Source organism: Kitasatospora sp. NPDC101801 (assembly GCF_044766665.1).
GTDB lineage: Bacteria > Actinomycetota > Actinomycetes > Streptomycetales > Streptomycetaceae > Kitasatospora.
On record NZ_JBIWML010000033.1, the window covers coordinates 1 to 57,671 of the forward strand.

General features: G+C 72.7%; 47 protein-coding genes (1 of these 47 running past the window's edge). 32 read left to right on the forward strand and 15 right to left on the reverse strand.

The genetic code is table 11. From position 1 onward, the window contains the following. Nucleotides 1–135: 135 nt before the first annotated feature. The gene (locus ACIRPK_RS27850; RefSeq protein ID WP_403043094.1) at nt 136–3,342 is read right to left on the reverse strand and encodes a penicillin acylase family protein; all 3,207 of its coding nucleotides are present in this window, start codon (nt 3,340–3,342) and stop codon (nt 136–138) included. Nucleotides 3,343–3,643: 301 nt separating this feature from the next. Between ACIRPK_RS27850 and ACIRPK_RS27855 the strand changes: the two genes are divergently transcribed. Further along, nucleotides 3,644–4,192 carry a GNAT family N-acetyltransferase gene (locus tag ACIRPK_RS27855; RefSeq protein ID WP_403043097.1) on the forward strand — a complete coding sequence of 183 codons (549 nt, stop codon included), beginning with the start codon at nt 3,644–3,646 and terminating at the stop codon, nt 4,190–4,192. A gap of 62 nt (nt 4,193–4,254) precedes the next feature. Here the strand turns inward: ACIRPK_RS27855 and ACIRPK_RS27860 are convergent, their stop codons facing one another. Both ACIRPK_RS27860 and ACIRPK_RS27865 read right to left on the reverse strand, forming a co-directional pair. Beyond that, nucleotides 4,255–5,088, reverse strand: a complete 834-nt coding sequence (locus ACIRPK_RS27860) for a hypothetical protein (RefSeq protein ID WP_403043099.1) — start codon at nt 5,086–5,088, stop codon at nt 4,255–4,257. After that, nucleotides 5,085–5,717 carry an RNA polymerase sigma factor gene (locus ACIRPK_RS27865; protein ID WP_403043102.1) on the reverse strand — a complete coding sequence of 211 codons (633 nt, stop codon included), beginning with the start codon at nt 5,715–5,717 and terminating at the stop codon, nt 5,085–5,087. Before ACIRPK_RS27865 ends, ACIRPK_RS27860 begins: the two co-directional genes overlap by 4 nt. A 160-nt stretch (nt 5,718–5,877) precedes the next feature. Between ACIRPK_RS27865 and ACIRPK_RS27870 the strand changes: the two genes are divergently transcribed. Beyond that, the gene (locus ACIRPK_RS27870; RefSeq protein ID WP_403043105.1) at nt 5,878–6,426 is read left to right on the forward strand and encodes an NUDIX domain-containing protein; all 549 of its coding nucleotides are present in this window, start codon (nt 5,878–5,880) and stop codon (nt 6,424–6,426) included. Here ACIRPK_RS27870 and ACIRPK_RS27875 read toward each other — a convergent pair. The 4 genes from ACIRPK_RS27875 to ACIRPK_RS27890 all read right to left on the reverse strand — a co-directional run bounded on the left by ACIRPK_RS27875 (nt 6,420) and on the right by ACIRPK_RS27890 (nt 8,849). After that, complete coding sequence (locus ACIRPK_RS27875; protein ID WP_403043108.1) at nt 6,420–7,334, reverse strand: hypothetical protein; 915 nt, start codon at nt 7,332–7,334, stop codon at nt 6,420–6,422. The two genes, ACIRPK_RS27870 and ACIRPK_RS27875, sit on opposite strands and share 7 nt — an antisense overlap. Before the next feature lie 185 nt (nt 7,335–7,519). Further along, the gene (locus ACIRPK_RS27880; protein ID WP_403043111.1) at nt 7,520–7,660 is read right to left on the reverse strand and encodes a hypothetical protein; all 141 of its coding nucleotides are present in this window, start codon (nt 7,658–7,660) and stop codon (nt 7,520–7,522) included. Between the two features lie 22 nt (nt 7,661–7,682). Next, nucleotides 7,683–8,480 carry a maleylpyruvate isomerase family mycothiol-dependent enzyme gene (locus ACIRPK_RS27885; protein ID WP_403043113.1) on the reverse strand — a complete coding sequence of 266 codons (798 nt, stop codon included), beginning with the start codon at nt 8,478–8,480 and terminating at the stop codon, nt 7,683–7,685. A gap of 9 nt (nt 8,481–8,489) precedes the next feature. Next, entirely contained in the window at nt 8,490–8,849 is a 360-nt protein-coding gene (locus tag ACIRPK_RS27890) for a Scr1 family TA system antitoxin-like transcriptional regulator (protein WP_403043116.1), read from the reverse strand. 449 nt (nt 8,850–9,298) lie between these two features. Between ACIRPK_RS27890 and ACIRPK_RS27895 the strand changes: the two genes are divergently transcribed. Together ACIRPK_RS27895 and ACIRPK_RS27900 are read left to right on the forward strand one after the other, a co-directional pair. Continuing rightward, a complete protein-coding gene (locus tag ACIRPK_RS27895) occupies nt 9,299–9,484 on the forward strand; it encodes a hypothetical protein (protein ID WP_403043119.1) in 186 nt (61 codons plus the stop codon). A gap of 455 nt (nt 9,485–9,939) precedes the next feature. Further along, on the forward strand, nt 9,940–11,082 hold the full coding sequence (locus ACIRPK_RS27900) for a TDT family transporter (RefSeq protein WP_403043122.1): 1,143 nt from the start codon (nt 9,940–9,942) through the stop codon (nt 11,080–11,082). Between the two features lie 185 nt (nt 11,083–11,267). On the opposite strand, the gene ACIRPK_RS27905 is transcribed toward ACIRPK_RS27900, so the two are convergent. After that, nucleotides 11,268–12,071, reverse strand: coding sequence for a hypothetical protein (locus tag ACIRPK_RS27905; protein ID WP_403043125.1), 804 nt, complete (start codon nt 12,069–12,071; stop codon nt 11,268–11,270). A 768-nt stretch (nt 12,072–12,839) separates the two neighbouring features. Here ACIRPK_RS27905 and ACIRPK_RS27910 point away from each other — a divergent pair. The 4 genes from ACIRPK_RS27910 (at nt 12,840) to ACIRPK_RS27925 (ending at nt 17,047) form a co-directional block, all read left to right on the forward strand. Then, nucleotides 12,840–14,600 (forward strand): APC family permease, encoded by a 1,761-nt coding sequence (locus tag ACIRPK_RS27910; RefSeq protein WP_403043127.1) that lies wholly within the window; start codon nt 12,840–12,842, stop codon nt 14,598–14,600. A 384-nt stretch (nt 14,601–14,984) separates the two neighbouring features. Further along, a complete protein-coding gene (locus tag ACIRPK_RS27915; protein ID WP_403043129.1) occupies nt 14,985–15,467 on the forward strand; it encodes a macro domain-containing protein in 483 nt (160 codons plus the stop codon). A gap of 90 nt (nt 15,468–15,557) precedes the next feature. Further along, the gene (locus ACIRPK_RS27920; protein ID WP_403043131.1) at nt 15,558–16,145 is read left to right on the forward strand and encodes a cysteine hydrolase family protein; all 588 of its coding nucleotides are present in this window, start codon (nt 15,558–15,560) and stop codon (nt 16,143–16,145) included. Then, nucleotides 16,142–17,047 (forward strand): GlxA family transcriptional regulator, encoded by a 906-nt coding sequence (locus ACIRPK_RS27925; protein WP_403043134.1) that lies wholly within the window; start codon nt 16,142–16,144, stop codon nt 17,045–17,047. Before ACIRPK_RS27920 ends, ACIRPK_RS27925 begins: the two co-directional genes overlap by 4 nt. A 60-nt stretch (nt 17,048–17,107) precedes the next feature. Here the strand turns inward: ACIRPK_RS27925 and ACIRPK_RS27930 are convergent, their stop codons facing one another. From ACIRPK_RS27930 to ACIRPK_RS27945, 4 genes are all read right to left on the reverse strand, one after another. Then, nucleotides 17,108–18,547: a pyridoxal phosphate-dependent decarboxylase family protein gene (locus ACIRPK_RS27930; RefSeq protein WP_403043137.1), complete on the reverse strand. Its 1,440-nt coding sequence runs from the start codon at nt 18,545–18,547 to the stop codon at nt 17,108–17,110. Further along, nucleotides 18,537–19,862, reverse strand: coding sequence for an MFS transporter (locus ACIRPK_RS27935; RefSeq protein ID WP_403043139.1), 1,326 nt, complete (start codon nt 19,860–19,862; stop codon nt 18,537–18,539). The genes ACIRPK_RS27930 and ACIRPK_RS27935 overlap by 11 nt, the downstream gene beginning before the upstream one ends. After that, nucleotides 19,859–20,962: an LLM class flavin-dependent oxidoreductase gene (locus tag ACIRPK_RS27940; protein ID WP_403043142.1), complete on the reverse strand. Its 1,104-nt coding sequence runs from the start codon at nt 20,960–20,962 to the stop codon at nt 19,859–19,861. Before ACIRPK_RS27940 ends, ACIRPK_RS27935 begins: the two co-directional genes overlap by 4 nt. 352 nt (nt 20,963–21,314) lie before the next feature. Next, nucleotides 21,315–23,813, reverse strand: coding sequence for a DEAD/DEAH box helicase (locus ACIRPK_RS27945; protein WP_403043287.1), 2,499 nt, complete (start codon nt 23,811–23,813; stop codon nt 21,315–21,317). 196 nt (nt 23,814–24,009) lie between these two features. Between ACIRPK_RS27945 and ACIRPK_RS27950 the strand changes: the two genes are divergently transcribed. After that, nucleotides 24,010–24,324, forward strand: coding sequence for a hypothetical protein (locus ACIRPK_RS27950; RefSeq protein ID WP_403043144.1), 315 nt, complete (start codon nt 24,010–24,012; stop codon nt 24,322–24,324). Between the two features lie 63 nt (nt 24,325–24,387). Here the strand turns inward: ACIRPK_RS27950 and ACIRPK_RS27955 are convergent, their stop codons facing one another. Beyond that, nucleotides 24,388–25,668: a ricin-type beta-trefoil lectin domain protein gene (locus ACIRPK_RS27955; RefSeq protein ID WP_403043147.1), complete on the reverse strand. Its 1,281-nt coding sequence runs from the start codon at nt 25,666–25,668 to the stop codon at nt 24,388–24,390. 298 nt (nt 25,669–25,966) lie between these two features. Between ACIRPK_RS27955 and ACIRPK_RS27960 the strand changes: the two genes are divergently transcribed. From ACIRPK_RS27960 to ACIRPK_RS27970, 3 genes are all read left to right on the forward strand, one after another. After that, a complete protein-coding gene (locus ACIRPK_RS27960) occupies nt 25,967–26,809 on the forward strand; it encodes a nitrilase-related carbon-nitrogen hydrolase (protein WP_403043150.1) in 843 nt (280 codons plus the stop codon). 11 nt (nt 26,810–26,820) lie between these two features. Continuing rightward, nucleotides 26,821–28,218, forward strand: coding sequence for a dihydropyrimidinase (hydA, locus tag ACIRPK_RS27965; protein WP_403043152.1), 1,398 nt, complete (start codon nt 26,821–26,823; stop codon nt 28,216–28,218). Nucleotides 28,219–28,369: 151 nt separating this feature from the next. Further along, nucleotides 28,370–29,383 (forward strand): TIGR03842 family LLM class F420-dependent oxidoreductase, encoded by a 1,014-nt coding sequence (locus ACIRPK_RS27970; RefSeq protein WP_403043155.1) that lies wholly within the window; start codon nt 28,370–28,372, stop codon nt 29,381–29,383. 50 nt (nt 29,384–29,433) lie between these two features. Here the strand turns inward: ACIRPK_RS27970 and ACIRPK_RS27975 are convergent, their stop codons facing one another. Next, a complete protein-coding gene (locus ACIRPK_RS27975; RefSeq protein WP_403043158.1) occupies nt 29,434–31,167 on the reverse strand; it encodes a putative Ig domain-containing protein in 1,734 nt (577 codons plus the stop codon). A gap of 239 nt (nt 31,168–31,406) precedes the next feature. On the opposite strand from ACIRPK_RS27975, the gene ACIRPK_RS27980 reads away from it, so the two are divergent. The 19 genes from ACIRPK_RS27980 (at nt 31,407) to ACIRPK_RS28070 (ending at nt 55,610) form a co-directional block, all read left to right on the forward strand. Beyond that, nucleotides 31,407–34,160, forward strand: a complete 2,754-nt coding sequence (locus ACIRPK_RS27980; RefSeq protein ID WP_403043161.1) for an AAA family ATPase — start codon at nt 31,407–31,409, stop codon at nt 34,158–34,160. A 186-nt stretch (nt 34,161–34,346) separates the two neighbouring features. Continuing rightward, nucleotides 34,347–35,159, forward strand: a complete 813-nt coding sequence (locus ACIRPK_RS27985) for a dimethylarginine dimethylaminohydrolase family protein (RefSeq protein WP_403043164.1) — start codon at nt 34,347–34,349, stop codon at nt 35,157–35,159. A gap of 191 nt (nt 35,160–35,350) precedes the next feature. Next, nucleotides 35,351–37,111, forward strand: a complete 1,761-nt coding sequence (locus ACIRPK_RS27990) for a FixH family protein (protein WP_403043167.1) — start codon at nt 35,351–35,353, stop codon at nt 37,109–37,111. Between the two features lie 100 nt (nt 37,112–37,211). Continuing rightward, entirely contained in the window at nt 37,212–38,510 is a 1,299-nt protein-coding gene (locus ACIRPK_RS27995; protein ID WP_403043169.1) for an MFS transporter, read from the forward strand. A gap of 235 nt (nt 38,511–38,745) precedes the next feature. Continuing rightward, complete coding sequence (locus tag ACIRPK_RS28000; RefSeq protein ID WP_403043172.1) at nt 38,746–39,573, forward strand: isocitrate lyase/phosphoenolpyruvate mutase family protein; 828 nt, start codon at nt 38,746–38,748, stop codon at nt 39,571–39,573. Between the two features lie 133 nt (nt 39,574–39,706). Then, a complete protein-coding gene (locus ACIRPK_RS28005) occupies nt 39,707–40,954 on the forward strand; it encodes an MFS transporter (RefSeq protein WP_403043175.1) in 1,248 nt (415 codons plus the stop codon). A 184-nt stretch (nt 40,955–41,138) separates the two neighbouring features. Beyond that, entirely contained in the window at nt 41,139–42,575 is a 1,437-nt protein-coding gene (locus tag ACIRPK_RS28010; RefSeq protein ID WP_403043177.1) for an XRE family transcriptional regulator, read from the forward strand. Nucleotides 42,576–42,715: 140 nt separating this feature from the next. Further along, the gene (locus ACIRPK_RS28015) at nt 42,716–43,996 is read left to right on the forward strand and encodes a SidA/IucD/PvdA family monooxygenase (RefSeq protein WP_403043179.1); all 1,281 of its coding nucleotides are present in this window, start codon (nt 42,716–42,718) and stop codon (nt 43,994–43,996) included. Next, a complete protein-coding gene (locus ACIRPK_RS28020; RefSeq protein ID WP_403043182.1) occupies nt 43,996–44,367 on the forward strand; it encodes a cupin domain-containing protein in 372 nt (123 codons plus the stop codon). The genes ACIRPK_RS28015 and ACIRPK_RS28020 overlap by 1 nt, the downstream gene beginning before the upstream one ends. Then, nucleotides 44,364–45,902, forward strand: coding sequence for a class I tRNA ligase family protein (locus tag ACIRPK_RS28025; RefSeq protein ID WP_403043184.1), 1,539 nt, complete (start codon nt 44,364–44,366; stop codon nt 45,900–45,902). The genes ACIRPK_RS28020 and ACIRPK_RS28025 overlap by 4 nt, the downstream gene beginning before the upstream one ends. Before the next feature lies 1 nt (nt 45,903). Next, complete coding sequence (locus ACIRPK_RS28030) at nt 45,904–46,983, forward strand: NAD(P)/FAD-dependent oxidoreductase (protein WP_403043186.1); 1,080 nt, start codon at nt 45,904–45,906, stop codon at nt 46,981–46,983. Then, complete coding sequence (locus ACIRPK_RS28035) at nt 46,980–48,278, forward strand: acetyl-CoA carboxylase biotin carboxylase subunit family protein (protein WP_403043189.1); 1,299 nt, start codon at nt 46,980–46,982, stop codon at nt 48,276–48,278. Before ACIRPK_RS28030 ends, ACIRPK_RS28035 begins: the two co-directional genes overlap by 4 nt. After that, the gene (locus ACIRPK_RS28040; RefSeq protein WP_403043191.1) at nt 48,275–48,628 is read left to right on the forward strand and encodes a hypothetical protein; all 354 of its coding nucleotides are present in this window, start codon (nt 48,275–48,277) and stop codon (nt 48,626–48,628) included. Before ACIRPK_RS28035 ends, ACIRPK_RS28040 begins: the two co-directional genes overlap by 4 nt. After that, nucleotides 48,625–49,983, forward strand: coding sequence for an FAD-binding oxidoreductase (locus ACIRPK_RS28045; RefSeq protein WP_403043194.1), 1,359 nt, complete (start codon nt 48,625–48,627; stop codon nt 49,981–49,983). The genes ACIRPK_RS28040 and ACIRPK_RS28045 overlap by 4 nt, the downstream gene beginning before the upstream one ends. Before the next feature lie 97 nt (nt 49,984–50,080). Next, complete coding sequence (locus tag ACIRPK_RS28050) at nt 50,081–50,590, forward strand: flavin reductase family protein (protein ID WP_403043196.1); 510 nt, start codon at nt 50,081–50,083, stop codon at nt 50,588–50,590. Between the two features lie 2 nt (nt 50,591–50,592). After that, complete coding sequence (locus ACIRPK_RS28055) at nt 50,593–51,780, forward strand: acyl-CoA dehydrogenase family protein (RefSeq protein WP_403043199.1); 1,188 nt, start codon at nt 50,593–50,595, stop codon at nt 51,778–51,780. 53 nt (nt 51,781–51,833) lie between these two features. Further along, complete coding sequence (ddaH, locus tag ACIRPK_RS28060; RefSeq protein WP_403043202.1) at nt 51,834–52,676, forward strand: dimethylargininase; 843 nt, start codon at nt 51,834–51,836, stop codon at nt 52,674–52,676. Nucleotides 52,677–52,712: 36 nt separating this feature from the next. After that, on the forward strand, nt 52,713–53,972 hold the full coding sequence (locus ACIRPK_RS28065) for an ATP-grasp domain-containing protein (RefSeq protein ID WP_403043204.1): 1,260 nt from the start codon (nt 52,713–52,715) through the stop codon (nt 53,970–53,972). 147 nt (nt 53,973–54,119) lie between these two features. Beyond that, nucleotides 54,120–55,610: an NCS1 family nucleobase:cation symporter-1 gene (locus ACIRPK_RS28070; RefSeq protein ID WP_403043206.1), complete on the forward strand. Its 1,491-nt coding sequence runs from the start codon at nt 54,120–54,122 to the stop codon at nt 55,608–55,610. A gap of 19 nt (nt 55,611–55,629) precedes the next feature. On the opposite strand, the gene ACIRPK_RS28075 is transcribed toward ACIRPK_RS28070, so the two are convergent. Continuing rightward, nucleotides 55,630–57,174 carry an APC family permease gene (locus tag ACIRPK_RS28075; protein ID WP_403043209.1) on the reverse strand — a complete coding sequence of 515 codons (1,545 nt, stop codon included), beginning with the start codon at nt 57,172–57,174 and terminating at the stop codon, nt 55,630–55,632. Between the two features lie 252 nt (nt 57,175–57,426). On the opposite strand from ACIRPK_RS28075, the gene ACIRPK_RS28080 reads away from it, so the two are divergent. Further along, nucleotides 57,427–57,671 carry the beginning of an 8-amino-7-oxononanoate synthase gene (locus tag ACIRPK_RS28080; RefSeq protein ID WP_403043211.1) on the forward strand. Its footprint extends 940 nt past the window's final position, so the window shows 245 of its 1,185 coding nt (coding positions 1–245); it begins with the start codon at nt 57,427–57,429; the stop codon falls past the right edge of the window.

Here is a 57,671-nt window from a genome sequence, read left to right on the forward strand (position 1 = left end):
GCCCGTCGACACCACCCCCGACCCCATCCGGGGCCACCACACCCTGGGGCGGGCCCCCCGCGCTACAAAACCCCCGGCCTGGGGGGGCCGGCCGGGGCGGGGCCGCCCACCGCGCTCACCCGCGACGCGCCGAGCTCAGCGCGAGTACACGCCGATCTCGTAGACCGAGTACCGGTTGTCGGTGGCCCGCTCCAGGCAGACCAGCCGGACGTACCGGGCGTCGACCGGTGCGAAGGCCCGGTTCTCCACTCCGCCCCGGCCCGCCGAAGTAGCCCACACCGTCCGCCAGTTGACGTTGTCGGCGGAGACCTCGACCCGGTAGGCGCGGGCGTACTGGTCGGCCCAGCGCAGCGCCACCCGGCCGACCTGCCGGGAGCTGCCCAGGTCGACGGCCAGCCAGGCGGTGGCGACCGTCTTGCTGGCCCAACGGCTGCCGATGTCACCGTCGTTGGCCTTGCCCGGCGGGTAGGAGACCACCACCGCGTCCTGGTAGTCGGAGGCGGTCACCCGGGCGCCGGTGGCCAGGTTGGCGAGGTTGTCCGACCGGCGGGCCGGGAATTCCACCACCTGCTGGTAGGTGGGCCGGTTCTGCCAGGCGATCCGGGGCACGGTGATCCCGCCCATCGCCCGGTGCACGATGGAGTCGGCGCAGAGCTGGTCGCCGGCGGCGCAGTACTTGTCCGCCGGGTAGACCTGGGCGGCCGGGGTGGCCGCCGCCGTCGCCAGCGTGCCGAGCAGCAGCTGCCGGCAGGCGGCGAGCGAACCGCCGCCGCAGTACGTGGCGGGCAGCGGGCCCGCCACCGGTCGGCCGAGCACCGCGCGCAGGTCCTTGTCCACGTAGGACCACCACCCGTGCTGCAATGCCGAACCCTTGTGCGGCTCGCTGCTGTTGAGGTCGGTGCCGGGACCGCCGGCGCCGTTCTGCCCGCCCGAGGGCGATTCGTTGACCGGGGCCACGGCGGCCAGCGCCCGGAACACCTCGTCACCGAGGCCGGGCTTGAACTGACCCTCCACCAGCAGCGGCCACCAGGCGTCCAGGGTCCGGATCGCGGCCGCGTCGGTGTACGCGCCCGCGCCCTTGGACGGTTCCCTGCGGTGCGACCCGGAGGCCGCCCAACCGCGCAACTGCTGCACGGTGGTGGCCAGCGCGGGGTCGGTGACCGGCGCGGAGTCGATCACCTGCAGCAGTTCGGGCAGCACCCGCTCGGCCCGCAGGTCGACGTTGGCCGCGTCCTCCATCGCCTGCACCAGCTTGCTGCGGGTCACGCCGCCCGCCGCCACCAGCGCGGCGACCCGGCGGTTGAGGAGATCGCCCCGGTGCACCGAGCCGTTGCCCCAGGGGGAGGCGAACCCGGGAGCCTGCTTGTTGTTCCAACTGACGTAGTAGTCCTGGCCGACCGACTGCGGGTGCTCGGCCGGGGGCGTGACCTGGGAGACGTTCGAGGCCGGATCCCAGCCGCGCCACTCGAACTCGGGCCGGGCCAGGATCGGTTGGTCCGGATCGGTGTTCGCGGCCCGCACCGGGTTGACCCCGGAGTTGTAGTAGGCGGCCTGGTTCGCGTCCACGTAGAGCCAGTTGAAGGTGTAGCCGATCTCCGAGGCGGCCTGCTGGAAGGTCTGCGCGGAGGTCACCGCCGAGGGGTCGTTCAACTTCTGGAAGCCGATCACCGAATCCACCTCGTGCTGGTAGGTGGAGCGCAGCGCGGTGTACGCCACCGGCCTGCCGCCGACCGTGCCGGTGTGGGTGACCAAGCCGTACGCCGAGCGCAGGGTGACCAGGTCGTAGGCGCCGGCGGCGGTGGAGTCCGCGGTGCTGGGCGCCCAGCTGTTGCGCTTGGCCAGCCGCTCGAACGGGGTGCAGACGCCGCGCAGCAGGTAGCTGCCCGAGGCGGTGGTGGGAGTGCCGCCGCCCGGCTCGCAGAGCTCGACCGCGAAGGTGTCGGTGATGTCCTGGTTGGCCGAGGTGGCGCTCCAGGAGTAGTCCAGGCCGCGCCCGAGCTGGACGTAGAAGCTCAGACCGGGGAAGGAGGCGCCGCGCGAGCGCAGCCCGGGTCCGTCCAGCTCCTGGACCAGCAGGATCTCCGGCGCGAAGTACCCGGTCTGCGGCCCGTAGACGGCCACCGGGTGCCCGGAGGCGGTGTGCGCGCCGGAGACCACCAAGGCGTTGGACATACCCTTCCGCGCGGTGATCAGGTCGGCCGGCAGCACGCCTTCGGCCGCCGTCGGCGCTGCGCCGGCGCCCGTACCGGTGCCGTTCTGGGCGTGCTGGTAGCCGTGCACCGAGCCGCCGTCCGGGGTCGCCACGCCGACCGGGTTCGCGGGTGAAGTGCCGTACGGGAAGCTGGTGTTGTGGACGGTGGTGGTCGCCTCGGGGTCGTTCTGCGCCCGCCAGGCGGTGTATGCGGCGGCCCCGGCCGTGCTGCCCAGCCGCTGCTGGAAGGCCAGCTCGGCGAGCGCGTTCTCCACCTCGCCGCCACCGCCACTGCCGAAGATGGCCCCGATCACCGAGGCGATCGCCACCACGTCGGTGCCGGTGAACGGCCGGATGTCGCTGCCGTGCCCGGTGAGCACGTACTCGCCGGGGTAGTTGTTGGCGGCCAGGTCGGCGGCGATGAAGGCGTTCAGCCCGGCCACGTAGTCCTGGACGTCCTGGTACGCCTGCGCGCCGCGCGGCCCGGAGTCGCGGACCCGGTCGATCTGCCGCTGCAGGTCCGCCTCGGTGTACGGGGCCACCGCCCACAGGCTCTGCTCCAGCGCCCGGTTGCCCGCCGCGCCGCCCGCGAACGAGGACAGCTCGCCCCGGCCGATGTGCCGCAGGATGTCGATCAGCCACAGCCGGTCCTGCCCCGCTGCGTAGCCCGCGCCGAACTCGGTGCCGGAGCGGGTGGTGCCCTTGATGTGCGGGGTGCCGGTGGCCTTGTCCCGGCTGATCGTGACGTCGGCGCGCGGGGAGAGGGTGCTCTCCAGCTGGCCGGGGGCGATGCCGAAGGAGGCGTCGTTGAAGTAGTCGGAGAGCTGGTCCTCGGTCAGGCCCGAGTAGTCGTGCAGCAGGTTGTCGTAGGCGTCGATCTGGTCGGCGGAGTGCGCGGGGCGGGTGCCCACGCTCTGGTGCAGCAGGATGCCCGCCAGGGTGGCGTGCCCGTTCTGACCCGCCGTCAGGATGTCCTGGCACTGGCCGAGGCAGGGGTCGCCGGCCAGCGGCGAAGGGGCGGGAGCGGGGGCGGCGGCGAAGGCGGGGGTGGCCGCCACGGGGGCGAGCAGGACGACGGCGGACAGGGCGGCGGCGAGGACGCTGCGGAGTCCGGCCCGGCGCAGGCCGGGTCGTGCGGGGGCACGGGTCACCTGAGTCCCTTTCGGAGTGTGAGGTGGACACGCCGCGATGGCGGTGGCTGGCACGGTAGTCCCGTACCGCTACCGCCGGGTAGACCCGTGCATGCAGTGCCATGCATCCGCAACAATCAAGAACTGCAAGGGAGTTGCGATCCGGGCCCGGTGGCACCCGATGAGCCGGTCGGTCGGTTCGCCTCCACGACCCGGAGAGTCGCCCACCCATGCCGCACGACCACCGGCACCGGTCACCCGTCACGACCGTCCAGCTGAACCACACTGTCGTCCCCGGTGCGCGTGCGATACGTTTCCCGGCATGACCGATCTTGGAGCCGTCGCCTGGCCACCAGACCCGATCAGGACCGAGCGACTCGTGCTCCGCGTGTCCGAGGCCAGGGACCGTGCGGCGTTCGTCGAGCTGTTCGCCTCGCCGGAGGTGGGTACCTACCTCGGCGGCGCCCGACCGCGCGAGGAGCTCGAACGCGCGGTGCCGGAACTGCCCGGGCGGCGGCCCGGCTTCTTCGTGGTCGCCCTCGACGGAGCGATGATCGGCGCGGTCACGTTGGATCGGCGCGACCCGGAGCGCCCGGGGCACCTCCACCCGGGCGCCGAAGAGGCCGAACTCGGCTACCTGTTCCTGCCGGAGACCTGGGGACGCGGGTACGCCGCCGAGGCGTGCGCAGCGGCACTCGACTGGTTCGCGGGCGCGCTCCCCGGCGAGCCGGTGGTGCTCTGCACCCAGACCGCCAACAGCCGCTCGATGAGTCTCGCGGCCAAGCTGGGGTTCACCGAGGTCCAGCGGTTCGAGGAGTTCGGCGCCGAGCAGTGGTTCGGCGTGCGGTCCCCGGCCGCGCCGTCCGCCTGATTCCGCAGCAGGGCGGCCCGGGCCGACCGGCCACCGAGGGTGGCAGGGCGGCCCGGGAGGTCTCAGCTGGTGTACAGCGAACTGCCGCTGACGGTGCGGGTGGTGCCGTCGGCGAGGGTGATGCTGGCCATGTCGACGGAGCCGCCGCGCGAGGTGGCGCCGGGCCACCAGGCGGTCCAGCGGCCGTCCGCCACGGTGACCTGGAAGGTCCGTCCGTTGGCCTGCATGCTGATCGCCTTGACGTTGGCCCCGACCGAGCCCTGCGCGTAGTTGAACGTCTCGTCCCCGTCGCCGTGGGAGCCGCCCGTGTCGTACGTGACCGCGTCGGCCGGCACGGTCTTCGCCGGGTCGATCGCCTCCCAGAAGCCGCTGTGCTCCGAGGCGACGTAGCAGAGCATGGCGTTGCCACCACGGTTGACGATCAGTGAGGCGATCTTGCCCCGCAGGTCCGCGTTGGTGATCGTGGCGGGTGCCCCGGCGCCGGGGGCGTCGGTCATCCGGTCCAGGCACCACTTCTCGGCGGTGGCGCCCGGGCCCGTGGAAGCGGCCAGCGGCGTCGGCACGCCGGTCCAGCTGGCCAGTTCGGTGGAGCTCAGCGACCCGCTGGCGCCGCCGCCGTCCAGTCCGTACTGCGTCGAGGCGACGGCCACGGCCGCACCCACGACGAGCGCACCGGCGACGGTGACGGCCAGCCGCCGCCGAATGCGCGGCCTGGCGGGCGTGGTGGCCGGGGCCGGGGCGGCGGCCGGGGTGGGGGTGTCGAGGTCGATCTGGCGCATCAGGCGCTCCCGGTGTAGGGCGTGGCGTCCTGCGGGGAGGTCGCGCTCGGCCGGCACGGGCAGCTGCCCGAGCAGTTCCGCGCGCTCGACCGGCTCCGGCCGCTGTCCGGCGTTCACTGGTGTACCTCCTTCGGGGACGGGGCCGCGGGCGCGGTCCCACCCTTGATCTGGTTCCGGCCACGAGCGGGTTCCACTTTTTCCCGCTGCGCCCGACGCTGCGCCGTCTCGGCGAGCCGGTGCAACCGGGTCCGGGCCCGGGACAGGCGTGAGCGCACGGTGCCCACCGGTACGCCCAGGGCCTCGGCGGCCTCCTGGTAGTCCAGCCCCGCCCACACGCACAGGGCCAGCACCTCACGGTCCGGGCGGCGCAACCGCGCCAACGCCTGCTGCAGTACCGCGATTTGGGACGCGTCGTCGATCCGCCCGGCCAGCTCCTGGGCGAAGTCGGGGACCTCCTCACGCGGTGTCGGGAGCTGCGCCAGCACCTGCCAGTACCGCCGGGCGGCCCGGCGCTGGTTGCTGACCAGCTTGGTGGCGATGCCCAGCAGCCAGGGCCGCAGCGACCCGCCCTCCGCCTCGACCCGGTCGTGCCGGCGCCAGCCCTCCAGGAACGTCAACGACATCACGTCCTCCGCCGTCGACCAGTCCCCGGTCAGCCGGAACACGTGGTTGTACACCGCGCGCGCATGCGTGTCGAAGAGCAGGCCGAACGCGTCCCGGTCTCCGGCCCGCACCCGCGCGCGCACATCTCGATCTGAAGATTCCACGTCCTCTATCTGGTACCCCGTCCGGCCGAGTTCCTATGACCTGGGTCACACGTGACCGGGCCGGCCCAGGCCGTCGGGGTCCCGACCGGGGTGGGTGACGGCGCCCCGGTCTGTCGGAGCACGGTCGTACGGTGTGCGGATGACTCAGCATGTGATCGCGCGACGCTCCTTGGCGGCCGTGGCCCTGGACGTCGAGCAGGCGGCGACCGAGTACGACAACGCCCGTGCCTGGCTGCTCCGGGCGGAGGCGGCGGACGCGACGGGCCTGGCAGACGTGGCGACGAGTGGGCCGTTGGCAGCGGAAGTCTGGTTGTACGACCAGGAGTTGGAGCGCGTGCTGCTCATCGGGCATCGTCGGCGCGGATGGGTCTGCCCCGGCGGGCAGGTCGAAGCCGAGGAGACACCCCGTGAGGCGGCGGCTCGCGAACTGCTCGAAGAGACCGGGGTCAGTGCGCACCTCCTCGCCGTGCCGGCGGCCGTGACCGTTCGTTCGTACGGTCCCGGCCTGGCGGCGACCCTGGGGGTGTCCTTCGTCGCAGTCGTCGACCGGGCGACACCCCTGGCCCCGGAGCCCGGTCAACCGGCGGCCTGGCTGCGCCTGGACGAGCAGTGGCAGGGGTACTTTCCCGAGGACCGGCTCAGGATGACGCGGCATGCCGGGTGGATCGCGGCCCGCCGGTCCTACTGATCCGGTCCACAGGCTCTGCCGGTCACCGCCGAGGGGCGGAGTCCGACCGGGAACGGGCCACGGGCGCTGTGCATCGCGGCTCGGGCCCGTGCCGCGCCCCTGCGGGCAGCCGTCGCGCCGTTGCCGACGGCGGCCACCCGTCCGCCGAGGCCCGCACAGGCCCGGCAGATGCCGCGCTGTGGCACCGGGTCATGGCACCTGTCGCACTCGGCGTACCGGGCCGCCGGGCGCTGCGCCGCAGTGCGGGGCGGTGGCATCTTGCGTTCCAGGCGGCTGCGCAGCACGGCCACGGGGGAGTGCACCGTGGCCGGCAGGCCGTCCAGCAGGGCGCGGGCCAACTCGCCTGCGGTGGCGCCACGTTCCAGCCAGTCGGTCACCAAGGGCGCCAGGGCCAGGGCCTCGGTCCCACCCAGCCACAGTCGGGGCTCCGGGCGGACTGCCCGGAGGAGAGTGTCCGCCGCCACGCGTGCCGCTTCGTCGGGGACATCGGCTGACTGTTCGTCGGCTCGCCGGCCGGGGAGGGAGGGTGCTTTCCCGTCGTCCTGTACAGAAGGTGCGTCTGTACGGCCGGTGTCCGGCCCACCGGCGCCCGGGCGGGCGACACCCGGTGGCGTGCGCTGCGGGGTGTCGAAGACGTGGGCCTCCGAGCGGACGGTGCCGTTGGGGAGGCGGACGGTGTCGACCCGGTAGTACCCGGCCGCCGTGAGCTCCCTCAACGCCCGGCGGACGGTGCCCCGCCCCTGGGGGCTGGAGTCGGCCATCTGGCGACCGTCCTCACGTCGGCCGTCCGGCCGGGAGAGCAGGTCGACCAGCAGGCCACGGGCGGTGTAGCTGAGTCGGCGGTCCTGGAGGAGGACGTTGGGAAGCACGGTGAAGTTGCGCGCGTGGGCGCTACGATAAACCCGCATCGGGAATCTCTCTCCTGCTGCCGGACCCCGGGGTGTTGGCGCACCGCCGGGGTCACCTGTCTCTGTTTTGACCACGGAACGTAGCACGCCCGGCAGTTGGGACGGTCGGTTCTCCGAACAACGCCGAACCGTGGCCCAACTCGACCGTTCGTGCAGTGAATTGACCGGTGACCCCGAAAGTTCGTTCAGCGGGTGCGGCGCAGGTGGTAGGCGCGGGTGACCACGGCGAGCAGTGGCCCCCAGGCCAGGATCGGGAGGTAGCAGATCCACAGCGCCCAGGCGCCCGGTCCGCTGGTCCGGCGTCCGGGTGGCTTCGACGGCTGCACGCGCCGAGGACGTGCGTGCGTCCTACTCCTCCGGTTCCCAGGCGCGGAGCAGGTCGAGCAGTGCTGCGTCTCCGTCAACGTGCAAGGAGTCGGCCGGGATACGGTCGTACAAGTAGATGACCAACTCACTGGCCGTGCCATGGACGGAGGCGCCGGCTGGGTCCGAGTCCTCGCCGGTCGCGGCCGTGGGTGCGGGGATGCGGGTGGAGCGTGCGCCGTCGCCGTCGACCGTGAGGCGCCAGGAGCGGCCCTCGGCGGCGTGGAGGTCGAAGGTCGTGGGCTTGTGCGGCCAGGCGCTGGGCGACGCGACGCAGGTGAACAGGAACTCCTCGACACCGTCGAGGGCCACCTCGGTCGGCAGCGGCTGCGTGGTGCCTGCGGCGAGCCGGGCGTCGTACGTGTGCACCGCGCTCTCCTGGACCCGGTGTCGGGCGACTCCGCCGGAGGTCCGCGGAGTCTGCAGGTCGCTCCACCACGTCCAGCAGCCGGCGTCCGGTCCTGTCTCGCGCAGGGCGCTCAGCAGGAGCTGGGTCGACGCGGCCAGCCAGGCCAGCAGGGCCTCACGCTCCCGCGGTACTTCCAGAGCGGCGCGCGTAGCGGCGGCCTCGGCCGGGGGAGCGTCGGCAGGACCCGCACCGACGATGGCGGCCCAGAAACGGTCTCCCCCACCCAGGTGCTTCGCCAGATCGAACAGCGTCCACTCGGGGCAGGTCGGCACCTGGGCGTCGAGACTGGGCGCGTCGGCGACCGCAGCGCGGAACGCGGCCGACCGGTCGTCGATCAGGCGCAGCAGGTCAGGGAACTCAAGATTCTTTTCCACGCCGGATGTCTACCACCGTGCTCCGGTGATCGGACAGCGATTTTCACAGTCGCCACCGGCTGGTGCCGAGCACTCCGGTGCGCAACCCCCGCGCCCTTGCCGACGGACCGTCAGGCCCTGACCGCCACCCTGAGTCGCCAAGCAACTCTGACGCAGGACGGCGTGCACCCCGGCCCGGCCGAGCGTCGACTCCTGGCGGTTCGGGAGGAGGCGGACCCGTTCATCCGCTTGGGCCGGTGTGACCTTCCCGCGAGTGATCCCGCCCGCTTCGAGCGCAGGTGCGTACTCGACGGTCCGGAGCAGTCCCGGAGTTCCGAGCCGGCGGTGCTCGGTGCGATGCCGGATCGTGAGCAGGTCCGGTGACGGCATCGTCGTCTCTGACCGAAGACGCCTGCGCGGCAGTGGTACAACTCGCGCACCGGATGCGGATCGTGACGTGTGCCAGGTGTGCGCCGGGCGGCTCCTGCTGCCGCCGGCCTGGGCCGCCGGCAGCCGCGGCAGCCCCTGCCACCACCGGGACAGCAGGTCTCCGCTGCGAGGTGGCACAGCTTCCTGCGCACGCACACGGCCGCGATCCCTGGGCGGTCATCGACCGGGGTGCCCGAGGCTGCGTCCGCCGGCGGCGCCGTCTCGGCGGGACCGGTGTCCGCGTGCACCGAGGGACTGGGCCGGCCGGAAGGGCGCACAGGGACTGTGCCGGAAGGGGTTGCGAGCGCCGGTGGTGCCCGCCCGCGCCGTGCTCCCGCACACGCTCGCCCGTGGGGGTGACAGGCGCCGTCGGCACTGCCTCGGCTGCGCCGGGTGGCTAGATTGAGAGCATGACCACCACCCGAAACGGGAACTCCAAGCCGAAGAATCTCACCTGCGACCGCTGCAAAGCGTCCGTGCAGGCCGTGCACGTGGGCACGGTCCAGCGCGAGGGGGAGCAGCAGGACCGTTGGGCTGCCGGACCGTGCACCAATCCGCAGTGCTCCCGTGCTCAGGAAGCCCGCCGCCGCGAGTGACCTGAGTGGACGTCGGCACCCTTTTCCACCAGGCTCCGGACATCGGCCCCGGGTTCGGTGGGCCGGACCTTCGGGAGCGGGCATTCCTCCAGCGGTTCCCGGATCGCGGCCGGGAAGACCGTCGAAGACGCTCTCCGTCGGTTCGAAAGGCGCGCCGGAGCCAGGCGTCCGCGCCCTGCCTGCCGACGAACCTGTACGAAGGCGCCACGGTCAACCTGTCGCAGGGCCAGTTGAGTTGACTGCCCGACGGAGGAGCATCAAGGCGCTCGCAGTCCGGTCACCACAACGCGGGTGTACGTCATGGCCGAGCAGAGCCCGCGCCGAACCCTCCCGCAGCCATCAGCCTGGACACCCGGCTGACCGCACACCCGCAGCAGTCCTCAGCCACCCGCCAGGCGGCCTCGATCGCCGTCTGTCGGGTGGCGCGGAGCCGGGCTCCGGGTGATCTTGAGGCCATGGCACTTCGCGCGCAGCCCCGTCCGCCCCGCGGCCTCGCCCCCGAAGGTCCCCCCGCCGCCGACCGGGGCGGGAGTCGTCGGGCGGCCCGCGTCCGGCACCTCGCGCCGAACTGGTACGCCTCGGTGATGGGCACCGCCATCGTCGCCAACGCCGGAGCGGCCCTGCCGGTGCGCTTCCCCGGCCTGCGCACCGCCTGCACGGTGGTGTGGGCCCTGTCGGCGCTCATGCTGCTCGTCCTGCTCGTCGCCCGCGCGGCCCACTGGACCTACCACCGCGACCAGGGGCGGGCCCACCTCCTCGACCCGGCCGTGGCGCCGTTCTACGGCTGCCTCTCGATGGCCCTCCTGGCGGTGGGCGGGGGCACGGTCCTGGTCGGCTCGGACTGGATCGGCATCGACGCGGCGATCGCCGTGGACGCCGTCCTCTTCACCGCGGGCACCGCCGTCGGGCTGCTCGCCGCCCTCGCGATCCCGTACCTGATGGCCGTACGCCACGACCTCACCCCCGCGAGCGCCTCCCCCGTCTGGCTGCTGCCCGTGGTCGCACCCATGGTCTCCGCTGCGCTCGGACCACTGCTGATCCCGCACCTGCCCGCCGGCCAGTGGCAAGAAGGGATGCTGCTCGGCTGCTACGCGATGTTCGGGCTGAGCCTGCTGGCGACACTGGTGATGCTTCCCGTCATCCTCGCCCGGCTGCTGACCGGTCCCCGGCTTCCGCTCGCCCTCACCCCGACCCTCTTCCTGGTGCTGGGACCGCTCGGCCAGTCGACGACCGCCGCCAACAAGTTCGCCGACGCCGCACCGCACGTGGTCCCGGCACCCTACGTCCAAGGCTTCGCGGCGTTCGCGGTGCTCTACGGCGTTCCGGTGATGGGCTTCGCCATGGCCTGGCTCGCACTCGCGACAGCAGCGGTGCTCCGCGCCCGGCGCCAGGGCATGGGCTTCGCCATGACGTGGTGGGCCTTCACCTTCCCCGTCGGCACCTGCGTCACCGGCGCCGAGGGCCTGGCCCAGCACACCGGCCTCCAGCTCTACGACTGGCTCGCCGTCGGGCTGTACGTCCTCCTGGCCGCCGCCTGGCTGACAGCCGCCGCCCACACGGCGCGCGGACTGCTCAACGGCACCCTGCTACCCCCCTGAGTCGGCCCGGGCCGACCACGTCCCCCCACAGGGCGCGCGCGGCCTCGGCATCCGGCGCGAGCACGAACCGGCCCACCGACTCCAGGGCGCGATCGGGACTGCGGAGCCGGTCCGCAGCGGCCTGAGAAGTGCGGCCCCTGCGGCCGGCCGTCCCGAGGGCTCCTGCGGCCTGAACCCGCTGCGGTTCACGCGGCGGCAGACGGCTTGCCCATGAGGTCGCAGGGCAGGCTGCCGGGGCCGTAGGCGGCGAGGTAGTCCTCGGTGTCGTCGTCCTTGGTGTTGTCGATGGCGGTCGGCTGGATGGCGATCATGCCGTCGTAGGGCCGGTCGATGTCGTGGATGATCAGCAGGGAACCGGTGAGCAGGCCCGCCAGGACCAGCAGCAGCACGATCTCCGCCCCTCTCCTCTTGCGGGGCAGGCAGAAGGCGAGAGCGGCGAGCGTCACGGCGACGCTGATGAGCATGAACCAGCTGAATGCCGGGGGAACCGCCGGAGTCGCCTCCGCGATCCGGTTCTGGCGTGCCTCGGACCGGTCCTGGTCCGCCTGCACCAGGATCCCGAACACCGCGTCGTTGGGGTCCATCTCCTTGAAGTGGCGCCGGATGTCCGTGGTCCACACGCTGGGTGCCGACGATCCCTCACCCCGCACCATCGCGGGCCACTCCACCGCGTGCACCGCACGGGTGTAGCAGACCACGTCCGCCTGAATGGCCTTGCGCTGGGCGGCAGGCGCGTACTCGGCGACCTCGAAGAGATGGTCCACCACCCCGGCCTCGGTACGTGCCGCCTTCTCCGCGCTGCCGAAGGACTCCGAGGCCATGACCAGGACAAAGGCCAGGACCAGCACCGCCAGGGTCAGGAGCGGTTCGAGCAGATCACTGGCGCCGACTCCTTCCGCGTCGGCACCCATCAGACGCGCACGCAGGAACCTGTTGGCCAGGAATCCGGCCGCCACCGCCACCGCTACGACGAGCAACGCGATCAGCATGGCCGCCTCCCGGCCACCCCGGCCCAACCCTCCGGCCTTCGTCGGGGAAGTCTGCGGCGGGCGGGCTCAACGCCCAGCTCGTGGCTGGTCCCGCAGTTCGCGTCCGGGCAGAGGATGACTTCGTTCATTGCCGCCTCCTCGGGGTCAGCAGGTGCCCCCTCAGGCAAGTTGCAGCCTGCGCACCAGTGTTGGGGTCATTCGGCCCGACGGCAATTCAGGACCGCCCGGGCCGGTCGACGCCGGGTGACCCGTCGACGGCCCCGGTCCGCGACCCGCATCTGCACCAACAAGCCGTCAACAACCGGGATTCAGCGGCGATGTGCGCTGCTCGCCAACGGCGGCAGGGGAGCTCGCGATGCCGTCATCCCACCAGCACAGAAGCCCGCCAGGCGCAGCTCGCGGCCCAGTCATGCGCCGCCATTCGGGTGCTGACGGAGCGTCACGAAATGTGTGGGCCGCACATGCGCTCCCGCGTACACCCCCCCCGCGTGGGCGGCCCCGAGCGATCCACCGCGCACCGGGGGAGAATGTCATCGCAGGAAGCCACCAGGCAACGTCGAACTCGCAATGGTGGAGGTGGTTGTGCCGATGTCCATACCTGGCCCACCGTCACCCGGGCCGGCTGCCGACAGCGGTTCGGAGCCCGTCCGTTCCCCGCTTCCAGCCTCGGCCACAGCGGTGACGCACCGTCATCGGCTGCCAGGACGCGGGCTGCTGCGGAAGGTTGTGCGCTCACGCCGGCTCGGGGACCGGGACCGTCTCACCGCGGTGGGCGGACTACCCGCACTGTCCCTGGACGCCCTCACCTCGGTCGCCTACGGACCGGAGGCAGCGGTGGTCGCCCTGGCCGTGGCCGGCAGCAGTGCGATGGGCGCGATGCTGCCGCTGAACATCACCGTCGCCCTCCTGCTCGCCACGCTGGTCCTGTCCTACCGTCAGGTGATCGCCGCGCACCCCGAGGGCGGCGGCTCCTACGCCGTCGCCAAGCGGCAGTTCGGCCCTCGGACCAGCCGCCTGGCCGCAGCCGGCCTGGTGGTCGACTACGTCCTGACCGCAGCGGTCAGTCTGGCCACCGGAGCGGCCAGTCTGGCCTCCGCCTTCCCGGCGCTCACCGGCCACCTGCTGCTCACCGCCACGGGAGCACTCGTCCTGCTCACCGCCGTCAACCTGCGCGGACTCGCCGACAGCGCCCGGCTGCTCATGCCGCTCACCGTGCTCTTCATCGCCCTCGTCCTGGCCGTGATCGCCCTCGGCGTGGCCCACCCGGCGCCGGCCGCCGAAGCCGGCGGTCGGCCCACCGTCGCCACCACCCAAGGGCTGGGCCTGGTGCTCCTGCTCAAGGCGTTCGCCTCCGGCTGCACCGCCATCAGCGGTGTCGAAGCGATCGCCAACGGCGTCCCCGCATTCCGCGAGCCGCGCGTGCGCACCGCCCAGCGCACCCAACTGCTCCTCGGCGCCCTGCTCACCGTCATGCTGATCGGCATCGGCTACCTGCTCGCCCGCGACCGCATCGTCCCCCGCGCCGACGTCACCGTCCTCGCCCAGCTCACCGCGCACTCGCTGGGCACCGGGTGGCCCTACTACGCCGCCAACCTCACCGTCGCGCTGCTCCTGGCCGCCGCCGCCAACACCAGCTTCGGCGCCCTGCCGCTGCTGCTCTCCCTGCTCGCCAAGGACAACCAGCTGCCCCACGTCTTCGCGCTGCGCTCCGCCCGCCCCGTGCACCGCGTCGGTGTGCTGGCACTCGCCGCGCTGACCGCACTGCTGCTGGCCGCCACGGGCGCGGTCACCGACCGGCTGATCCCGCTGTTCGCCCTCGGCATCTTCATCGGCTTCACGATCAGCCAGCTCGGCATGGTGCGGCACTGGCTGCGCACCCGGCCCCCGCGCTGGCGGCGGCTGGCCGCGCTCAACGCGACCGGCTGCACCCTGACCCTGACGGCCACCGCCGTCCTGGTGGTGTTCAAGTTCACCGCAGGCGCCTGGGCGGTCGTCGTGGTCGTCCCGCTGCTGATGCTGCTGCTCGCCAGGGTCGAGCGCTACTACGCGGCGGTGGCCCTGGCCACCGGTATCGGCCGGCTCCCACCCAGGCCGATCCCCGGGCGCGGCCTGGTGGTCGTCCCCGTCGGCGAACTGAGCACCGTCACCGCCGCCGTCCTCGCCCGCGCCCTCACCCTCGGCGGCACAGTCGTCGCCGTCACCGTCCACAGCGGCGAGAGCGCCACCACGACCCTCGCCCGCCAGTGGGAACTGTGGGCCCCCGACGTGCCGTTGGAACTGCTCCCCAGCCCCCACCACACCCTGCTCACCCCCATCGTCCAGTACATCCAGCAGGCCACCGCCGAGGGCCACCACGTCACCGTCCTCATCCCCGAGAAGCTCCCGCGCCGGCACCTGGAACGCCTGCTCCAAGGCCGCCGCTCCGCCCTCCTGGCCGCCCTCCTGCGACGTCGCACCAACGCGGTCGTCTCCACCGTGACCTACCACCTCGACCCCACCACCGCGCGCACCAAGGGCCCGGAGCCGTGAGCCCCGGTCCCCGGCAAGGCGCCCCGCCCTGCCGCCGAACGGCCGCGGAAACCCCACCGATGCACGGACAGGCAAGCCACGCCGCGCACAGACAATCGCGAGGTTCCGATGAACGTCAGAATCGCCGTCGGCCTGATCGTGGCCGTTGCACTGATCATCTTCCTGATCTTGGCAATCAAGTACCCCAACCGATTCTGACCCCACCGGTCATGGCAACCGCATCTGATCCGTAGCACGCTGACCACACGGCTGCACCGATCAGCCCTCGGAACCGCCGACCTGAGCAGTCGGGCCGCTGCGGCGAGGGGCGCCCGCTGGTGCGACCGGACGGCCCGTCAGGAAAATCCGGTAGGGGATGTCAGGAGCGGTGGATAGCCTGCGCGGATGGGTGAACTGATCGACTACGTACGGGGGGACGCCACGGCCCCGCAGGGCAAGGGCGTCAAGGTGATCGCCCACGTCTGCAACGACCTGGGCGGCTGGGGCAAGGGCTTCGTAGTCGCGCTGTCCAAGCGCTGGCCGGAGCCCGAGGCGGCGTTCCGGCGGTGGCACCGCGAGCGGGCGGGCAACGACTTCGGGCTCGGTGCGGTGCAGTTGGTGCAGGTGGAGCGGTACGTGTGGGTGGCCAACCTGGTCGGCCAGCGGGGGATCAGGACGAGTCGGTCCCAGGGCGTCCCGGTCCGCTACGAGGCGATCGACGCCGCCCTCGCCCGGCTGGCTCCGCAGGTGCGGGAGCTCGGGGCCTCCGTGCACATGCCCCGGATCGGCTGCGGCCTCGCGGGCGGGCGCTGGGACCGGGTGGAGCCGTTGGTGACGGCGCGGCTGACCGGGGCGGGGGTGCCGGTCACGGTGTACGACTTCGACTGAGCAGTGGTTCGGCGGCGGTGACCGGATCGTTCCGGATCGGGGCATGATGGTGTCTGTCGCGGAGGGACCGGCAGGCAGCAGGATCGAGGCATGAACAGCGCACTCGTCGTCATCGACGTCCAGGAATCGTTCCGGCAGCGGGAGAACTGGGCCGCCGTGTCCAACCCCGACATCGTCGGGCAGGTGAACAGGCTGGTCGACGCCACCCGGGCGGCCGGGGACCTGGTGGTGTGGGTCCTGCACTCCGAGCCGGGGACGGGTACGGTCTTCGACCCGGCGCTGGGCCACGTCCGCCTGATCGAGGGGGTGCGGGCCCCGGCCGAGGGCGAACCGGTGGTCAGCAAGACCTCCCACAACGCGTTCACCACCACGAACCTGCAGCAGCAGCTCACCGAGCGGGGCGTCCGGGAGGTGGTGATCAGCGGCATCCGGACCGAGCAGTGCTGCGAGACCACCGCCCGGGTCGCCTCCGACCTCGGGTACGACGTCACCTTCGTGACCGACGCGACCGCGACCCACCCCATCGAGCACCGGGACGCCCCGGCGGGCCGCAGCCTGGCCGAGATCCTGGCCGACCCGCGTACCCTGACCACCGATCAGATCATCACCCGCACCGAGTACGCCCTCGCGGGCCGGTTCGCCCGGGTGGCCACCGTGGAGGAGCTGACCGGATCGTGACGCAGGTGGTCTTCCTGCTCGTCCCGCAGCTGCATCTGCTGGACCTGGCCGGGCCCGCCCAGGTCTTCTCGACCGCGGCGGACTTCGGCTACGACTACCGGGTCAGCTACGTGGCCGAGCAGGAGGACGTGCCGACCGCGCAGGGCCTGGATCTGCGGGCCGCCACCGACTGGCCGGAGCTGGGAGCCGAGGACCTGCTGGTGGTGCCCGGTTGGCGCGCGCCCTCGCTGCGCAGCAATGGTGCGCTGCACGACGACACGCTGGCCCGGCTGACGGCGCATCACGCGGCGGGCGGGACGGTGGCCAGCATCTGCGCGGGCGCGGACGCGCTGGGCCGGGCCGGGCTGCTGGACGGGCGGCGCTGCACCACCCACCACGAGGCGCAGGACGAGCTCGCCCGCTGCTACCCCCGGGCCACCGTGGTGCGGGACGTGCTCTACGTGGTGGACGACCGGGTGGTCAGCTCGGCCGGGATCGCCAGCGGCATCGACCTCGCGCTGCACCTGGTCGCCGTCCGGCACGGCCCGGCCGCCGCCGCCAAGGTGGCCCGGGACATGGTGGTCTACGCCCGCCGCAACGGCGACGAGCAGCAGACCAGCGCGCTGCTCCGGCACCGCACCCACCTCAGCGACGCCATCCACCGGGTGCAGGATCTGATCGACAACCGGTTCACCGACCGGCTCGCGCTCGCCGACCTGGCCGCGGCCTCCGGGGTCAGCGAACGGACCCTCACCCGCCGGTTCACCGAGGCCACCGGCCTCACCCCGCTGCGCTACCAGCAGGAGCTGCGGGTCGAACGGGCCGAGCACCTGATCACCCGGGGCAGCACGGTCGAGGCCGCCGCCCGGGTGGTCGGCTTCCAGGACGCCCGGATGCTGCGCCGGCTGCGGTCCCGGGTCTGACGGGCGGTCGGGCCGCCGCCCGGAGACGCCCCGGCCGGGGGCGCGTTCGGTGACGGCCGGTCAGATCCGGAAGATCGACCCCACGAACTCCGCCAGCAGCCGCTCCTGCAACGGTGCGGGGAGCGCGTCCAGCAGCACCAGCACCGGCGCCATCCGGGTCGGCAGCCCACCGGCGCCGGTCAGCCCGGCGAAGGCCAGCACGGCGGCGACCTCCTCGGGGCCAAGGGTCGCCGGGTCCAGGGCGGCGGCCAGCTCCAGCACGCCGGGGTCGACCGAGACCGGCGGCAGGGTGCGGGCGGTCTTCAGGGCCTCCCGCAGATCGGCCAGCAGGCCGTCCACCCGGTCGACGGTGGCCGGGGTCAGGGTGAGGTGCAGGTTGGCGGGCAACTCGCCGTGGGAGAGCTGGGGTTGCAGGTACCAGCCGCGCTCGCGCAGTTCGTCGGCCAGGTGCAGCAGCAGGCTCAGGCCCGCCGGAAGGGTGAAGGAGACCAGCCCGGCGGACGGATCGCCGAGCACCTCGACGCCCTCGGTGTCGCGCAGCCCGGCCAGCAGCCGGTCGGAGGCGTCCGCCACCCCGGCGGCCAGGGCCGTGTAGCCGTCCTCGCCGACGTACTGCAGGACGGCCCAGGCCTGGGCCAGCAGTCCGGCCGACTTGGTGCCCTGGACGGTCGGGTTGACCACGGGGTAGCCGGGCCAACCCGCGTGCGCGAAGTACTGGTGGCGGCGCAGCTCGGCGTCGCGGTAGAGCACCACGGAGGCGCCCTTGTCGGCGTAGCCGTACTTGTGCAGGTCGACCGAGAGCGAGGTGACGCCGGGCACGGTCAGGTCGAAGGCGGGCACCGGGCGGCCGGCCCGGCGCAGGTACGGGAGCAGCCAGCCGCCGATGCAGGCGTCCACGTGGCAGAGCACACCGCGCTCCGCCGAGGCGGCGGCGATCTCCGCGACGGGGTCGATCACGCCGTGCGGGTAGGACGGTGCGGAGGCGACGGTCAGCACGGTGCGGTCGGTGATCGCCGCCGCGAGGGCGTCGGCGTCGGCCCGGAAGGTGACCGGGTCGACCGGGACGACGACCGTCTCCAGGCCCAGGTAGCCGGCCGCCTTGTGGAAGGCGGCGTGCGCGGTGGCGGGCAGCAGGAGCTGAGGGTCGGTCACCCCACGGGTGACCCGGGCGTGGTCGCGGGCGGTCTTCACGGCGAGCAGGATGCTCTCGGTGCCGCCACTGGTGAAGGTGCCCTGGGTGCCCGGTGCGCCGAGCAGCGCGGCCGCCGCGCCGACCAGGTCGTTCTCCAACCGGGCGACGCTCGGGAAGACGGTCATGTCCAGGCCGTTGACGGTGGCGAACTCGGCGTACGCGGCGGCGGCCAGCTCGTCCAGGCCCGGCAGCGCGGGGTCGTAGACGTAGGCGAAGGTGCGGCCGCCCCGGGTGGGGGCGTCGGCGCCGCGCAGGGCGCGCAGGTCGGCGAGCACCTCGGCGGCGGGGCGGGCGGGGTCAGGGGACACGGCGGGTCTCCTCCTCGTCGAGGGAGTAGCGGTGCAGCAGCCAGAGGCTCAGCGCGGTCAGGACGGCGGGCAGCAGGCTCATGCCGACGGTGATGCCGGTGAGCGCGGAGCCGGGCTGCGCCACCCGGTGACCGGCGTCCGAGGAGCGGAAACCGCTGACCGCCAGCACCGCGGCGAAGGCGCCCGCACCGAGGGCGAAGCCGAGCGTCTCGGCGGCGGTCCACAGGCCGGTGAAGGTGCCCGCCCTGGTCCGGCCGGTGCGGTGGTGGTCGGCGGCCAGCGTGTCGGCGAGCATGGTCAGCGGCAGCAACTGGAGCCCCGCGTAGGCGATGCCGACCAGCGCGACGGCGGTGTACCCGAGCCAGTGTCCGGCCACCGGGGTCAGCGCGAGCGCGAGGGCCGCCAGCAGGAACAGTGAACTGGCGTACCACTGCGCGTACTTGACGCCCCGGCGGGCCGCCAGGCGGTTCCACAGCGGCATCACCAGCACCAGCGGGCCGATCATGCAGGCGAACAGCGGGGTGACGGCCGCCGCCGACCCCAGGGTGTAGGTGGCGAAGTACTGCACGCCCGCCAGCATCACCCCGACCGCGAGGGCCTGGAGGGTCCACATCCCGGCCAGGTTCAGGAACGCCGGGTTGTCCCGGGCGGTCGCCACCTGGGCCCGCAGGGACGGCTCGGAGTCGTTGCGGGCGACCGCCGGGGCGTGCCGGGTGAAGTGCCAGGCGCCGAACATCCCGACCGCGAGCAGGACGGCCACCGCCAGGCCCATCAGCCGGTAGCTCGCCGGGGTGTCGCCGTCGGCGTGCGCGATCGCCGGGGCCAGCGCGCCGGACAGCAGGATCGCCACCCCGAGGAAGCCGACCCGCCAGCCGAGCACCCGGGCCCGCTCGCCCTGATCCGCCGTCATCTCGGCGGGCAGCGCGACGTACGGTACCTGGAAGACCGCGTAGGCGGTGGCCGCCAGCAGGAAGAGCACCGCGACGTAGGCGGCCGCGGCCGCGCCGCGCAGCGGCGGTGCGGCGAAGATCAGCGCGAACAGCGGCGGCAGCGTGCAGGCGCCGATCAGCAGGAACGGACGGCGCGGCCCGCCGGGCAGCCGGCTGCGGTCGGAGAGCGCGCCGACCAGCGGATTGACCAGCACGTCCCAGACCTTGGGCAGGAAGACGGCGGCCCCGGCCACGGCGGCCGGCACCGCCAGCACGTCGGTCAGGTAGTAGAGCAGGATCAGCCCGGGGACGGTGCCGAAGGTGCCGGTGCCGAGCGAGCCGAGGCCGTAGCCGATCCGGACGCTGCGGGGCAGTCCGCCGGTCATCCGGTGCCGCCGGTCGGGGTGAGCGCGCGCAGCCTCGGCAGCACCTCCTCGCCCACCCGGTAGGCCTCCTCCAGATGCGGGTAGCCGGAGAGGACGAACTCCTCGATCCCCAACTCCCGGTACTCGGCCAGGCGTTCGGCGACCTCTTGGTGCGAGCCGACCAGCGCGGTGCCCGCGCCCTCGCGGACCAGGCCGATGCCGGCCCACAGGTTGGGGGAGACCTCCAGCGCGTCGGTGCCGCCCCGGTGCAGGGCGGTCATCCGGGCCTGCCCGGTGGAGTCCATCGCGGCGAACCGCTGCTGGGTGGCCAGCACGGCGGCCGGGTCCATCCGGGCCAGCATCCGGTCCGCCTCGGCCCAGGCTTCGGCGGCGGTGTCCCGGGAGATCACGTGCAGCCGCAGGCCGTAGCGCAGGGTCCGCCCGTGCGCGGCGGCCAGCTTCCGCAGCCGGGCTATTCGCTCGCCGAGCGCCACCGGTGTTTCGCCCCAGAGGAGTTGGACGTCCGCGCGGCGGGCCGCCACCGCCTCGGCGGCCGGGCTGGCACCGCCGAAGTACAGCGGCACCGGGTGCTCGACGGCGGGGTCCACCAGCGCCGCGCCGGCGAGCGAGACGTGCCGGCCGGCCCAGTCGACCGTGCCGCCGTCCAGCAGGTCGCGCAGCGCCGCCATCACCTCGTCGGTGCGCTCGTACCGCTCGTCGTGGGACAGCGTGTCCCCGTAGGCGCGCTGCTCGGCCGGGTCGCCGCCGGTGACGACGTTCAGCCGGAGCCGCCCGCCGGCGAACCGCCGGAAGGCGTCGGCCTGTTGGGCCAGCAGGGTGGGACTGGCGAAGCCGGTGCGGAAGGCCACCAGGAAGCCGATCCGGTCGGTGTGCTGGGCCACCGCCGTGGCGACGATCCAGGGGTCGACGCAGCCGAGGCCGACCGGGGCCAGCAGCGAGCTGAAACCGGCCTGTTCGGCGGCCCTGGCCACCTGGCCCAGGTAGCCGATGTCGGCCGGGCGGCGGGTGGCCGCCTCGGTGCGGCCCTGGACGGAGGTGACCCCGCCCGGGTCGCGGCCGTCGCCGCCGGTGGGGAGGAACCAGTGGAACAACACGGGCATGGGGTGTCCTCGGAAAGGTGACAGCGGGGGCGTCGGCGTCCGGTCGAACCGGACTACGGACAGGGCACCTTGGACCGACCGGCACCTGGTGGGCGGCGTCGCGGCGCCGGGGCCCGCACCTCGACGGCTTCTCGTCGGTCGCCGATGCTCCGCAGGGACTCCCTCCTCGGCACCGCCGAGGCACGCACCCCACCACCGCTCCTTCTCCCGCCCACCAGGTGCCGGTCGGTCTTGGCGGCGAGGACGCTGGGCATAGGGCAGATCATGGTGGACGGCACAGCCGCTGACAAGCCCTGGGCACGCCGCGGGCCGCCCGGGAGAATCCGGGCGGCCCGCGGCAGGTGTCGGAGGGTCAGCCGTCCAGGCGGTTCACGCCGGTGACCCGGAGGACGGCGCGGCCCTCCTCGTCGGAGCCGTACAGGTCGACCTCGGCGCTGATGCCCCAGTCCTGGTCGCCGGCCGGGTCCTCGAAGATCTGCCGGACCCGCCAGGAGCCCTCCTCCGGGTCCTCCTCGATCAGCAGCATCTTGGGACCGCGCGCGTTCGGGCCGGTGCCGAGGTCGTCGTGCTCCTCCCAGTACCCGTCCATCGCGTCCGCCCAGCGGTCGCGGTCCCAGCCGTACTCGCCGTCCAACTCGCCCAGCGTGCCGTACTGTTCGAGCGCGCAGAGCTCGACCCGGCGGAACATCTCGTTGCGCACCAGCACCCGGAAGGCGCGGGCGTTCGCGGTGACCGGGGCGGGCTTGTCGTCCAGCCGGACCTCGGTGGTCGCCGGGGAGGTGGGGTTGGCCAGCTGCTCCCACTCGTCCAGCAGGCTGGAGTCGACCTGGCGGACCAGCTCGCCGAGCCAGGCGATGACGTCCTTGAGGTCGTCGGTCTTCAGGTCGTCCGGGACGGTCTGCTCCAGCGCCTTGAACGCGCCGGCCAGGTAGCGCAGCACGATGCCCTCGGTGCGGGCCAGGTCGTAGTGGCCGACGTAGTCCGAGAAGGTCATCGCCCGCTCGTAGAGGTCGCGGACCACGGACTTGGGCGCGAGGTGGTGGTCGCCGATCCACGGGTGGGCCTGGCGGTAGACCTCGTAGGCGTGGCCGAGCAGCTCCTCGAGCGGCTTGGGGTAGGTGATGTCCTGGAGCCGCTCCATCCGCTCCTCGTACTCGATGCCGTCCCGCTTCATCTCGCCGATCGCCTCGCCGCGCGCCTTGTTCTGCTGCGAGGCGAGGATCTGGCGCGGGTCGTCGAGGGTGGCCTCGACCACCGAGACGATGTCCATCGCGTAGGAGGGGGACTCCTGGTCGATCAGCTCGAAGGCGGCCAGCGCGAAGGTGGAGAGCGGCTGGTTGAGCGCGAAGTTCTCCTGCAGGTCGACGGTGAGGCGGACGATCCGGCCCTCGGCGTCCGGCTCCGGCAGGCGCTCGACCACGCCGCCCGCGAGCAGCGAGCGGTAGATGGCGATCGCGCTGCGGATGTGCCGGCGCTGGGCCGAGCGCTCCTCGTGGTTGTCGGTCAGCAGGTGGCGCATCGCCTCGAAGGCGTTGCCGGGGCGGCCGATGACGGAGAGCAGCATGGCGTGGCTGACCTTGAACCGGGACACCAGCGGCTCCGGGTCGGCGCCGATCAGGCGCTCGAAGGTCTCCTCGGACCAGCTGACGAAGCCCTCGGGGGCCTTCTTCCGGACCACCTTGCGCTTCTTCTTCGGGTCGTCGCCGGCCTTGGCGACCATCTTGTCGTTCTCGATCACGTGCTCGGGCGCCTGGGCCACCACCTGGCCGACGGTGTCGAAGCCGGCCCGGCCGGCCCGGCCGGCGATCTGGTGGAACTCCCGGGCGCGCAGCACCCGGACCCGCTGGCCGTCGTACTTGGAGAGCGCGGTGAACAGCACGGTGCGGATCGGCACGTTGACGCCGACGCCGAGGGTGTCGGTGCCGCAGATGACCTTGAGCAGCCCGGCCTGGGCGAGGCGCTCGACCAGCCGGCGGTACTTGGGCAGCATGCCCGCGTGGTGCACGCCGATGCCGTGCCGGACGTAGCGGGAGAGGTTGCGGCCGAACTTGGTGGTGAACCGGAAGCCGCCGATCAGGTCGGCGATGGCGTCCTTCTCCGCCTTCGTGCACATGTTGATGCTCATCAGCGACTGGGCGCGCTCGACGGCTTCCTTCTGGGTGAAGTGCACCACGTAGACCGGGGCCTGACCGGTCTTCAGCAACTCCTCCAGGGTGTCGTGCAGGTTGGTGCGGCGGTACTCGTAGAACAGCGGCACCGGGCGGGTGACCGAGCGCACCACGGTGGTCGGGCGGCCGGTGCGGCGGGTCAGGTCCTCCTCGAACCGGCGGACGTCGCCGAGGGTGGCGGACATCAGCAGGAACTGCACGTGCGGGAGTTCGAGGATCGGAATCTGCCAGGCCCAGCCCCGGTCCGGCTCGGCGTAGAAGTGGAACTCGTCCATCACCACCTGGCCGACGTCGGCCCGGGCGCCGTCGCGGAGCGCGATGTTGGCGAGCACCTCGGCGGTGCAGCAGATGATCGGCGCGGTCGGGTTGACGCTGGCGTCACCCGTCATCATGCCGACCTGCTCGGTGCCGAACATCTTCACCAGGTCGAAGAACTTCTCCGAGACCAGGGCCTTGATCGGCGCGGTGTAGAAGGTGCGCTTGCCCTCGGCCAGCGCGGCGAAGTGCGCACCCGCCGCGACCAGGCTCTTCCCTGACCCGGTGGGGGTGGCGAGGATGACGTTGTTGCCCGAGACCAACTCGATCAGCGCCTCCTCCTGGGCGGGGTAGAGCGTGATGCCACGGTCCTGCGCCCACTCGGCGAAGGTCTCGTACAGGGCGTCGGGGGTAGCGGGCTTCGGCATCAGGTCCAGGAGGGTCACCGGGCCATCTTGCCTGGTTGGGAACGTCACGGGCAAAGCTCGGGCGCGCACGGCCGGGCCGCACCGCCGCGCACTCGCGCGGGTGACTTCGCAGGGTGCCCGGCATATCACCCTGGGTAGCGGGGACACTGTCGTGGACCGTCCACGAACGAGTTGGGCGGACGACGGAAGGACATCCATGCGCAAGCGACTCCTGGGGGTGGGTCTGGCCGCGGCCGGCCTCGCCGCCCTGCTGGCCGGCCCGGCCCAGGCCGACGACACCACCAGTGTCTCGGTGACCGGCTCCCCGGGCGGAGTGGAGGCCCACTGTCCGGAGGGCACGCACCTCACCGACTGGAAGGTCACCAACGGCGACGGCAGCCCGCTCGGTCCGGACCAGCGGGTCCGCTGGACCAACGCCGGCGACGAGGGCGTCGGTGCCTGGATCGCTCCGTACGACGGCTCCCCGCCGCCGCCGGAGTCCATCACCCTGACGGTCTTCTGCACCTGCTGACGGCCCCTCGGGCCGGGCGGGCGGAGCCGGTGGCCGGGTGGCTCCGCCCGCGCAGCGGTGTGGTCAGCCGAGGGTCCACCGCTGGGCCGCGCTGCCGTTGCAGGTCCACAGCTGGAGCCGGGTGCCGTCGGCGGCGGAGCCGTTCGGGGAGTCCAGGCACTTGCCGGAGCTGGGGTTCAGGAAGTCGTGGCCGGAGCGGTACGTCCACTGCTGGGCGCCGGTGCCGTTGCAGGTGTAGAGCTGGATGACGGCGCCGTCGTTGTGCGAGGCGCCGTCCACGTCCAGGCACTTGCCGAGGGCCCGGACGGTGCCGTCGGTGCCGACCGTCCACTGCTGGGCCGCGCCGCCGGTGCAGTTGTGCAGCTGGATCGGGGTGCGGTCGACGCTGGAGGCGCCGGCCACGTCGACGCACATGCCGCCCGGGCCGGTGATCCGGCCGGTGTACGGCAGACCGGAGCTGCCGCCCCAGGTGGTGGTGTGCACGTAGTCGACGGTCATGGTCTGCGGGTAGGTCGACGAACCGTCGGGGCTGCCCGGCCAGTCGCCGCCGACCGCCAGGTTGAGGATGACGAAGAACGGGTGGTCGAACACCCAGCGGTTGCCGCCCAGGTCGGCCGGCGTCCGGGTCTGGTAGGCGTGGCCGTCCACCGACCAGGTGATCGCGGAGGGGCTCCAGTCCACCGCGAAGGTGTGGAAGGCGTCCGCGAAGGACTGCCCCGCCGGCAGGCTGTACGGGGCACCGATGCCGCCCGCCCCCGAGTAGCCGGGGCCGTGGATGGTGCCGTGCACGGTGCCCGGCTCGCGGCCGATGTTCTCCATCACGTCGATCTCGCCGCTGGTGGGCCAGCCCGCCGTGCCGAGGTCGTTGCCGAGCATCCAGAAGGCGGGCCAGATGCCCTGGCCGCGCGGGATCTTGATGCGGGACTCGAAGTGCCCGTACGCCTGGGTGAAGGTGCGGGCGGTGTTCAGCCGGGCCGAGGTGTACTGGCAGGTGCCGTACCAGCAGGCCAGGCCGCCGTCGGTGTTGCGCCTGGCGGTGATGACCAGGTTGCCCTGGCCGTCCAGCGCGGCGTTCTGCGCCCCCGGCGTGTAGTACTGGAGCTCGTGGTTGCCGTTGCCCGAACCGCCGGTCTCCACCGTCCACTTGGTGGGGTCGACGGCCGAGCCGGCCGGTCCGTCGAAGTCGTCGTTCCAGCTCTGCGCGGCGACCGGGGCGGTGCCGTCGGGCCCGGTGGCGGCGCCGGGGGCGGTCGGCGCGAGCAGGGCGGCCGCCAGCAGGCCGGCGCCGAGCAGGGAGAGCAGTCCGCCGAGGGGTCGGCGGCGTGGGCGGGGTGCAGCAGGCATGGGGGAACCACCCTTGACTTGTGGGGGAGGAAGGGGAGGACCGTGCTGAGAGCGCTCTCCAGGAAATCCTACGGACGCCGTTCAAGTCATGGCAACGTCAATGCGCGGACTTCTTCCGCCGGACGGGAAAAGGGGCCTGACGGAGGCTCAGCGCGAGTGCCCGCGTTCGAGTCGTGAAGGCGGACGTGAGCGCTCTCCGTCCGGGGAGAGAAGTTCCGCTTCCCGGCGCGTGACGCGGGCCGGCGGGGGGCATTACTCCTAGTCTCACGGTCACACCGCTGCTGCGAGGGAGTCCGTCATGAGTCGTGTCGTACGTGCCGCCCTGTTCCAGACCGCGTGGACAGGGGACAAGGAGACAATGATCGCGGCCCACGAGCGGGCGGCGCGGGACGCCGCCGCGCAGGGCGCGCAGATCATCGGGTTCCAGGAGGTCTTCAACGCCCCGTACTTCTGTCAGGTCCAGGAGCCCGAGCACTACCGCTGGGCCGAGCCGGTGCCGGACGGGCCGACGGTGCGGCGGATGCAGGCGCTGGCCAGGGAGCTGGGCCTGGTGGTCGTGGTGCCGGTGTACGAGGTCGAGCAGTCGGGCTTCTACTACAACACCGCCGCGGTGATCGACGCGGACGGCTCCTACCTCGGCAAGTACCGCAAGCACCACATCCCGCAGGTGAAGGGCTTCTGGGAGAAGTACTACTTCAAGCCCGGGAACCTCGGCTGGCCGGTGTTCGACACCGCGGTCGGCAAGGTCGGCGTGTACATCTGCTACGACCGGCACTTCCCCGAGGGCTGGCGCGCGCTCGGCCTGGCCGGGGCCGAGATCGTCTACAACCCCTCGGCCACCAGCCGGGGCCTGTCCGCCTACCTCTGGCAGCTGGAGCAGCCGGCCGCCGCGGTGGCCAACGAGTACTACATCGCCGCGATCAACCGGGTCGGGGTGGAGGAGTACGGCGACAACGACTTCTACGGCACCTCCTACTTCGTCGACCCGCGCGGCCAGTTCGTCGGCGAGGTCGCCTCGGACAAGGACGAGGAGCTGGTGGTCCGCGACCTGGACCTGGACCTGATCGAGCAGGTCAGGCAGCAGTGGGCGTTCTACCGGGACCGGCGCCCGGACGCCTACGGCCCGCTGACGGAAGCCTGAGGGGGCGTCAGATGACCCGTACCGTGATCCGCGGCGGCCTGGTGATCACCGCCGCCGAGGAGATGCACGCGGACGTGCTGGTCGAGGGCGAGCAGGTGGTCGCGCTGGCGTCCACCGGCAGCGAGCCGGCCGCCGGCTGGACGGCGGACCGGGTGATCGACGCCACCGGACAGTACGTGATCCCCGGCGGCGTGGACGCCCACACCCACATGCAGCTGCCGTTCGGCGGCACCGAGGCCAGCGACACCTTCGAGACCGGCACCCGGGCCGCCGCCTTCGGCGGCACCACCACCATCGTGGACTTCGCGGTCCAGTCGGTCGGCTCCTCGCTGCGGGCCGGGCTGGACGCCTGGCACGAGAAGGCGGCCGGGGTCTGCGCGATCGACTACGGCTTCCACATGATCCTCGGGGACGTCAACGAGGCCAGCCTGAAGGAGATGGACCTGCTGGTGGGGGAGGGGGTGACCTCCTTCAAGCTGTTCATGGCCTACCCGGGCGTGTTCTACAGCGACGACGGCCAGATCCTGCGGGCCATGCAGCGCGGTGCCGACAACGGCGGGCTGATCATGATGCACGCCGAGAACGGCATCGCGATCGACGTCCTGGTCGAACAGGCGCTGGCGGCCGGGAAGACCGACCCGCGCCACCACGGCGAGGTGCGCCGCGAGCTGCTGGAGGCCGAGGCCACCCACCGGGCGATCAAGCTGGCCCAGGTGGCGGGCGCCCCGCTGTACGTGGTGCACGTCTCGGCCGCCTCGGCCGTGGCCGAGTTGGCGAAGGCGCGGGACGAGGGCCTGCCGGTGTTCGGCGAGACCTGCCCCCAGTACCTCTACCTGTCGACCGACAACCTGGCCGAGCCCGGCTTCGAGGGGGCCAAGTACGTCTGCTCCACGCCGCTGCGCCCGCGCGAGCACCAGGCCGCGCTGTGGCGGGGGCTGCGCACCAACGACCTCCAGGTGGTCTCCACCGACCACTGCCCGTTCTGTTTCGTCGGGCAGAAGGACCTCGGCCGGGGCGACTTCTCGAAGATCCCGAACGGCCTGCCGGGCGTGGAGAACCGGATGGACCTGCTGCACCAGGCGGTGGTGGAGGGGAAGTTGACCCGGCGTCGGTGGATCGAGATCGCCTGCGCCACCCCGGCCCGGATGTTCGGGCTCTACCCGCGCAAGGGCACCGTCGCGCCGGGCGCCGACGCCGACCTGGTGGTCTACGACCCGACCGCGGTGCAGACCGTCTCGGCCGCCACCCACCACATGAACGTGGACTACTCGGCGTACGAGGGCAGGCAGCTCACCGGCAAGGCCCGCACCGTGCTCTCCCGGGGCACGGTGGTGGTCGACGGCGACGTCTACCTCGGCCAGGCCGGGCACGGCCGCTACCAGCCGCGCTCGACCTGTCAGTACCTGTAGGGCCTGTCCGACCATCCCCGTCGGGTCCGGCCCGCCCGGCCCGCACGCCGATCGCACGCGCCCTCCTCGCCCGCCAAGGGGCAGGAGGGGCCCTGAACGACCCGGCCCGGTCCGACGCGAATGGTCGGACAGGCCCTTGAGGAGAACCAAGTTGGACATCGGCCTCGTACTCCAGACCGACCCGCCCGCCCGGCTGCTGGTCGAGCGGATGGTGCGCGCCGAGGCGGCGGGCTTCACCCACGGGTGGACCTTCGACTCGGTGGTGCTCTGGCAGGAGCCCTTCGTGATCTACAGTCAGATCCTGGCGCAGACCTTGCGCCTGACGGTCGGTCCGATGGTGACCAACCCGTCGACTAGGACCTGGGAGGTCACCGCCTCGCTGTTCGCCACCCTGAACGACATGTTCGGCAACCGCACGGTGTGCGGGATCGGGCGCGGCGACTCCGCGATGCGGGTGGCCGGCCGCCGCCCGGCCACCCTGGAGCGGCTGTCCGCCGGGATGCACGCGATCAAGGAGCTGGCGGAGGGCCGGGAGGCCGAGGTGGACGGCACCCCGATGCAGCTGCCCTGGGTGCGTCCCGGCGCCGAACTCCCGGTCTGGATGGGCGCGTACGGCCCGAAGGCACTCGACCTGACGGGACGGCAGGCGGACGGCTTCATCCTCCAGCTGGCCGACCCCTACCTGACCGAGTGGATGGTCAAGGCGGTGCGCACCGCCGCCGAGCGGGCCGGGCGCGACCCCGCCTCGATCACGGTCTGCGTGGCCGCGCCCGCGTACGTCACCGCCGACGACTCGCCCGAGGCGCTGGCGCACGCCCGGGAGCAGTGCCGCTGGTTCGGCGGCATGGTCGGCAACCACGTCGCCGACCTGGTCTCCCGCTACGGCGAGCACTCCGGCCTGGTGCCGGAGGCGCTGACCGACTACATCCGGGACCGGCACGGCTACGACTACGCCCACCACGGCCGCTCCGGCAATCCGGACACCGCCTTCGTACCGGACGAGATCGTCGACCGGTTCTGCCTGATCGGCCCGCCGCAGGCGCAGCTCGCCAAGCTGCGCCAACTGCGGGACCTGGGGGTCGACCAGTTCGCGGTGTACGCGATGCACGACGCGATCGAGGCCACCATCGACGCGTACGGCGCGGAGGTGATCCCCGCCCTGTGACGCGCCGGGAGCCCCGCAGGCGGGGTGCCTGCGGGGCTCCCGAGCGGCGGTCAGAAGTAGATGTTCCAGGTGACGCTCACCGAGGCGGACCTGCCCGCGCCGTCGGTCACGGTGAGGGTGCTGGTGCGGAAGCCCCAGGCGGTGGGCGCGCCGGTGACCAGCCCGGTGGCCGGGTTGAGGGTCAGGCCGGCTGGGAGGCCGGCCGCCTTGAAGGTGTACGGAGCGGTGCCGCCGGTGGCCCGGAGGGCGAGCGAGACCGGCTTGCCGATGTAGGCGGTCTGGCTGCCCGGGTTGGCGAGCACCGGGGTGCCGCCGCCCTGGCCGGCGCTGACCGTCCAGCTGAAGCCGGTGGAACCGGTCCGGCCGGCGCTGTCGGTGGCGGTCACGGTCACCGAGCTGCTCCCGGCGGTGGTGGGGGTGCCGGTCACGGTGCCCGTGGCGGCGGCGATGGCGAGACCGGCGGGCAGCCCGGTGGCGGTCCAGGTGTACGGGGCGGTGCCGCCCTCCGCGCTGTTGCGCAGCTCGACCGCCGTGCCCAGGGCGGTGGTCCGGTCCGAGACGGCCGCGACGGTGACACCGTCGGGCTGCGGGGCGGAGACCACCAGGGCGGCGCCGAACCTGGTCAGGGCCTCGTTGACGGGCTGGAAGATGGTGAACTTCTCGCCGCTGCCCGAGGTGCAGGTGGCGCTGCCGCCGCCGGAGTGCAGGCCGACCGCCTTGCCGCCGGTGGCGGTGACGTAGGCCCCGCCCGAGTCGCCGCCCGCCGAGCAGGCGCTGGAGTAGGAGAGTCCGTCGACGACCACGTTCCCGTAGTCGACGCTCTGGTCGACCTTGGTCACCTCGCCGCAGCGCAGGCCGGTGGTCTGGCCGGAGCGGCAGATCGCGGTGCCGACCACGGCCTCGGCCGAGCCGGTGACGGTGATGTCGCCCTGCCCGTAGCCCGCCACCTTGGCCGCGACGTTCCAGCCGGGCTGGTCGACGTCCACGATGCCCATGTCGCCCTCGCGGGCGTTCACGCTGCCGACGCCGCCCCGGTTGGAGGTGCCGACCCGGGTGCCGTCCTTGCCGTACGCCGCCTGGTCGGCGTCGTTGGTGCAGTGACCCGCCGTCAGGAAGCCCTTCGCCCCGCCGCTGGTGCGGGTCACCGGGAAGCCGATCGAGCAGGGGCTCTCGGTGCCTGGGGTCCACTTGTCACCGCCGACCACGTCGGCCTGCTGCCGGGGCGCCTGGTCCGAGACGCCGACCCGGACCAGGTCGCCGAGCGCCCCGAGCCGGGTGAGGAAGGTTTCGGTGGCCGCCGTCCGGCCGGTGGCGGCGACGGTCACCTCGATCCGGTTGCCGCGCACGTCCGGGCCCCAGGAGTGGACGCCGGGCACGCCCGGGCCGACCAGGGCGGTCACCGCCCGTGCGGTGGCCGCGAGTTCGGCCGGGCCGTGGGCGACCAGGCGCGGCACGGCACCGGCCGCCCGGGCCAGCGCGGCGTCGGACTCGCCGGTGACGGCGGCGTTCAGCCGGCCGGTGGCGGCGTCGAACCAGAGACCCGCGACCCGGTCGCCGATCCGGCCCCGGACCAGGGTGGCCGTGTGCGCCGCGGCGCTCTCGTCGGCGACCCGCTCCCGGGCCTGAGCGGCCGTCAGGCCGAAGTCCCGCTGGACGGCGGCCAGGATCCGCGCGGCCGTGGTGTCCGTCGGCGGTGCGGCGGCGGCGGGCAGGGCGTTGAGACCGGCCAGCGCCAGGGCGGCGGCGAGACCGGCCAGCAGGGGCCGGTGGGGAAGAGCACGCACGGCGGGGTTCCTCTCGTGGGGGCACCGACCGTTTGGTCGGCTGCGGGGCCCGGGCCGTGGCCGGTGGGGGTCTGCGAGGCACTGGCCGGGGTGGTGAACACGGTGGTCCGCCGGGCGGTCCGGCGGCATCGGAGGAATCCCCTGCGTCCCGGACCGGCCATGAGGGGAAACCCTTGCCGCGCCCGCTCCGGCGCCCGGACCGTTGCCAGCGCCGGCGCAGCCGCATACCGTGCCGTGTCGTGGCAGCACAGCTGACGTCGGCGCAGGCCGGAGCCGCCGCCTCGTGGCCCGCCGCCCTGGCGACGGCCGCGCGGGCGCTGGACGAGCACGGCCGCCTTGTCGTGACCGGGCCGTGGGGCTCGGGAAAGACCAGCCTGGTCGCGCAGTTGACCGAGGCCCGGGGCGCGCAGGCCCCGACGGTGCTGCGGATCAGCCCGGCGGACGGCGACCAGGAGCTGGCCTTCGGCGCGGTGGCGCAGCTGCTGGCCGGCTGCCCGGCGCCGCTGCTGGACGCCCTGCCGCCCACCCGGGCCGCCGTCGTCGACCGCCTGCTGCACCGCAGCCCCGAGGGCCCGCTGGCGGGCGGGGAGCTGCCGGCCGCCCGGCTGACCCTGGCCGAACTGCTCGGCACGGGGCGCCTGTTGCTGGTGGTGGACGGCGCCCAGTGGCTCGACCCGGCCAGCGCGGACCTGCTCGGCTACGCGCTGCGCACGGTGCCGGCCGAGCGGCTGCGCGCGGTGGTCACCGAGCGCGGCACCGGGGGAGCGCCGACCGCGGCCCGGCTGCTGGGCGGGCACCCGGCCGAGGTCCGGGCGCCCGACCTGGATCTGCCGGAGACCTCGGCCCTGCTCTCCCGGTACGGGCTGCCCACCCGGTGGGCCGCGCTGCTGCACCGGCAGTGCGGCGGCCACCGGTTGCTGACCTCCTTGTGCTGCACGGCACTTGCCCAGACGCCGCCGTCCGCGCGCGGCCGTCCGACCGTCCCGCCGGAGGCCCGGGAGGCGGCCGAGGTCTGGCTGGGCGCACTGCCCGGACCGGTCCGGAGCACCCTGCTGGCGGCGGCGCTGGCCCACCGGCCGACGCCCGCGCTGCTGCTGCGGGCCGGGTGCGAGGAGGCCGAGGAGCACCTCCGGCAGGCCCGGCGGGCGGGCGTCCTGCGGGCCGGTCCTGGGGTCCGGTTCACCGCCACGCTGCTGGCGGAGGCGGCGTCCTGCACCGCGGGCCGGGCGGCCCGGTCCGCCGTGCACCGCACGCTGGCCGCCGCCGTGGACGATCCCGTGCAGGTGCTCCGGCACCGTGCGCTGGGCCACCAGGGCGGTACCGAACGGGAGTTGGCGGAGGACACCGAGACGGCCGGCGAAGCCGCCCGGCAGGGCGGGGACCGGGAATTGGCGGCCGAGCTGTTCCTGCTGGCCGCCGAGCTCACCCCGGCCACCGGCGCCGGGCTGCGGCTGCGTCGGCTCGGCTCGGCCGCGCGGGAGGCGGCGGTCGCCGGGCGGACCGACCTGGCCTGGCAGGTCGCCGACACCGTGTCGGCCGCCCGCGCGGGGGCCGAGCACCAAGTCCCCGCCCTGCTCGCGGTGGTGGACGCGCACAGCCAGGCGCTGGCCGGCCTGGACCCGCTGATCGCCCGCTGCCGCGAGCTGGCCGGCACCGATCCCGGCCTGCTGGCCGCCGTCGAGCTGCGGGCCGCGATCGCCGCGAACGTCACCCACGGGGCGCCCGGCGAGGCGCTCGGGGCGGCCACCCGGGCGGCCGAACTGGCGCACCGGAGCGGGCAGTCGGGGCTGGAGGCGGCCGCGCTGACCATGCGGGCCCGGATGGAGCGGGTGCTCGGCCGGGACGGCGCGCCCGCGACGCTCGGCCGGGCGCTGGCGCTGGCGGTGCCCGCGCACCGGTTCGGGGTGCGCAACAGCGCGCAGTACCTGGCGGCCCGGCACGCGGTCTTCGACGACCGGCTGCCCTGGGCCAGGGAGCAGCTGACCGGGCTGCTCGCGGTGGCCGAGCGACACGGCGACACCGAGGACCTGGTGGACATCTGGCGCAGCCTGGCCGAGGTGGACACCCGGCTCGGCCGCTGTCCGGACGCGCTGGCCGGCGCCGACCGGGCGGTGCGGGTCTCGGTCTCGGCCGGGCTCTCGCTCGGCCCCGCCTGGTACACCGCCGCCCTGGCGCAGAGCGTCGGCGGCTCCTTCCCGGCCGCGCTGCGGTACGCCGCCTGCGGGGCCAGGGCGGCCGAGGAGGAGGGGGACGCCCTGCACCTGGCGCGGAACCTCTGGGTGCTGGCGGCGGTCCGGCAGCACGGCGGGGACAGCGCGGGGGCGTCGGCCGGTTTCGCCGAGCTGGCCCGGCTGGAGGGCGGTCCCGCGGCCGATCCCACCATGTTCCGCTGGCAGCCCGACGCGATCGAGGCGTTCGCCGCCGCCGGCCGGCCCGACCTCGCCCGGGAGCTGTTGGCGCAGGCCGGGCCGGCCGTCGCGGCCCACCCGGGTACGGCGGCGGCCTGGAGCCGGGCGCGCGGGGTGCTGCTGGCCCGTACCGGTGCCGGGGAGGAGGCGGTGGCGGTGCTGCGCCGGGCGGCGGACGGCTTCGGCGGCAGCGGCCTTCCGGTCGAGCAGGCCAGGACGCTGGTGGCGTGCGGCCGGGTCGAGCGGTCGCGCCGGCGGCAGGCCGCCGCCCGGGCCGCCTGGGAGCAGGCGGCGGCCCTGCTGGCCGAGGCGGGTGCCCGGCCCTGGCTGGAGCTGACCCTGGAGCTGCTGGCCCGGCTGAACGGCACCGGGGCGGGCAGCGGTACGGCGCAGGTGGACGAACTGACCGGCACCGAGCGGCGGTTGGCCGCCCTGGTCGGCGGGGGTGCGAGCAACCGGCAGGCGGCCCAGCAGCTGTTCGTCTCGGTCAAGACGGTCGAGGGCACCTTGAGCCGGATCTACCGCAAGCTCGGCATCCGGTCCCGCACCCAGCTGGCCGCCGCGCTCGCCGGGCGGCCGTCCTGACGGACCGTCGGCCCCGGGAGGTCCCGGGAGGGCCCGTCGCGGCCGAGTTGATTGTTTCGTGGTCCGTTGATGGCGACCAACCGGGCGCTCTGTTGAACTCGGTGACGAGCGGACACCCGGCACCCCGGCCCGCGCCCTCCGACCGGCCCGATCCAGCCGGTACCCGACAGACCAGGGGAATGAACCGTGAACAGTGAGCTGCTGGTTTCCGACGCGACCCATTTCCGGGTCGACTACGAGATCAACCCCTACATGCACACCGAGATCCAGCCCGACCTGCCAGCCGCGATCGCCGAGCACGAGGCCATCGTGGCGGCGCACCTGGCGGCCGGCCGCAAGGTCGAGTTCGTGCCGTCCGCGCCGGAGTGCCCGGACATGGTCTTCACCGCCAACGCCGCCGTGGTCCGGGGCGGCCGGGCGATCCTGGGCAACCCGCCGCCGGAGCGCAAGGCGGAGGTGTCGTACTTCCAGGAGTGGCTGACCTGGCGCGGGTACGAGGTGATCGAGGTGCCCTACGCGTTCAGTGGCCAGGGTGACGCGCTGGCCTTCGGCGACCTGCTGCTCGCGGCCCACGGCCAGCGCACCGACCAGCGGATGCTGGCGGTGCTGGCCGCGGAGCTGGAGTACGAGGTGGTGCCGCTGCAGACCGTGAGTTCGCGCTGGTACGACCTCGACCTGGCGGTCGGCGTGGTCGGCCTGCCGAACACCCTGGCCTACTGCCCGGCGGCCCTCGACGCACCGAGCCTGCGGCGGCTGCGCGGGCTCGGGGCCGAGCTGATCGAGGTGTCGGTCGAGGAGGCGGCGAAGTTCGCGCTCAACCTCGTCGGCGACGGCACCACGGTGACCATGACCAAGGGCGCGCCGCGGCTCGCCGCCGAGCTGCGGGAGCGCGGCCTGCGGGTGATCGAGCTGGACACCACCGAGCTGGCCAAGGGGGGCGGCGGGGTCCGCTGCACCGCCCTGACCCTGGACAACCCGCCTGCGAGGACGTCGTCCTGACGCTGTGGCAGGCAGCGGCGCCCGAGGCAGCGGCCTGACCCCCGGCGGGAGCGCCGCCGGGTCGGACCGACCGGTACATGGGGGTGGCGTCGCGTCGCCGAGGCGGCGGGCGCTCCTTCACCCGCCCCCATGTGCCGGTCGGTCCTAGATTGAGCTGCCGATCATCTCTACCAGCCCGGGAAGTGCAAGGAATGACCGAACGATCCCTGTGGGTACGCCGTACCGCCGGCGTACTGGTCGCGCTGTTCGCGGCCGTGCTGATGGTGCTCGGCGGTGCGGGCAGCGCGGCCGCGCACGCGGCGCTGGTCTCGACCGACCCGGCGCAGAACTCGGTGGTGCCGTCCGCGCCGAGCGCCGTCACGCTCACCTTCAGCGAGGGCGTGACGCTCAGTGCCGACTCGGTCCGGGTGCTCGACCCGGCGGGCAGGCAGGTCGACGCGGGCGACTCCGGGCGGGCCGACGGCAAGGGCGACACCGCCCGGGTCTCGCTCCGCGGCGGTCTCGCCGACGGCACCTACACGGTGGCCTGGCGGGCCGTCTCGGACGACTCGCACCCGGTCAGCGGCGCGTTCACGTTCTCGATCGGCGCGCCCTCGGCCACCGTGGTGCCGGCCGACTCGAACCAGGGTGTCAAGACGGACGGCCTGATCTCGTTCCTGTACGACACCGGCCGGGTGGCGGCGTACGTCGCGTTCGCGCTGCTGGTCGGCGCGGTGGCGTTCGTGCTGGTCTGCTGGCCGGCCGGGGCGGCGGTCAAGCAGGTGCAGCAACTGCTGGTCACCGGCTGGCTCGGCCTGCTGGTGGCCACGGTGGTCCTGCTGCTGCTGCGCGGCTCGTACGAGCGGGGCAGCAAGATCGCCCAGGCGGCCGACCCGGCGCTGGCGCACGTCTCGCTGGACGGGCGGATCTACACCGCGCTGGCGGTCCGGCTGCTGCTGCTGGTGCTGAGCGGGGTGTACCTGGCCCTGCTGGTCGGCCAGGCGGGCCAGCCCGGCGAGGAGCCGCTGTCCCGGCCGGCCCGGTCCAAGCTGGGCCTGACCGGGGCGCTGCTGGCGGTCGCGCTGGCGGCGACCTGGGTCGGCACCGACCACTCCGCGGTGGGCATCCAGGTCTGGCTGTCGCTGCCGACGGCCGTCCTGCACCTGCTCGCGATGGCCGCCTGGCTGGGCGGGCTGGCGACCCTGCTGACCGGGCTGCGGCAGGGGGTCGAGGCCGCGAGCGTGGAGCGGTACTCCAAGGTGGCGCTCGGCTCGGTGACGGTGCTGGCGCTGACCGGGGTGTACCAGTCCTGGCGCGGTGTGGGCTCCTGGAGCGCGCTGACCTCCACCGACTACGGGCGGCTGCTGCTGATCAAGGTCGGGTGCGTGGCGGTGATGCTCGGGGCGGCCTGGTTCTCGCGCCGCTGGGTGGCCCGGCTGTGGACCGACCCGGTCTCGGACGGCGCCGCCGCGCGGTCCGGCCTGCGGCGGTCCGTGCTGGTGGAGGCGGGCGTGGCGGCGGTGGTGCTGGTGGTGACCACGATGCTGACCAGCGCCCCGCCCGGGCGGGTGGCCCAGGCGGTCGCCGCGCTGCCGCCGAGCTCGGCGGCGCCGGCCGCGCCGGGCCGGGCGGTGGAGCTGAGGCTGTCGTACGACACCGGCGGCCGGACCGCCAACGCCAAGGGTGCCGCGACCGTGGGCGTCGCCCCGCCGGCGGTCGGCAACAACACCGTCCGGCTGGCCCTGGACGGCCCGGACGGGCAGCCGGTGGAGGTCGCGGAGGTCGAGCTGACCTTCACCCTGCCGGCCCGGGACGTCGGGCCGCTGACGGTGGCTCTGCAAGCGGAGGGGACCGGCCGGTGGGCGGGCACCGTCCAGCTCCCGCTGGCGGGTGAGTGGGTGGCCTCGCTGACGGTCCGTACCTCCGACATCGACCAAGCAACGTCCGTGCAGAAATTGACGATTGGGAGCTGAGCGAAGCATGGGATCACGCACCGCCGGACCATGGTCCGAACCTGACAAAGTGGAGGACCAGCGCTATCCGGATGGGAACCGGGGCGAGCACTCTGGCCAGGTGATTCGAAACAAGCAGATCTGGCCATGGATGATTGCGGCCATCGGTTTCGTCGCGCTGGTCGGCGCGGCAGGCTTCCGGGCCACCCCGGGTGCACTGGTGGAGCCGCTCAAAGAAGAGTTCGGTTGGTCGTCCGGCATCATCGGACTGGCCATGTCGGTCAACCTCGCGCTCTACGGCATCACCGCACCGTTCGCCGCCGCCCTGATGGAGCGGTTCGGCGTCCGCAAGGTGACGGCCGGTGCGATGACCCTGATCGCGCTGGGCAGCGGTCTGACCGTGTTCATGACGTCGGCGTGGCAGCTGGTCATGCTCTGGGGCGTGCTGGTGGGCCTGGGCGCCGGATCCATCTCGCTCGGTTTCGTGGCGACCATCGGCACCCGGTGGTTCGTCAAGCGCCAGGGGCTGGTCACCGGCATCCTGTCGGCGGGCGGCGCGACCGGTTCGCTGATCTTCCTGCCGCTGGTGGCCTCGCTGACCGAGACCTCGGGCGGCTGGCGGACGGCCGCGATCGTGGTGTCGCTGGTGGCGCTCGCCACGGTGCCGCTGATCCTGCTGTTCTTCCGCGAGCACCCCGCCGACCTGGGCATCCCGCCGTACGGCGGGGACGAGATCGTGCCGGTGCCGGCCCCCACCGGCAGCGCCGCCAAGCTCGCCGTCGACGGTCTGCGGAAGGCCGCCAAGACCCGGACGTTCTGGCTGCTCGCGGTCGGCTTCGCGATCTGTGGCGCCACCACCAACGGACTGGTGGCCACCCACTTCATCCCCGCCGCCCACGACCACGGCATGGCGACCGTCACCGCGGCGGGCCTGCTCGCCATGATCGGCATCTTCGACCTGATCGGCACCATCCTGTCCGGCTGGCTCTCGGACCGGGTCGACTCGCGGATCCTGCTGGCCGTCTACTACGTGCTGCGCGGCCTGTCGCTGCTGGTGCTGCCCTCGCTGTTCAGCGAGGAGATCACCGGGCCGATGGTGATCTTCGTGATCTTCTACGGCATGGACTTCATCGCCACCGTGCCGCCCACCGTGGCGCTCTGCCGGGAGCACTTCGGGATGTCGGCCGGGATCGTGTTCGGCTGGGTGTTCGCCTGTCACCAGCTCGGTGCCGCCTTCGCCGCCACGGCGGCCGGTGTCACCCGCGACAGCTTCGGCGACTACGCGCCGGCCTGGTACGTGGCCGGTGTGCTCAGCGTCGGCGCGGCACTGCTGTCGATGCGGATCAAGCGGGCCCCGGCCGAGGTCGCCCCGGAGGCTCCGGCCGCCGTGGAGCTCACGCCGGAGGAAGCGCGCAGCTGAGTACGTCCCCCTGTCCGCACCACCTCCACCCTCCCCCCACGCCGAAGCGGCGTCTCCGCACCAGCGGAGGCGCCGCTTCGGCGTGGGCGCGCCCGGGGCGCCGGCCGGACCTGACGGACCTTCGGGGGAGACAACGTCGCTGGTGGATGAGGTGATGGAGTCGGTTCGGTTCCGTTGACGGTCCTTCGGGCGAATAGGGAGTATTCCGATGAAACCCCCTTACGAAAGGTGCGTCATGACGAACAGTCAGCAGGCCAAGGCCGTCCTCCTCCGCGAGCTGCACAAGGACGGTGTCCTGGTCCTTCCCAACGCCTGGGACGCCGGGAGCGCGGCGCTGATCGGGCAGGCCGGTGCCAAGGCGATCGCCACCACCAGTGGCGGCGTCTCCTGGTCGGCCGGCCGGCCGGACCAGCAGGCGCTCAGCCGGGACGAGATGGTGGCGGCGGTCGCCCGGATCGTCGAGGCGGTCGAGCTGCCGGTGACCGCCGACATCGAGGCCGGCTACGGGCTCGCGCCCGAGGACGTGGCGGCCACCGTCACCGCGGTGATCGGCGCCGGGGTGGTCGGGGTGAACCTCGAGGACTCCAAGCCGAACTTCGAGCTGTTCACGGCCGAGGAGCAGGCCGCCCGGATCCGGGCGGCCCGGCAGGCGGCCGAGCAGGCCGGGCTGCCGGAGCTGGTGATCAACCTGCGCACCGACGTGTTCCTGTTCGGGATCGGTGCGCCCGAGGGCCGGGCGGCCGACGTGCTGGCCCGCGCGGCCGTCTACGCCGAGGCCGGTGCGGACAGCCTGTTCGTGCCGGGCCTGCTCGACCTGGCGGTGATCGCGGAGCTGGTGCAGGGTCAGCCGCTGCCGGTCAACGTGATGGCCGGTCCGGGTGCGCCGACGGTGGCCGAGTTCGAGGCCGCCGGCGTCCGCCGGGTCAGCGTCGGCACCGCCGTCGCGCAGGCCGCGTACACGCTGGCCCAGCGCGCCGCCGCCGAGCTGGTCGGCAAGGGCACGTACGACGAGCTGGCGGGCGCGCTGGACTTCGGCGCGGTGAACGGCAGTTTCAACCGCTGAGCCCGACGGCGGCCTGCGGGCCGCCACCCCCGGTCGGGTCCCGACCCATGCGGGTTGAACGGGCTGTGAGGTCCGGGCACCACGGTGCCCGGGCCTTTCCGAACCGTGCACAGCCAACCGGGATCGAGGACCTATGACCAGCACTATCAGCACAGCCAAGAGAACGGACGCCCCGATGGGCGTCCTGGCCACCCTGAGAGCGACACCGGTGCAGGTCAGGTACCTGCTCGGAGGCGTACTCGTGAACCAGATGGGCGCGTTCGTCCAGACCTTCCTGGTGCTCTACCTGACGGCACGTGAGTTCTCCGTCGGCCAGGCGGGATTCGCCCTCACCGCGTACAGCGCCGGCGCGGTGCTGGGCACCATCCTCGGGGGCGAGCTGACCCAGCGGTTCGGCCCGAGGGCCACCATCGTCGGCGCGATGTCCACGTCGGCGGTGATCCTGGCGCTGGTCCCGACCCTGAGCGGGCCCGGCCGGTTCGGGCTGCTGCTGGCCGCGATCGCGCTGGCGGGCCTGGCCACCCAGTCGTACCGGCCAGCCGCCGCCGTGCTGCTCAGCGACCTGATCCCGGACGAGCACCGGGTGATGGGCTTCTCGATGATGCGGATAGCGATGAACGGCGGTGCCGCGCTCAGCCCGCTGATCGCGGCCGGGCTGATCCTGGTCGACTGGGACCTGTTGTTCTACCTGGACGCGGCCACCGCGCTCGGCTACGCGCTGCTGGCGCTGACGCTGCTGCCCAAGGTGGCCGCACCCCGAGAAGAAGAGGAGGAGGTGGGGACGGCGGACGAACCCGGAGTGCGGGGCGGCGCCTACGCCCTGCTGTTCCGGGACGGGCGGTACCTGGCCTTCCTGGTCTCGGTGCTGTTCGGGGCGTTGATCTACGTCCAGTACACGGTGGCGCTGCCACTGAAGATCACCGAGGAGGGGCACCCGGCCGCGCTGTACAGCGGGGTGCTGACGGCCTCCTCGGTCATCCTGATCCTCTGCGAACTGAAGATCACCAGCTATGTGAAGAACTGGAAGCCGTACGTGGCGGGTGCCGGTGGCACCGCGCTGATGGGAATCGGGGTGGCCGGCTACGGCCTGCCGTTCGGCTCCAGCGTGACGATCGTCGCCTGCACGGTGCTGTTCGTCCTCGGGGTGATGACCAGCGGACCGACCATGTTCGCGCACCCCGCCACCTATCCCGCGGCGGTGAAGGCCCGTTACATCGCCGCCCACCAGGCCGTCTTCGGGCTCGGCATGGCACTGGGCCCCACGCTCGGCGTGTTCGCCTGGAGCACGCTGGGGAACGGGATCTGGGCGGTCTGCGGAGTACTCGGCGTGATCGCCGGGCTCTGCGCCCGGGTGGGCCTGCGGGGGCACCTTGCGACCTGACGGCGGCACGACGCACGGAGGAGGGGAACGGCCGGAGACACCGGTCCGCCCTGTCCGCCGTGCTTTTCCGTAGGTAACCCGGGGGAGTGGGCCGGCCGGTGACACCGGCCGCCCCGCTCCCCCGGGGCATTTCCGTCGGCACACAGGCCGTCTGTGTGCGTGTGAACAAAAGGGGTTGAAGAACATGGGGAGGCCGGAGAAGCCGGTGGACGAGACGGGTGGCGCGGTCGCGGAGTTCGCGAGCCGGCTCCGTCGACTGCGTGCGGAGGCTGGCAACCCGACCTATCGGGACATGGCCAGGACCGCGATGTACTCGGCCTCGGTGCTGTCCAGCGCCGCGAACGGACACCGACTGCCCACCCTGCAGGTGGCGTTGGGGTACGTGGAGGCCTGCCAGGGGGACCGGGAGGAGTGGCGGCGGCGCTGGCTGGTGGCCGCCGCCGGAGGAGGGCTGCCGGTGGTCGGGCCGCGGCCGGCGCTGTCGGTGACCGAGCCGGCCGCCGAGCAGGCGCCGTCGGCCCCGGTGACGCCGCTGGCGGTGGCGGACCGACGGCCAGCCGACGGCCTGCCCCGACCGGCCCAACTGCCGCTGCGCCCGCAGGGGTTCGTCGGCCGGGCGGCGGAGCTGGCCCGGCTCGGCGGGCCGGGCGGCAGCCCGGTGCTGATCAGCGGCCGGGTCGGGGTCGGCAAGAGCGAGCTGGCCCTGCACCACGCGTACGGCCTGGCCGACCGGCTGGTGGACGGTCAGCTCTACGCCGACCTGGGCCCGTTGACCAAGGCGACCTTCGACCTGGCGGCGCTGGTCGGCGGCTTCCTGTCCGCGCTGGGGGTGCCCGCCGAGCGAATACCGGCCGCACCGGACCAGCAGGCGGGGCTGTTCCGCTCGCTGCTGGCCCGGCGCAGCGTGCTGGTGCTGCTGGAGAACGTGCACTGCGAGCGGCAGATCAGGCCGCTGCTGGCGGACAGCGGGACCAGCACCACCATCATGGTGAGCCGCACCCCGCTGCTCGGTCTGCGGGACGTCCGGCGGATCAGGCTGGAGCCGTTGTCCCGGGCCGACTCGGTCGAGCTGATCGCCCGGGCGCTGCCCGAACGGGCCCAGGCCGACCCGGCCGGCGCGGACCGGCTGGCGGAGCTCTGCGGCGACCTGCCGCTGGCTCTGGACATCGCCACCCGCAAGCTGGCCGCCCGGCCGGACATCTCGCTGCGCTGGGCGGCGAGCCGGCTGGAGCGTCCGGACACCCTGCTGGGCTGGCTGAGCGTCGGGGACCTGTCGATGCGCGAGTCGCTCAACTCCGCGCACGTGCAACTGGGCGATCGGGCGGCCGAATTGCTCGATCTGCTGGCCCAGCGGGCGGATTCCGAGCTGCGGGTCGAGGAATCAATCCCGGCCGGATCGGACGAATTGATCGACGAGTTGGTCGATGCCGGGATGCTCGGACCGGGTGAACGGCCGGGCACCCACCGGGTCGACCCGTTGGTCCGGGCCTTCGTCTCGGACCGCGATCCGGCCCACAACCTGCAGCCTCGCCGGGAGTTGCCGTTCGCCCGGATGCGACCGGAGCACGGCACCGGGCAGTTGACCGGCCCGACCGAACAACTGGCCGCCGGGGCCGCTTGATCGGCCTTGCCGGACAAGGCTGCCGATCAACAGCCGCACTCGCTTGACTCGTCCTACCGAACGACGCCGAACACCAGAACGGCGACGGAACACCTACTCGCTCGAAGGGGCGGTAGGACGAGTAGCGAGGTGGCATAGCAATGACGAACCACGAGGTCGAGGTCCTGGCAATCGGTGCCGGCCCGTCCAACCTGGCCCTGGCCGTGGCGATCGAGGAGTCCGGCTCCACCGGTCTGGCCAACGACACCCTGATCCTGGAGCAGTACCCGGACGTGAAGTGGCAGCGGAACCTGCTGCTGCCCTTCGCCCGCAGCCAGGTCTCCTTCGTCAAGGACCTGGTGACGCTGCGGAACCCGCAGAGCCGGTTCTCCTTCCTCTCCTTCCTGCACGCCAAGGGCCGGCTCGACGAGTTCGTCAACCTCGGCACCTTCAACCCCTTCCGCCGGGAGCTCTCCGAGTACCTGCAGTGGGTGGCCAACTCGCTGGAGCACGTGGGCATCCGCTACAACGCCAAGGGCCAGAGCGTGGCGCCCCGCCGGGCCGACGACGGCACCGTGATCGGCTGGCGGGTCACCCTCACCAACGGCGACACGGTGGACGCCCGGGACCTGGTGGTCGGCACTGGCCGGGACGCCCACGTCCCGAAGGAGTTCGCCCACCTGCCGGCCGACCGGGTCATCCACAGCACCGCGTACAGCACCCGGATCGCCCAGTACCCGATCGACCGACCGGTCCGGGTGGTGGTGATCGGCGCGGCGCAGAGCGCCGCCGAGATGTTCATGGCCGTGCACAAGGACCTGCCGCTCAGCCAGCCCACCCTGATCCACCGTTCGATCGGTCTGCAGAACTACCAGACCAGCAAGTTCGTCAACGAGCTCTTCTTCCCCTCCTTCGTGAACGAGTTCCACGACAGCCCCGTCGAGGCCCGCAAGCAGATCCTCGAGGAGATCCGGCTGACCAACTACGCCGGACTGGCCGCCCCGTTCCTGGACGAGACCTACTCGATGCTCTACGAGCAGAAGCTCTCCGGCTCGCAGCGCTCCGCCGTCCGGTCGATGACCGAGGTGCTGGAGACCCGCGAGGAGGACGGCGAGGTGGTGCTGGAGCTGCGCGACCGCCGGACCGGCAAGACCGACCAGATCCGCTGCGACCTGGTGCTGCTCGGGACCGGCTACGACCAGCGGATGCCCGCGATGGTGCGGCACCTGGCCGGCCAGGTCGGCATCGAGGACATCGCGGTCAACCGCCGCTACCGGGTCGACCTCGGTGACTCCACCCGGGCCGGGCTCTACCTGCAGGGCTTCAACGAGGCCACCCACGGCATCTCCGACTCGCTGCTGAGCGTGCTGGCACACCGCTCGCACGAGATCACCACCGACCTGCTCGACCGCCGCACCGTCTCGGCCGAGCGGGGTCTGTGATGTCGCTGATCCGCCGCCTCGACCGGGCCAACCTGACCCCCGCCTACGGCATCCTCGGCGAACGCCTGCAGCCCTGGGACGCGCTCAACGCACCCTTCGAGGGCGCCTGGTGCGTGGTCAGCGGCGGCGGGGAGTCCACTCCGCACGCCCACCACGAGTACGAGATCTTCATCGCCATGGCGGGCCGCTCGACCCTGGTGGTCGACGGCACCGACCACGAGTTCATCGCCGGCGACATCGTCCGCCTGCCGCCCGGCTGCACGCACAAGGTGGTCAACAACCACCAGGAGGACTTCGAGTACTACGGGATCTGGTGGGACACCGAGATGTCGGACACCTTCCTGGCCCGTCACCAGAAGGAGAAGTCATGAGCAAGCGCGTGGCGGTGATCTCCCCCGCCCCGACCGCCAACGGAGACCTGCACCTCGGCCACCTGGCGGGGCCGTTCCTGGCCGCCGACGTGTACACCCGCTACCAGCGGGCGGCCGGCCGGGAGACCGTCTTCGGCACCGGCGCCCAGGACACCTCGACCTTCGTGGTCACCACCGCCCGCCGGCTGGGCACCACTCCCGAGGCCCTGGTGGCCGACTCCACCGCCCGGATCGAGGCCACCCTGGCCGCGATGGGCATCGAGGTCGACGGCTTCAGCCGGGACGAGGAACGGTTCACCAAGCTGGTGCTGGACTTCGTCAGCCGACTGCACTCGGCCGGCAAGATCGTGCTGAAGCCGGCCCGCTTCCCCTTCCTGCCGAGCACCGGCGAGTACCTGGTGGACGGCTACGTCAAGGGCGGCTGCCCGGTCTGCCTGACCGAGGGCTGCGCAGGTCTCTGCGAGAGCTGCGGCCACTCCTCGGCGGCCGGCGACCTGATCGACCCACGCTCCACCGAGCACCCCGACGCCGTGGTCGAGATGCGCGAAGTCCCGGTCCTGGTCCTGCCGTTGGAGGAATACCGGACCCGCCTGAAGGAGTACTTCGCGAGCAGCGGGGCCGCGCTCCGCCCGCACATGGCGCAGGCCGTGCAGGAGATGCTGGACAGCCCGCTGCCCGACCTCCCGATCACCTACCCGATCTCCTGGGGCATCCCCGCCCCGTTCCCCGAGGTGGCCGGGCAGACCATCAACCCGAACGCCGAGACGATGGCCTGGTCCATCTACACCACCGCCCTCGGTGCCGAGAAGCGCGGCGAGCTGCTGGCCGCCGACGACCAGCTCTGGTGGCCGGAGGCGGAGACCGAGGTGGTCTACTTCCTCGGCTTCGACAACACCTTCCCGTTCGCCATCGCCGGGGCCGCGATGCTGCTCGCCCTGGGCGACCGCTACGCCCTGCCGGCCGGGTTCGTCACCAACGAGTTCTACGAGCTGGAGCACCAGAAGTTCTCCACCAGCCGGGGTCACCTGGTCTGGGGACAGGACCTGGCGGACCGGCTGCCCCGGGACGTCGGCCGGTTCCACCTGGCCGCCACCAGCCCGGAGAACCAGCGCACCAACTTCGGCTGGGGAGCACTGGAGGCCGTCACCGGCGCCCGGCTGATCGAGCCGTGGAACCGGGTGGCCGCCAAGGCCGAGCAGTGGGCCGGGCAGACCCTTCCGGTCTCCGCCGCGTCCCGGTTCGCCGCCGACCGGATCACCCAACGATTCGCCGCCACCTACCAGTTGCCGGCCTTCAGCCTCGGCCGGGCGGCCGAGACGCTGGCCGAGCAGCTCGGCCGGCTGGACCGCTGGCAGGTGACCGCCGAGCTGGCGGGGGACTTCTACCACCAGCTGGAGGCCGTGCTGCGCGGCGCCGCCCCGATCCTGATCGACCTGGCCGCCGCGGCCCTGGACGACACCGCCGTCCGGTTCCGCGACGAGACCACCGAGATCACCCCGAAGGTCCTGCCCCGGCTCACCGGTGGGGCGGTCTGAGATGGCTGCCGAAGCGCGTCGGGTGCTGGTGGTCGGGGCGGGGGTGACCGGACTGCTCACGGCGGTACGGGCCTCGCTGGCCGGCCACCGGGTCACCGTGCTGGACCGGGGGGCGATCCCCAACCCGGGCTCCACCTCCTTCGACCAGCACCGCGCAGTCCGGGCCCTGGACCCGGACGACCTGGCCGGGACCAGGCGCACCGCGGTCGCCCACCGCAGGTGGCTGGCCATGGAAGCCCTGCTGGGTACCAAGTTCTACCGCCAGGTCGGGATGCTCTCCGCCTGGCCGACCACCGAGATCGACCAGGTGACCGCAGCCGCGGCCGACGCCGGTCTCCCGGTCACCCTGCTGGACACCGCCGCCTTCCCGCACGTGCGGTTCCCCGCCGACTCGGTCGGCGTGCTGGAGCACCAGGGCGGCGTGCTGCTCGCGGACCACGCCCTGGCGGCCGTGGTCCGCTGGCTGGCCGAACAGCCGAATGTGACGCTCCGCCCCTGGCAGGAGGTCAAGGCCGTGGACCCGGAGACCGGCGAGGTGCACCTGCCCGACGCCGAGACCCTGGAGTCCGACCTGACCCTCATCGCCACCGGTCCCTGGTCGAAGAACCTGGTCGACCTTCCGATGCTGCTGCACCGTCAGACCCTGGTCTACCTCAAGCCGCCGGAGGACCTGGCGGCGGTCTGGGAGCGCACCCCCGGCATCGGCCGGATCGGCTCCGAAGGCACCGCCTGGCTGCTGCCGCCGGGCGAGGGCACCCTGCTCAAGGCGAGCTCGGCCACCGTCTGCCGGGAGGCCGACCTGGCCGCCGACGGCAGCCCGGCCGAAGAACTCCGCTGGGCCGAGCAGGTGTTGGCCGAACCGATCCTGACCGACCCCAAGCGCTACACGGTGATGGCGGTCAAGCGCTGTCACTACCTGGTGGATGCCGGCACCGGCGCCGCCCACCTGATCCAGCTCGGCCCCAAGACCTGGGCCCGCACCGCCAGCGGCGGCGACGGATTCCGTACCGCCCCGCTGGTCGCCGACCGCATCGCGGCGGCTCTCGAAGACACCGACTACCTGGGAGATGACACGAAATGAGTGCCGAAGACCGAGTGCTGCTGGTGATCGGCAGCGGGCTCAAACTCTACCGCGAGTACATCATCGAGTCCGCCGCCCGGCGGGCGGCCGAGCTCGGCCTCAAGCTGGTGCTGGTCAACAACCTCAAGCCCACCTGGCAGCAGGAGTACTTCGACGAGATCACCGTGGTCAACGTCTTCGACCACGAGCAACTGCGGGACGCGGCACGGGAGATCGCCGGCCGCCGGACCGTCGTCGGGGTGGCCTGCTACGACGAGCCGCTGGTGATGCCGGCCGCCGAACTGGCCGCCGAGTTCGGGGTCCCGGGTCTGGGGCTCGAGGGTGTGCAGGGCTGCCGGGACAAGCACCGGACCCGCTCGCTGCTCTCCGCCGCCGGACTCCCGCAGCCCGGCTTCGAGTTGACCGACACCCTGGAGCAGGCCCGCGAGGTGGCCGAGCGGATCGGCTACCCCGTGGTGGTCAAGCCCCGGGCGCTGGGCGCCTCGATGGGTGTGGTGCTGGCCGCGGACCAGGCCCAGCTGGACGAGGCGTACCTGGTCGCCTCGAACGCCAGCCTGGTCGGTGACGAGCCGTTCCGCGGCGGGGCGATCGTCGAGGGCTACGCCGTCGGCCCGGAGATCAGCATCGACGGGGTGGTGCACCGGGGCGAGTACCGGCCGATGTTCATCGCCCGCAAGGAGACCGGCCACCACCCGTACTTCGAGGAGATCGGCCACGTCGTGGACGCCGCCGACCCGCTGCTGAAGGACCAGCGGCTGCTGGACGTGCTGACCAAGGCGCACGAGGTGCTGAACGTCGAGAACGGGATGACCCACGCCGAGGTCAAGCTGACCAGCTACGGCCCGGTGATCATCGAGATCAACGGTCGGCTGGGCGGGGACCTGATCCCCTTCCTGGGCCGGATCGCCACCGGGATCGACGTCGGCGAGGTGCTGGTGGAAGCCGCCACCGGCATCCGCACCGACATCTCCTTCACCCGGCACGGGGTGGCCGGCATCCGGTTCGGCTACCCGACCGAGGACGTCACCGTCCGCGAGGTACGGGTGCCGACCGGCCTGCCCGGCCTGGTGACCGCCGCACCGATGGTCGACCCGGGCACCGAGCTGCGGCTGCCGCCCGGCGGCTACCTGGCCCGGCACTCCTTCGTGGTCTCCGAGGCCGAGGACCGGGACGGCGTCACCGAACGCCTGCTGGACGCACTGAACGCGGTTGAGCTGGACGCCGATCCACTGGAACGAAAGGACGTGAGTGCGGTGCTGGAGATGCCTGCGGGGTTGTTGGACGTGGACAAATGAGGATCGACTACGACGGACGCCAGTTCCGGAAGCTCGAATCGACCGACGGTGTGGTGGCGGTCTACCACCAGCGGGACGACCTGGTCTGGGCGGACTTCGCCGGCGGACCGGTCCGCCGGGGGAGCGTGGCCGGCACCTGCAGCGAGGACGGCACGCTGCGACTCGCCTACACCATGGTGCTGACCGGCGGAGAAGTGATCGCGGGGCATTCGACGAACACCCCGGAGGAAGGCGCGGACGGCGAACTGCTGCTCCGCGAGGAATGGGAGCGCTACGGCCCGCACGCCGAGACCGGAATCTCCTACCTGTCGGAAGTGACGGAACGTCAGAAGCAGGAGGCAGTGCGATGACCACCGACTGGGAGAGCCTGCGGAGCCAGGTGGACGGCCGGGTCAGCCGGCCGGGAGAGCCCGGCTACGAGGAGAACAGCACCGCCTTCAACAAGCGGTACGCGGGAGTCAGGGCGGCCGGGGTGCTCTCGGTGGCCAGCGTGGCGGACGTGGCCCGGGGCATCGCCTGGGCCCGCTCGCAGGGCCTGCCGGTGGTGGCCCGGGGCGGCGGTCACAGCTACGCCGGCCAGGCCACCACCACCGGCCTGGTGCTCGACCTGCACGGGCTGGACGCGATCACCGTGGACCGCGGGTCCGAGCTGGTCCGGGTGGGCGGCGGTGTCCGGGCCGGCCAGCTGTACGCCGAACTCCAGCGCCACGACCTGGCGGTACCGCTGGGCAACTCGAACGACGTCGGGATCGGCGGCCTCACCCTCGGCGGGGGTGTGGCCGCGGTCTCCCGGGCCTTCGGGCTCACCTGCGACGCGCTGGTGGAGACCGACATCGTGCTCGCCGACGGCACCCTGGTGACCTGCAACGAGCACGAGAACTCGGACCTGTTCTGGGCCAGTCGGGGCGGTGGCGGCGGCAACTTCGGGGTCAACACCTCGTTCACCTTCCAGGCCCGGCCGACCGTCGCCAGCTCCACCTGCCTGCTGCTCTGGCCGCTCACCGACGCGGCCGCGGTGCTGCCGGTCATGCAGCGGATCATGCGGGACGCCCCGAACGCGTTCTCCGCCCGGATCGGCTTCAGCCGCTCCTCCGGGGACGACGGGATGGTCTCGGTGATCGGCCAGCACCTGGGCCCCGCATCCGAGTTGCGGGAGCTGCTGGCCCCGGTGCTGAGCACGGTGGTGCCCGACCGGGCCGAGATCGAGGACCGCAGCTACTGGGAGGCCAAGGAGTTCCTGCACCACGAGACCTCGGGCGACCCGTTCGCGGTCCGCACCCGGACGGTCACCGAGCCGCTGCCGGAGGAGGCCGTGCACACCGCGCTGACCTTCCTGGCCAAGTGGCCGGGCAGCGGGAACCCGGACGGCGCCGGCCTGGCGCTGTTCACCTGGGGCGGCGCGATCAACAAGGTGCCGGCCACCGAGACCGCCTTCCCGCACCGGGACGTGCTCTTCCTGGTCTCGATGGACACCTCCTGGAGCACCGAGGACAGCGCCGAGGTCCGGCAGGCCAACCTGGACTGGCTGACCGACCTGCACGCCGCGATGGGCGAGTTCGCCCGGGACGCCAGCTATGTCAACTTCACCGACCCCGACCTGCCCGGCGCCCAGGCCGCGTACTTCGGTCCCAACCTGGACCGGCTGCGCCAGATCAAGCGCCGCTACGACCCGGATCGGGTCTTCACCTTCCCGCAAGGGCTCTGACCGACCGCGGGCCGCCGGGTCCGCACCTGACATACCGCCGTTCGACGAGGCGTCACCCGACGTACCGTCATCCCACCGAGCACGAGAGGACCATGCCATGTCGCCCGATCTGCGCGGCGCGATGCGGAACTTCGCCACCGGAGTCTGTGTCGCCACCACGTACGCCGACCGCGAAGGCACTCGCCGCCACGACGCGGTGACGCTCAACTCCCTGACCTCGGTCTCGCTCGACCCGCCGCTGGTCTCGCTGTCCCTGCACCGCGACTCACAGTTCCTGACCGATCTGCTGGAGACCAAGAAGTGGGCGGTCTCCATCCTCGACTGCGAGGCGGAGCCGCTGGCCCGGCGGCTCGCCAAGGGCCGGGACGCCCGGGCCGAGGCGGTGGAGGCCCTCCCGGCCACCCCGGGGCCGAAGACCGGTGCGCTCGTCCTGGACGAGCAGAGCGGCCTGGAGTGCGTGCTCTGGGACAGCTTCGACGTCGGTGACCACACCATGGTGATCGGTGAGGTGGTCTCCACCGGCGTCCGTGACCTTCAGCCCCCGCTGCTCTTCCTGCACGGCAGCTTCCAGCACCTGGCGGCTGCCACTACCTCCAAGGAGTCATGACGATGTCGAACAACCCGGCGGTTCCGAACACCGCCGCCGAGATCCTCGCCGCCGCGAAGGCACTGGCCCCGCAGCTGCGGGAGCGCTCGGTGGAGATCGAGCAGAACCGCCGGCTCCCTGCCGACGTGGTCGAGCTGATCCGCGGCACCGGAGCCTTCCGGATGGGCTTCAGCAAGGCCTGGGGCGGCCCGGAGCTGACCTCGATCGAGCAGACCGAGGTGGTCGAGGCGCTGGCCTACGGCGACACCTCGGCCGGCTGGTGCGCGATGATCGGGATGGACTCCGGCCTGTACGCCAACTTCCTCGACGAGGTGACGGCCAAGGAGATGTTCCCCAGCATCGACATGGCCACGGCCGGCCTGCTCTTCCCGACCGGCAAGGCCGACCGGGTGCCCGGCGGCTACCGGCTCACCGGCCGCTGGCAGTTCGGCAGCGGCATCACCCAGGCCGACTGGGTGGTCTCCGGCGCCTTCATCACCGAGGGCGGCAAGCCCTGGCCGGCCGACGGGCCGCAGGACTCGATCCTGCTGGTGGTGCCGCGGGCCGAGGTCGAGGTGATCGACACCTGGCACACCACCGGCCTGGCCGGCAGCGGGAGTTGTGACTACACCATCACCGACGTGTTCGTCCCGGACCGCCGCACGATGACCTTCGGCGACGTCCGCAACGGCGAGGGCCCGCTGGCCCAGCCCGAGGTGCACATGCGGAACATGCCGGGCGTCCCGCTCGGGGTGGCCCGGGCCGCGCTGGACTGGGTGCGGGACCAGGTGGTGGCCAAGTCGCAGCCGGGCGGCGGCGGTTGGAACGACAACTGGCGGATGCAGGTCGCGCTGGCCGAGTGCGAGGCGGACTACAACGCCACCCGCAGCGCGGTCTACGGCGCGATGCGGCGGCAGTGGGAGGTGCTGGCGGCCGGCGGCACGATGGACGACCTGACCGCGGACGAGCGGGCGGCCCTGCCGCTGTCCCGGCTGCACGCCTTCCGGACCGCCCGCTCGATCGTGATGCGGCTGTACGACCTGATGCAGACGGGGTCGATCTACCGCCCGAGCCCGCTGGACCGCTGGCTCCGCGACACCATGACCATGTGCCAGCACGTGGTCGCCCAGGACAAGATCCTGCAGACCGCCGGCGCCTACCTGCTGGGCAGCAAGCCCGGCTTCCCGCTGAGCCTCGGCATCACCGGCTGAGACCCCGGGCGCCCCGCGCACCTCTTCCACCACCCCCGGAAGGACAGACCCTCATGACCGACCTCCTCACCCCCCGGTCCCCGGCGACCCAGCGCACGGCACGGATCCGGCACTTCCTGATGTGCCGCCCGGACCACTTCGACGTCACGTACAGCATCAACCCGTGGATGAACCCGGCGAAGCCCACCTCCAACGACCTGGCCCTCGCGCAGTGGGAGGTGCTGCACAACCTGCTGGTCGAGCTCGGCCACCACGTGCAGACCATCGACGCCGGGGCCGGCCTGCCGGACATGGTCTTCGCCGCCAACGGGGCCACGGTGGTGGACGACAAGGTGCTGGTGGCCCGGTTCCGGCACCCGGAACGGGACGGCGAATCGCGGCACTACGTGGACTGGTTCCGCAAACAGGGGTTCGTGGAGGTCGTGCAGGCGCAGTACCCGAACGAGGGTGAGGGCGACTACCTGACCACCCGCCAGGTGATCCTGGCCGGCCACGGCTTCCGCTCCGACCCGCGCTCGCAGGCCGAGGCCGAGGCGCTGTTCGGCCGCCCGGTGGTCGGGCTGACCCTGGCGGACCCGCGGTTCTACCACCTGGACACCGCGCTGGCCGTACTGAACGAGGACGAGGTGACGTACTACCCCGCCGCGTTCACCCCGGAGAGCCGCCGGGTGCTGGAGACGCTGTTCCCGGACGCGGTGCTCGCCGACGAGGCGGACGCGGTGGCGTTCGGCCTGAACGCGGTCTCCGACGGCTACAACGTGATCCTCCCGGAGGCCGCCACCGGCCTGGCCGCCAAGCTCCGGGCCCGGGGCTTCCACACCCACGGGGTGGACCTCTCCGAGCTGCTCAAGGCGGGCGGCAGCGCCAAGTGCTGCACCCTCGAACTCCGGCACTGACCCCCACATCTTCCTTCCGTGACAGGAGAAGCACCAATGACCGAGCAGCCCTGGATCATCGTCGGCTTCGTGAACGTGCTCCCGTACATCAAGGAGTTCGCTCCCGGTTCGGTGATCGTCATCGACGAGCCGGACGTGATCCGCAAGGGTGACGTCAAGGCCGCTCTCGAAGGCGCCGCGATGCTCCGCGAGCTGATCGAGTGGGAGTACCAACTCCCGGCCTCCGCAGACGAGTTCTTCAACACCTACCCCGACCTCGACCCGGCGCTGGTGTCTCCGCTGGTCGAGTACGCCACCCCGTTCGCGGCCCGGCTGGCCGAGCGGTACGGCGTGCCGGGGGCGGGGGCCGGCGCGGCCCAGATCCTGCGGGACAAGTCCGTGCTGCGCAAGGTGAGCCGGGCGGCCGGGGTCCCGAACCCCGCCTCCCGGGAGGTCTCCTCCCCGGACGAGGTCCGGGAGTTCGCCGCCGCGCACCCCGGTTCGCTGGTCCTCAAGCCGGCCAACCGGCAGGCCTCGGTGGGCACCAAGGTGCTGCACTCGCTGGAGGGCCTGGACGCCGCCTGGGAGGAGTGCATCAACCAGGACGAGGGTCACGTGGTCCCGGACCGGGAGCGCGAACTGCGGATGCTGATCGAGCAGTTCGTGAAGGGCGAGGAGTACAGCGTCGAGTTCCTGGTCCGCGAGGGCGAGGTGCTGTTCTCCAACGTCACCGGCAAGCTGCTGTTCCCCGGACCGCGCCCGATCGAGCTGGGGCACACCGTCCCGGCCGCCGGGATCTCGGCCGAGCTGAGTGCGCTGCTGGTGGCGCAGACCGAGACGGTGATCCGCTCGGTCGGCTTCGGCAGCGGCATCATCCACTGCGAGTGGATCGTCAGCGACGGCCTGCCCTACCTGGTCGAGTGCGCCGGGCGCTTCCCCGGTGACGGCATCCCGATGCTGATCGAGGAGGCCTACCGGATCAACCTGGCCCGCGACTTCTACACCGTCATGCGGGGCGGCCGCCCCGAGCCGATGCCCCGGCAGGCGGCGGGCGGTGCGGCGGTCCGCTTCCTCGAGGCGGTGCCCGGCGAGGTGGTCTCGGTCACCGGGGCCGAGGCGGCCCGCGAGCTGCCCGGGGTGCTCTCCCTGACGCTGAAGGTGGCGCCCGGCGACACCGTCCAGGAGCTGCGCAGCTCCTGGGACCGGGTCGGTTCGGTGATGGCGAGCGGGCCGGACTCGGCGGCGGCGATGCGGACCGCGGCCGCGGTGGCGGACGCGGTGCGGATCGAGACCTCCCCGGTCACCACGACCGGCTGAGGTGCCCGGCCGGACGCGCCGACTCCCGGTGGACGGCGCGTTCCCGGCCTGTTTCCGACGTGAAACGGTTGGGGCACGGCACTAGGCAAGGGGCGGGGTTGGCGGGATCATCGACGCCACCCCACCGCCCTCACCCGGGAGTTGCCCTTGTCCAGCCAGCTGGTCCACCCCGACCGACGGGTCGAACTGCTCCCCGACGTCGCCCTGACCGACCCCCGGTTCGCCAACGAGGACCTCCGCCCCGTACCGGTCGCCGACCGGCGCTGGACCACCTACAACTTCCTCGCCCTCTGGGTCGGCATGGCGCACAACGTGCCGTCCTGGACGCTGGCTTCGGGCCTGGTCGCGCTCGGCATGGACTGGAAGCAGGCGGTGCTCACGATCGGCCTGGCCAACCTGGTCGTGCTGGTCCCGATGCTGCTGACCGGCCACGCCGGCACCCGGTACGGCATCCCGTTCCCGGTCTTCGCCCGGGCTTCGTTCGGCCTGCGCGGCGCCAACCTGCCCGCGCTGCTGCGGGCCGCCGTGGCCTGCGCCTGGTTCGGCATCCAGTCCTGGATCGGCGGCTCCGCGATCTTCCTGCTGGCGGGCGAACTGATCGGGGCCGACTGGCTGGGGGCGTCCCAGGTCGGTGGCTACCCCTGGACCCAGTGGCTGTCCTTCCTGCTGTTCTGGCTGGTCGAGATGGTGGTGATCGCCCGGGGCATGGAGACGCTGCGCCGGTTCGAGAACTGGGCGGCGCCGTTCGTCATCGTCGGGGCGCTCGCGCTGCTGGGGTGGATCTCGGTCAAGGCGGGCGGCTTCGGCCCGCTGCTCTCGCAACCGTCCGCGCTCGGCTGGGGCAGCGGGTTCTGGCAGGTGTTCTTCCCGGCCCTGATGGGCATGATCGGCTTCTGGTCGACCCTGTCGCTGAACATCCCGGACTTCACCCGGTTCGGCGGCAGCCAGCGCGCCCAGGCGGTCGGCCAGGCGCTCGGCCTGCCCACCACGATGACCCTGTTCGCGCTGCTCTCGGTGCTGGTCACCTCGGGCTCGCAGGCCGTCTACGGTGCGCCGATCTGGGACCCGGTGGCGCTGGCCGCCAAGATGGACAGCACCGTCGGCATCCTGTTCGCCCTGGTCACCGTGCTGATCGCCACCCTGTCGGTGAACATCGCCGCGAACGTGGTCAGCCCCGCGTACGACCTGGCCAACCTGCTGCCACGGTTCGTCACCTTCCGTACCGGCGCGCTGATCACCGGCGTGGTCGGGATCGTGATCTTCCCGTGGAAGCTGGTCTCCGACCCGGCCTTCTACATCTTCACCTGGCTCGGCACGGTGGGCGGCCTGCTCGGCAGCGTCGGCGGGGTGCTGATCGCCGACTACTGGCTGATCCGCCGCACCGACCTGGTGCTGGCCGACCTCTACCGGCGCGAGGGCCGCTACTGGTACACCGGCGGCTGGAACTGGCGCGCCGTCACCGCCCTGGCGGTGGGCGGCCTGCTGGCCGTCGGCGGCTCGCACGGCGGACCGTTCCCCGCCGACGGCCTGATCCCGCTGCTCGAACCGCTGGCCGACTACGGCTGGGCGGTCGGCTTCGGGGTGGCGCTGCTGCTGCACACCGCCCTGACCCGGCTCGCCCCGCCGCGCACCGACTGACGCCGCGCCCCGGCACGGCTCAGTCCTCGACGACCAGCGAGGGGGTGTCGTGCCGCAGGGTCTGTCCCCGGAAGTACGCGGGGGCGCGGTACTGCCAGACGAACATCAGGACCACGCCGAGCAGCAGCAGCCCGAAGCCGATCAGGAAGACGGTGCCGATGCCGAACAGCGAGGTGCCGGAGCCGTAGTCCGGGTCCCAGGTGTCGACGGCGGTCTTGGCGAAGACCAGGGTCAGCAGCACCGCGCCGGTCAGCGGGAACACACCCTTGAAGAGGAAGTCCCGGACCGAGCGGGTGAGTTCGCGGCGGAAGTACCAGACGCAGGCGTAGGAGGTGAGGCCGTAGTAGAAGCAGATCATCATGCCCAGCGCGAAGATGGTGTCCACCAGGACGCTGTCGCTGATCAACGTCATCACCGAGTAGAACACCGCCGTGCCCACCCCCGAGACCAGGGTCGCGGTGGACGGGCTGGCGAACCTCGGGTGGACCCGGGCCAGGCGGGCCGGGATGGCCCGGTAGGTGCCCATCGCCAGCATGGTGCGGGCCGGCGGCAGGAAGGTGGTCTGCAGACTGGACGCCGAGCTGGCCAGCACCGCGACGAAGATCAGGATCGCCAGGTTGCCGAGCACCGGATCCGCCAGCGCGGCGAACACGTTGTCCTCGGTCTCCGGGTTGCCCAGCCCGTACGAGGTGCTGCCGACCCCGGCGAACCGCTGGGCCGCGATCGCCACCACCAGGTAGCTGGTGAGGATCACCAGCATGGTGAGCAGCGCGGCCCGGCCGGGCGTCTTCGCGCTGCCGCTGGTCTCCTCGTTGACGGTCAGTGAGGTGTCCCAGCCCCAGTAGATGAAGAGCGAGAGCGAGAGCCCGGCGGTGAAGGCGGCGAAGGACTCGACCGCGAACGGGTCCAGCCACTGCCAGCTGAACTCGACGGCCAGCGGCGAGCGCCCCTGGTCGGCCTTGACGAAGGCGAACAGGGCGAACACGGCCAGCACCGCCAGTTGGAGCCCCACCAGGACGTACTGGACCTCCTTGGTGAGCCCGACCCCCCGGTAGGCGATCGCGGTGGCGGCGGCCACGAAGACCACGCAGGTCAGGACGTTGAGGCCCTTGTGGTGCGCCAGGTCCGCCAGGCTCGGGTGCTCGAAGACCCGGGCCAGCAACAGGTAGAAGAACGAGACCGCCACCCCGGCCAGGTTGGACAGCACGATGATGGTGGCCACCACCAGGCCCCAGCCGCACATCCAGCCCACGTGCGGGCCGAACGCCTTGGCGCTCCAGGTGAAGGAGGTGCCGCAGTCCGGCATCACCCGGTTCAGCTCCCGGTAGGCGAACGCCACCAGCAGCATCGGCAGGAACCCGGCCAGGAACACCGCGGGCATCTGTAGCCCGACCTGACCTACCGTCGGCCCCAGGGTCGCGGTCAGCGCGTACACCGGTGCGACCGAGGAGACGCTGAGCACCACGCTGGCCACCAGGCCGACCGCGCCGGAGCGCAGTCCCTTCTCCTGCAGGTCCGGCTCCGCCAGGTGTTCGCCGTCGGTACTGCGGTCGCTCGCGCGCACTGGGCCTCCCGACCGCGATCATCGGCGGGCGGGCCGCGCGATGTCACGGACCGGGGCGCCGAACCGCCCGGAACCACCCGTGCGGCGGTGCGCCGACGGCGGCCGGTGCGGGCCGCTGCCGGTGGCCCGGGTGAACTCAGCCACACGGCACCCCGCCCCGGGCGGGAATCCGCAGGTCGGAGCCGTCCGCCGGGTGGTGTCGGGGAGACCGGGCCGTTGCCCGGCGGGCGGCCCGGATGGCAGAGTGCGGCCATGGTCACCTCCGCCGCGCCCGTCACCGCCCCGCCACTGGCTCCCGCCGCCGTCTTCGACTGGCTGGACCAGGCCGCCGACCTGCGGGCGGCCGCCGGGCTGACCCGGACGCTGCGCAGCCGGCCGGCCGAGGACCCGGTGCTCGACCTGGCCGGCAACGACTACCTCGGCCTGGTCCGCCACCCGGTGGTCACCCGGGCCGCCGCCGACGCGGCGCTGCGCTGGGGAGGCGGCGCCACCGGCTC

Excerpts from the sequence above, each read along its gene's own strand:
- ACIRPK_RS28045 (WP_403043194.1), top strand. The coding sequence starts at position 48,625 with ATGACCACCGACTGGGAGAGCCTGCGGAGCCAGGTGGACGGCCGGGTC.
- hydA (WP_403043152.1), top strand. The coding sequence starts at position 26,821 with ATGACCCGTACCGTGATCCGCGGCGGCCTGGTGATCACCGCCGCCGAG.
- ACIRPK_RS28030 (WP_403043186.1), top strand. The coding sequence starts at position 45,904 with ATGGCTGCCGAAGCGCGTCGGGTGCTGGTGGTCGGGGCGGGGGTGACC.
- ACIRPK_RS27905 (WP_403043125.1), bottom strand. The coding sequence starts at position 12,071 with ATGCTGATCGCGTTGCTCGTCGTAGCGGTGGCGGTGGCGGCCGGATTC.
- ACIRPK_RS27900 (WP_403043122.1), top strand. The coding sequence starts at position 9,940 with ATGGCACTTCGCGCGCAGCCCCGTCCGCCCCGCGGCCTCGCCCCCGAA.
- ACIRPK_RS27955 (WP_403043147.1), bottom strand. The coding sequence starts at position 25,668 with ATGCCTGCTGCACCCCGCCCACGCCGCCGACCCCTCGGCGGACTGCTC.
- ACIRPK_RS27915 (WP_403043129.1), top strand. The coding sequence starts at position 14,985 with ATGGGTGAACTGATCGACTACGTACGGGGGGACGCCACGGCCCCGCAG.
- ACIRPK_RS28055 (WP_403043199.1), top strand. The coding sequence starts at position 50,593 with ATGTCGAACAACCCGGCGGTTCCGAACACCGCCGCCGAGATCCTCGCC.
- ACIRPK_RS28040 (WP_403043191.1), top strand. The coding sequence starts at position 48,275 with ATGAGGATCGACTACGACGGACGCCAGTTCCGGAAGCTCGAATCGACC.
- ACIRPK_RS27960 (WP_403043150.1), top strand. The coding sequence starts at position 25,967 with ATGAGTCGTGTCGTACGTGCCGCCCTGTTCCAGACCGCGTGGACAGGG.
- ACIRPK_RS28050 (WP_403043196.1), top strand. The coding sequence starts at position 50,081 with ATGTCGCCCGATCTGCGCGGCGCGATGCGGAACTTCGCCACCGGAGTC.
- ACIRPK_RS28035 (WP_403043189.1), top strand. The coding sequence starts at position 46,980 with ATGAGTGCCGAAGACCGAGTGCTGCTGGTGATCGGCAGCGGGCTCAAA.
- ACIRPK_RS27990 (WP_403043167.1), top strand. The coding sequence starts at position 35,351 with ATGACCGAACGATCCCTGTGGGTACGCCGTACCGCCGGCGTACTGGTC.
- ACIRPK_RS28015 (WP_403043179.1), top strand. The coding sequence starts at position 42,716 with ATGACGAACCACGAGGTCGAGGTCCTGGCAATCGGTGCCGGCCCGTCC.
- ACIRPK_RS27890 (WP_403043116.1), bottom strand. The coding sequence starts at position 8,849 with ATGCCGTCACCGGACCTGCTCACGATCCGGCATCGCACCGAGCACCGC.
- ACIRPK_RS27855 (WP_403043097.1), top strand. The coding sequence starts at position 3,644 with ATGACCGATCTTGGAGCCGTCGCCTGGCCACCAGACCCGATCAGGACC.
- ACIRPK_RS27935 (WP_403043139.1), bottom strand. The coding sequence starts at position 19,862 with ATGACCGGCGGACTGCCCCGCAGCGTCCGGATCGGCTACGGCCTCGGC.
- ACIRPK_RS27895 (WP_403043119.1), top strand. The coding sequence starts at position 9,299 with ATGACCACCACCCGAAACGGGAACTCCAAGCCGAAGAATCTCACCTGC.
- ACIRPK_RS27920 (WP_403043131.1), top strand. The coding sequence starts at position 15,558 with ATGAACAGCGCACTCGTCGTCATCGACGTCCAGGAATCGTTCCGGCAG.
- ACIRPK_RS27875 (WP_403043108.1), bottom strand. The coding sequence starts at position 7,334 with ATGCGGGTTTATCGTAGCGCCCACGCGCGCAACTTCACCGTGCTTCCC.
- ACIRPK_RS28065 (WP_403043204.1), top strand. The coding sequence starts at position 52,713 with ATGACCGAGCAGCCCTGGATCATCGTCGGCTTCGTGAACGTGCTCCCG.
- ACIRPK_RS28020 (WP_403043182.1), top strand. The coding sequence starts at position 43,996 with ATGTCGCTGATCCGCCGCCTCGACCGGGCCAACCTGACCCCCGCCTAC.
- ACIRPK_RS27870 (WP_403043105.1), top strand. The coding sequence starts at position 5,878 with ATGACTCAGCATGTGATCGCGCGACGCTCCTTGGCGGCCGTGGCCCTG.
- ACIRPK_RS27940 (WP_403043142.1), bottom strand. The coding sequence starts at position 20,962 with ATGCCCGTGTTGTTCCACTGGTTCCTCCCCACCGGCGGCGACGGCCGC.
- ddaH (WP_403043202.1), top strand. The coding sequence starts at position 51,834 with ATGACCGACCTCCTCACCCCCCGGTCCCCGGCGACCCAGCGCACGGCA.
- ACIRPK_RS27950 (WP_403043144.1), top strand. The coding sequence starts at position 24,010 with ATGCGCAAGCGACTCCTGGGGGTGGGTCTGGCCGCGGCCGGCCTCGCC.
- ACIRPK_RS28010 (WP_403043177.1), top strand. The coding sequence starts at position 41,139 with ATGGGGAGGCCGGAGAAGCCGGTGGACGAGACGGGTGGCGCGGTCGCG.
- ACIRPK_RS28025 (WP_403043184.1), top strand. The coding sequence starts at position 44,364 with ATGAGCAAGCGCGTGGCGGTGATCTCCCCCGCCCCGACCGCCAACGGA.
- ACIRPK_RS28005 (WP_403043175.1), top strand. The coding sequence starts at position 39,707 with ATGACCAGCACTATCAGCACAGCCAAGAGAACGGACGCCCCGATGGGC.
- ACIRPK_RS28000 (WP_403043172.1), top strand. The coding sequence starts at position 38,746 with ATGACGAACAGTCAGCAGGCCAAGGCCGTCCTCCTCCGCGAGCTGCAC.
- ACIRPK_RS27945 (WP_403043287.1), bottom strand. The coding sequence starts at position 23,813 with ATGCCGAAGCCCGCTACCCCCGACGCCCTGTACGAGACCTTCGCCGAG.